50 protein-coding genes and 1 pseudogene (2 of these 51 cut by a window edge) are annotated in these 56950 nt (G+C 70.3%); 23 read left to right on the top strand and 28 right to left on the bottom strand.

Annotated features, from left to right (window positions below; translation table 11 throughout):
• A protein-coding gene (locus ACWFRJ_RS39120) for a hypothetical protein (protein WP_453542516.1) crosses the window boundary here: on the bottom strand, positions 1-51 show its start. Its footprint begins 870 nt before the window's first position; only the first 51 of its 921 coding nucleotides appear in the window; its start codon is at positions 49-51; its stop codon lies beyond the left edge, outside the window.
• 350 nt (positions 52-401) lie between these two features.
• Here ACWFRJ_RS39120 and ACWFRJ_RS39115 point away from each other — a divergent pair, with 350 nt between their 5' ends.
• The gene (locus ACWFRJ_RS39115) at positions 402-1370 is read left to right on the top strand and encodes a chitinase (RefSeq protein ID WP_453542600.1); all 969 of its coding nucleotides are present in this window, start codon (positions 402-404) and stop codon (positions 1368-1370) included.
• 75 nt (positions 1371-1445) lie between these two features.
• On the opposite strand, the gene ACWFRJ_RS39110 is transcribed toward ACWFRJ_RS39115, so the two are convergent.
• The gene (locus ACWFRJ_RS39110) at positions 1446-2810 is read right to left on the bottom strand and encodes an Nramp family divalent metal transporter (RefSeq protein ID WP_453542513.1); all 1365 of its coding nucleotides are present in this window, start codon (positions 2808-2810) and stop codon (positions 1446-1448) included.
• 193 nt (positions 2811-3003) lie between these two features.
• Between ACWFRJ_RS39110 and ACWFRJ_RS39105 the strand changes: the two genes are divergently transcribed.
• Positions 3004-4347, top strand: coding sequence for a M14 family metallopeptidase (locus ACWFRJ_RS39105; RefSeq protein ID WP_453542510.1), 1344 nt, complete (start codon positions 3004-3006; stop codon positions 4345-4347).
• A 69-nt stretch (positions 4348-4416) separates the two neighbouring features.
• Here the strand turns inward: ACWFRJ_RS39105 and ACWFRJ_RS39100 are convergent, their stop codons facing one another.
• From ACWFRJ_RS39100 to ACWFRJ_RS39080, 5 genes are all read right to left on the bottom strand, one after another.
• A complete protein-coding gene (locus ACWFRJ_RS39100; protein WP_453542507.1) occupies positions 4417-5982 on the bottom strand; it encodes an AAA family ATPase in 1566 nt (521 codons plus the stop codon).
• A gap of 78 nt (positions 5983-6060) precedes the next feature.
• On the bottom strand, positions 6061-6633 hold the full coding sequence (locus tag ACWFRJ_RS39095) for a hypothetical protein (RefSeq protein WP_453542504.1): 573 nt from the start codon (positions 6631-6633) through the stop codon (positions 6061-6063).
• Positions 6630-6830 carry a hypothetical protein gene (locus tag ACWFRJ_RS39090; protein WP_453542502.1) on the bottom strand — a complete coding sequence of 67 codons (201 nt, stop codon included), beginning with the start codon at positions 6828-6830 and terminating at the stop codon, positions 6630-6632. Before ACWFRJ_RS39090 ends, ACWFRJ_RS39095 begins: the two co-directional genes overlap by 4 nt.
• Positions 6827-8596 carry a hypothetical protein gene (locus ACWFRJ_RS39085; protein WP_453542499.1) on the bottom strand — a complete coding sequence of 590 codons (1770 nt, stop codon included), beginning with the start codon at positions 8594-8596 and terminating at the stop codon, positions 6827-6829. The genes ACWFRJ_RS39090 and ACWFRJ_RS39085 overlap by 4 nt, the downstream gene beginning before the upstream one ends.
• Positions 8597-8684: 88 nt before the next feature.
• Positions 8685-9173: a hypothetical protein gene (locus ACWFRJ_RS39080; RefSeq protein ID WP_453542496.1), complete on the bottom strand. Its 489-nt coding sequence runs from the start codon at positions 9171-9173 to the stop codon at positions 8685-8687.
• Positions 9174-9381: 208 nt separating this feature from the next.
• Between ACWFRJ_RS39080 and ACWFRJ_RS39075 the strand changes: the two genes are divergently transcribed.
• Positions 9382-11334, top strand: coding sequence for a caspase family protein (locus tag ACWFRJ_RS39075; protein ID WP_453542493.1), 1953 nt, complete (start codon positions 9382-9384; stop codon positions 11332-11334).
• A 49-nt stretch (positions 11335-11383) separates the two neighbouring features.
• Here ACWFRJ_RS39075 and ACWFRJ_RS39070 read toward each other — a convergent pair whose 3' ends face one another.
• From ACWFRJ_RS39070 to ACWFRJ_RS39035, 8 genes are all read right to left on the bottom strand, one after another.
• Positions 11384-15559: a CHAT domain-containing protein gene (locus ACWFRJ_RS39070; RefSeq protein WP_453542489.1), complete on the bottom strand. Its 4176-nt coding sequence runs from the start codon at positions 15557-15559 to the stop codon at positions 11384-11386.
• Positions 15560-15586: 27 nt separating this feature from the next.
• Positions 15587-16246: an RES family NAD+ phosphorylase gene (locus tag ACWFRJ_RS39065; protein WP_453542486.1), complete on the bottom strand. Its 660-nt coding sequence runs from the start codon at positions 16244-16246 to the stop codon at positions 15587-15589.
• A 2-nt stretch (positions 16247-16248) separates the two neighbouring features.
• Positions 16249-16920 (bottom strand): hypothetical protein, encoded by a 672-nt coding sequence (locus ACWFRJ_RS39060; protein WP_453542483.1) that lies wholly within the window; start codon positions 16918-16920, stop codon positions 16249-16251.
• A complete protein-coding gene (locus tag ACWFRJ_RS39055) occupies positions 16917-18017 on the bottom strand; it encodes a hypothetical protein (RefSeq protein WP_453542480.1) in 1101 nt (366 codons plus the stop codon). The genes ACWFRJ_RS39060 and ACWFRJ_RS39055 overlap by 4 nt, the downstream gene beginning before the upstream one ends.
• 261 nt (positions 18018-18278) lie before the next feature.
• Positions 18279-19769: a GntP family permease gene (locus tag ACWFRJ_RS39050; RefSeq protein WP_453542477.1), complete on the bottom strand. Its 1491-nt coding sequence runs from the start codon at positions 19767-19769 to the stop codon at positions 18279-18281.
• A 123-nt stretch (positions 19770-19892) separates the two neighbouring features.
• Positions 19893-20306 (bottom strand): RidA family protein, encoded by a 414-nt coding sequence (locus tag ACWFRJ_RS39045; RefSeq protein WP_383282350.1) that lies wholly within the window; start codon positions 20304-20306, stop codon positions 19893-19895.
• Between the two features lie 7 nt (positions 20307-20313).
• The gene (locus ACWFRJ_RS39040) at positions 20314-21072 is read right to left on the bottom strand and encodes an IclR family transcriptional regulator (RefSeq protein ID WP_453542473.1); all 759 of its coding nucleotides are present in this window, start codon (positions 21070-21072) and stop codon (positions 20314-20316) included.
• Positions 21069-22085 carry a sugar kinase gene (locus ACWFRJ_RS39035; RefSeq protein WP_453542597.1) on the bottom strand — a complete coding sequence of 339 codons (1017 nt, stop codon included), beginning with the start codon at positions 22083-22085 and terminating at the stop codon, positions 21069-21071. Before ACWFRJ_RS39035 ends, ACWFRJ_RS39040 begins: the two co-directional genes overlap by 4 nt.
• A 204-nt stretch (positions 22086-22289) precedes the next feature.
• On the opposite strand from ACWFRJ_RS39035, the gene ACWFRJ_RS39030 reads away from it, so the two are divergent.
• Positions 22290-23600 (top strand): amino acid deaminase, encoded by a 1311-nt coding sequence (locus ACWFRJ_RS39030; RefSeq protein WP_453542470.1) that lies wholly within the window; start codon positions 22290-22292, stop codon positions 23598-23600.
• A 330-nt stretch (positions 23601-23930) separates the two neighbouring features.
• A complete protein-coding gene (locus ACWFRJ_RS39025) occupies positions 23931-25532 on the top strand; it encodes an N-acyl-D-amino-acid deacylase family protein (RefSeq protein ID WP_453542467.1) in 1602 nt (533 codons plus the stop codon).
• A gap of 23 nt (positions 25533-25555) precedes the next feature.
• Here ACWFRJ_RS39025 and ACWFRJ_RS39020 read toward each other — a convergent pair whose 3' ends face one another.
• Positions 25556-26407 (bottom strand): S1 family peptidase, encoded by an 852-nt coding sequence (locus ACWFRJ_RS39020; protein WP_453542464.1) that lies wholly within the window; start codon positions 26405-26407, stop codon positions 25556-25558.
• Positions 26408-26569: 162 nt separating this feature from the next.
• Between ACWFRJ_RS39020 and ACWFRJ_RS39015 the strand changes: the two genes are divergently transcribed.
• Positions 26570-27124, top strand: coding sequence for a DUF5753 domain-containing protein (locus tag ACWFRJ_RS39015; protein WP_453542461.1), 555 nt, complete (start codon positions 26570-26572; stop codon positions 27122-27124).
• On the top strand, positions 27121-27324 hold the full coding sequence (locus tag ACWFRJ_RS39010; RefSeq protein ID WP_453542458.1) for a DUF397 domain-containing protein: 204 nt from the start codon (positions 27121-27123) through the stop codon (positions 27322-27324). The genes ACWFRJ_RS39015 and ACWFRJ_RS39010 overlap by 4 nt, the downstream gene beginning before the upstream one ends.
• Positions 27325-27379: 55 nt before the next feature.
• On the opposite strand, the gene ACWFRJ_RS39005 is transcribed toward ACWFRJ_RS39010, so the two are convergent.
• Positions 27380-28270, bottom strand: coding sequence for a S1 family peptidase (locus ACWFRJ_RS39005; protein ID WP_453542455.1), 891 nt, complete (start codon positions 28268-28270; stop codon positions 27380-27382).
• 220 nt (positions 28271-28490) lie between these two features.
• Between ACWFRJ_RS39005 and ACWFRJ_RS39000 the strand changes: the two genes are divergently transcribed.
• Positions 28491-29702, top strand: coding sequence for a pyridoxal phosphate-dependent aminotransferase (locus tag ACWFRJ_RS39000; protein ID WP_453542452.1), 1212 nt, complete (start codon positions 28491-28493; stop codon positions 29700-29702).
• Between the two features lie 94 nt (positions 29703-29796).
• Complete coding sequence (locus ACWFRJ_RS38995; RefSeq protein WP_453542449.1) at positions 29797-30207, top strand: SCO4983 family protein; 411 nt, start codon at positions 29797-29799, stop codon at positions 30205-30207.
• A 75-nt stretch (positions 30208-30282) separates the two neighbouring features.
• On the opposite strand, the gene ACWFRJ_RS38990 is transcribed toward ACWFRJ_RS38995, so the two are convergent.
• A complete protein-coding gene (locus ACWFRJ_RS38990; protein ID WP_453542447.1) occupies positions 30283-32004 on the bottom strand; it encodes an Ig-like domain repeat protein in 1722 nt (573 codons plus the stop codon).
• A gap of 219 nt (positions 32005-32223) precedes the next feature.
• Entirely contained in the window at positions 32224-34068 is a 1845-nt protein-coding gene (locus tag ACWFRJ_RS38985; RefSeq protein ID WP_453542444.1) for a phosphoenolpyruvate carboxykinase (GTP), read from the bottom strand.
• Between the two features lie 308 nt (positions 34069-34376).
• On the opposite strand from ACWFRJ_RS38985, the gene trhA reads away from it, so the two are divergent.
• From trhA to ACWFRJ_RS38965, 4 genes and pseudogenes are all read left to right on the top strand, one after another.
• Positions 34377-35114 (top strand): PAQR family membrane homeostasis protein TrhA, encoded by a 738-nt coding sequence (gene trhA / locus ACWFRJ_RS38980; RefSeq protein WP_453542441.1) that lies wholly within the window; start codon positions 34377-34379, stop codon positions 35112-35114.
• A 160-nt stretch (positions 35115-35274) separates the two neighbouring features.
• Positions 35275-36834 (top strand): MFS transporter, encoded by a 1560-nt coding sequence (locus ACWFRJ_RS38975; RefSeq protein ID WP_453542438.1) that lies wholly within the window; start codon positions 35275-35277, stop codon positions 36832-36834.
• Between the two features lie 5 nt (positions 36835-36839).
• Positions 36840-37493: a TetR/AcrR family transcriptional regulator gene (locus ACWFRJ_RS38970; protein WP_453542435.1), complete on the top strand. Its 654-nt coding sequence runs from the start codon at positions 36840-36842 to the stop codon at positions 37491-37493.
• 41 nt (positions 37494-37534) lie between these two features.
• A pseudogene (locus tag ACWFRJ_RS38965) lies at positions 37535-38257 on the top strand (Mut7-C RNAse domain-containing protein); the annotation flags it as partial.
• A gap of 177 nt (positions 38258-38434) precedes the next feature.
• On the opposite strand, the gene ACWFRJ_RS38960 reads toward ACWFRJ_RS38965, so the two are convergent.
• A complete protein-coding gene (locus ACWFRJ_RS38960) occupies positions 38435-40447 on the bottom strand; it encodes a thioredoxin domain-containing protein (protein WP_453542433.1) in 2013 nt (670 codons plus the stop codon).
• 134 nt (positions 40448-40581) lie between these two features.
• Between ACWFRJ_RS38960 and ACWFRJ_RS38955 the strand changes: the two genes are divergently transcribed.
• A complete protein-coding gene (locus ACWFRJ_RS38955) occupies positions 40582-43782 on the top strand; it encodes a tetratricopeptide repeat protein (RefSeq protein WP_453542430.1) in 3201 nt (1066 codons plus the stop codon).
• Here ACWFRJ_RS38955 and ACWFRJ_RS38950 read toward each other — a convergent pair.
• Both ACWFRJ_RS38950 and mca read right to left on the bottom strand, forming a co-directional pair.
• Positions 43779-44018 carry a hypothetical protein gene (locus ACWFRJ_RS38950; RefSeq protein ID WP_453542428.1) on the bottom strand — a complete coding sequence of 80 codons (240 nt, stop codon included), beginning with the start codon at positions 44016-44018 and terminating at the stop codon, positions 43779-43781. The genes ACWFRJ_RS38955 and ACWFRJ_RS38950 overlap by 4 nt on opposite strands.
• The gene (mca, locus tag ACWFRJ_RS38945; protein ID WP_453542425.1) at positions 44011-44892 is read right to left on the bottom strand and encodes a mycothiol conjugate amidase Mca; all 882 of its coding nucleotides are present in this window, start codon (positions 44890-44892) and stop codon (positions 44011-44013) included. The genes ACWFRJ_RS38950 and mca overlap by 8 nt, the downstream gene beginning before the upstream one ends.
• Positions 44893-45006: 114 nt before the next feature.
• Between mca and ACWFRJ_RS38940 the strand changes: the two genes are divergently transcribed.
• Both ACWFRJ_RS38940 and greA read left to right on the top strand, forming a co-directional pair.
• Positions 45007-45450, top strand: a complete 444-nt coding sequence (locus tag ACWFRJ_RS38940) for a DUF4307 domain-containing protein (protein WP_453542422.1) — start codon at positions 45007-45009, stop codon at positions 45448-45450.
• Between the two features lie 240 nt (positions 45451-45690).
• Positions 45691-46188 carry a transcription elongation factor GreA gene (gene greA, locus ACWFRJ_RS38935; protein WP_453542419.1) on the top strand — a complete coding sequence of 166 codons (498 nt, stop codon included), beginning with the start codon at positions 45691-45693 and terminating at the stop codon, positions 46186-46188.
• Positions 46189-46299: 111 nt separating this feature from the next.
• On the opposite strand, the gene ACWFRJ_RS38930 is transcribed toward greA, so the two are convergent.
• The 3 genes from ACWFRJ_RS38930 to ilvA form a co-directional block, all read right to left on the bottom strand.
• Positions 46300-47175 (bottom strand): ABC transporter permease, encoded by an 876-nt coding sequence (locus tag ACWFRJ_RS38930; RefSeq protein ID WP_453542416.1) that lies wholly within the window; start codon positions 47173-47175, stop codon positions 46300-46302.
• Positions 47172-48167 carry an ATP-binding cassette domain-containing protein gene (locus ACWFRJ_RS38925; protein WP_453542413.1) on the bottom strand — a complete coding sequence of 332 codons (996 nt, stop codon included), beginning with the start codon at positions 48165-48167 and terminating at the stop codon, positions 47172-47174. The genes ACWFRJ_RS38930 and ACWFRJ_RS38925 overlap by 4 nt, the downstream gene beginning before the upstream one ends.
• 210 nt (positions 48168-48377) lie before the next feature.
• Complete coding sequence (gene ilvA, locus ACWFRJ_RS38920; RefSeq protein ID WP_453542410.1) at positions 48378-49607, bottom strand: threonine ammonia-lyase; 1230 nt, start codon at positions 49605-49607, stop codon at positions 48378-48380.
• Positions 49608-49752: 145 nt separating this feature from the next.
• Between ilvA and ACWFRJ_RS38915 the strand changes: the two genes are divergently transcribed.
• From ACWFRJ_RS38915 to ACWFRJ_RS38905, 3 genes are all read left to right on the top strand, one after another.
• The gene (locus ACWFRJ_RS38915; protein ID WP_453542407.1) at positions 49753-50256 is read left to right on the top strand and encodes a MarR family winged helix-turn-helix transcriptional regulator; all 504 of its coding nucleotides are present in this window, start codon (positions 49753-49755) and stop codon (positions 50254-50256) included.
• 107 nt (positions 50257-50363) lie between these two features.
• Positions 50364-50846 (top strand): sigma factor-like helix-turn-helix DNA-binding protein, encoded by a 483-nt coding sequence (locus ACWFRJ_RS38910; protein ID WP_453542404.1) that lies wholly within the window; start codon positions 50364-50366, stop codon positions 50844-50846.
• The gene (locus tag ACWFRJ_RS38905) at positions 50843-51097 is read left to right on the top strand and encodes a hypothetical protein (RefSeq protein WP_453542401.1); all 255 of its coding nucleotides are present in this window, start codon (positions 50843-50845) and stop codon (positions 51095-51097) included. The genes ACWFRJ_RS38910 and ACWFRJ_RS38905 overlap by 4 nt, the downstream gene beginning before the upstream one ends.
• Before the next feature lie 31 nt (positions 51098-51128).
• Here the strand turns inward: ACWFRJ_RS38905 and ACWFRJ_RS38900 are convergent, their stop codons facing one another.
• Positions 51129-52283 (bottom strand): cystathionine gamma-synthase, encoded by a 1155-nt coding sequence (locus ACWFRJ_RS38900; protein ID WP_453542399.1) that lies wholly within the window; start codon positions 52281-52283, stop codon positions 51129-51131.
• Positions 52284-52373: 90 nt separating this feature from the next.
• Here ACWFRJ_RS38900 and ACWFRJ_RS38895 point away from each other — a divergent pair, with 90 nt between their 5' ends.
• The 4 genes from ACWFRJ_RS38895 (at position 52374) to ACWFRJ_RS38880 (ending at position 55992) form a co-directional block, all read left to right on the top strand.
• Positions 52374-53492 (top strand): hypothetical protein, encoded by a 1119-nt coding sequence (locus ACWFRJ_RS38895; protein WP_453542396.1) that lies wholly within the window; start codon positions 52374-52376, stop codon positions 53490-53492.
• Between the two features lie 114 nt (positions 53493-53606).
• Complete coding sequence (gene msrA / locus ACWFRJ_RS38890) at positions 53607-54305, top strand: peptide-methionine (S)-S-oxide reductase MsrA (RefSeq protein ID WP_453542393.1); 699 nt, start codon at positions 53607-53609, stop codon at positions 54303-54305.
• Between the two features lie 399 nt (positions 54306-54704).
• Positions 54705-55379, top strand: coding sequence for a ClpP family protease (locus tag ACWFRJ_RS38885; RefSeq protein ID WP_453542390.1), 675 nt, complete (start codon positions 54705-54707; stop codon positions 55377-55379).
• Position 55380: 1 nt separating this feature from the next.
• Complete coding sequence (locus tag ACWFRJ_RS38880) at positions 55381-55992, top strand: ClpP family protease (protein WP_453542387.1); 612 nt, start codon at positions 55381-55383, stop codon at positions 55990-55992.
• A 4-nt stretch (positions 55993-55996) separates the two neighbouring features.
• On the opposite strand, the gene ACWFRJ_RS38875 is transcribed toward ACWFRJ_RS38880, so the two are convergent.
• Both ACWFRJ_RS38875 and ACWFRJ_RS38870 read right to left on the bottom strand, forming a co-directional pair.
• Complete coding sequence (locus ACWFRJ_RS38875) at positions 55997-56365, bottom strand: helix-turn-helix domain-containing protein (RefSeq protein WP_453542594.1); 369 nt, start codon at positions 56363-56365, stop codon at positions 55997-55999.
• A 158-nt stretch (positions 56366-56523) separates the two neighbouring features.
• A protein-coding gene (locus ACWFRJ_RS38870) for an aminoglycoside phosphotransferase family protein (RefSeq protein WP_453542384.1) crosses the window boundary here: on the bottom strand, positions 56524-56950 show its 3' portion. The gene runs 476 nt beyond the window's last position; 427 of the gene's 903 nt are visible here — the last part of the coding sequence; the start codon falls outside the window, past its right edge — the gene reads right to left on this strand; it ends in the stop codon at positions 56524-56526.

Raw genomic sequence — 56950 nt, 5'->3', positions numbered from 1 at the left:
GGGCGACGGCAGCACCAGGTCAGGGCCTGTGACGGCTATGGCGGTCGGCATGCGTACACCCCCGGGCTTCGTGCACTTCTGCCTCAGCACCATATCCAGGTCAAGGCCACCTCAACACCCAACTTCCCACTGTTCACATCGAGGTTGGCCGGACTCCCGGGGTCCTGGTGGTGCCAGAGGTCTTGACAACTCAATTGGTCTGGACCAGCTTGTACGACCACTGGACCAGGTCGTACGAGGTTGTACGAGCAGCCGTACGACGTCGTACGAGCAGTCGCACGACGTTGTACGAGCAAGTGAGAGCTCTCCGAATGCCCCAACTCCCCCCACCGGAGGCAGAAGTGGATCACGCACGCGGCAGTACACCACGCGGCAGCACACGCAGGAAGGCAGGGTCTGTCATCGGTCTGGCAACGGCACTCGCCCTGGCGCTCACCGGCCTGCTGACCGGCGGCGCCGACAACGCCGACGCCGCGAACCGCGCGGTGCCCAAGCACGCGGTGACCGGCTACTGGCAGAACTTCAACAACGGCGCCACGGTGCAGAAGCTGAGCGACGTACAGGACGAATACGACATCATCGCGGTCTCGTTCGCGGACGCGACAAGCACGCCCGGCGAGCTGGCCTTCAATCTCGACTCGGCCGGGCTCGGCGGATACACGGTCGACCAGTTCAAGGCCGATATCAAGGCCAAGAAGTCAGCCGGGAAGTCCGTCATCCTCTCGGTCGGCGGCGAGAAGGGCGCGGTGTCGGTCAGCGACTCGGCGTCCGGGACCGCCTTCGCCGACTCGGCGTACAAACTCATGCAGGAGTACGGCTTCGACGGCGTCGACATCGACCTGGAGAACGGGCTCCACTCGGAATACATGTCACAGGCGCTGAAGTCCCTTGCCGGGAAGGCCGGTTCCGGGTTCGTGCTGACCATGGCGCCACAGACGATCGACATGCAGTCGACGTCGGGCGAGTACTTCAAGACGGCGCTCGCCGTGAAGGACATCCTCACGGTCGTCAACATGCAGTACTACAACAGCGGTTCGATGCTGGGCTGTGACGGCAAGGTCTACAGCCAGGGAACGGTCGACTTCCTCACCGCGCTCGCCTGTATCCAGCTCGAGGGCGGTCTCTCCCCGTCGCAGGTCGGCATAGGCGTCCCGGCCTCGTCGAAGGCTGCGGGCGGCGGCTATGTCTCACCGTCCGTCGTGAACCAGGCGCTCGACTGCCTGGCGAAGGGCACAAGCTGCGGCTCCTTCAAGCCGTCCAAGACGTACCCCGACATCCGGGGCGCGATGACCTGGTCGACGAACTGGGATGCCGCCGACGGCAGTTCCTGGTCCAAGGCGGTGGGCCCCCACGTCCACGGCCTGTCGTAACGGTCGGCCCAAAAAAACCGCAGCGCCGCCGCTCCCCCGGCGGCGCTGCTGTTCCATCAGCTCGACGCTCTCCCGCTACCAGGGCAGGTCGCGCACCTGCTGCACGCACAGGACGAGGAAGAGAAGACCGGCCGCCGCGAGCATCACGTTGCTCAGCAGACCGTTGCGCCATTCCTTGGGCGTACGCGAGGAGTTGAGCAGCCAGAGCAGCGTGAGCGCGAGGAACGGCATGAAGAACGCGCCGAGCACGCCGTAGGCGACGACCAGGCCGAACGGCTGGTCGAGGAAGAGCAGGCCCATCGGCGGGAAGGTGAGCCAGAGCAGGTAGGCCCGGAAGGGGGCCGACTTCTCCCGCTTGCCCGCCGCGACCTCCTTGACCATCTCGTCGGCACCCTGGTCGCCCTCGACGGCCTTCTCGGCGGTCTTCTCAGCGCTCCTCCCAGCGCCCGAAGCGTCCCGCTCCCGCTTCAACCGCTCCACGAAGTCCGCGAACATCAGGCTCACGCCGTGCCACACGCCCATCAGGGCCCCGAAGGAGGTGGCGAAGAAGCCGATCAGGAAGAGGTTCGCGGTGACCGCGCCGAACTTGTCCTCCAGAACGTTGCCGAGGTCGATGAGGCCCCGGTCACCGGAGGTGAGCGCGATGTTCGTGGAGTGCAGGAGCTCGGCGCCGATGATCATCATCGCGACGACGAAGACGCCGGTCGTGATGTAAGCGACGCGGTTGTCGAGCCGCATGACCCGCAGCCAGCTGATGTCGGTCCAGCCCTTGGAGTTCACCCAGTACCCGTACGCGGCCATGGTGATGGTGCCGCCGACGCCGCCGATCAGGCCGAGCGTGTAGAGCAGCGAACCGTCCGGCAGGGCGGGCACCAGGCCCGCGAAGGCGTTGCCGAGGTCGGGGGCGACGCGGATGGCGACGTACACGACGATCAGGAACTTCATGCCGATGACGACCGTCATGACCTTCTCGAAGACGGCGTACCTGTTGAACCAGACGAAGGCGAGCCCGAGCAGGCCGCAGAGGATCGCCCAGACCTTCAGGCTCGGCCCTTCGGGGAAGAGCGCGACGAGCGGCAGGGCGCTCGACGACATCGCCGTGGCGCCGTAGACGAAGCCCCAGATGACGACGTAGATCGCGAAGTACCAGGTGGTCCACTGCCCGAGGCTGCGCCAGCCCTCGAAGAGGGTGCGCCCGGTGGCCAGATGCCAGCGGCCCGTCGCCTCGGCGAGCGAGATCTTCACCAGACAGCCGATGATCGCGGCCCACATGAGCGTGTAGCCGAATTTGCTGCCCGCGATCAGCGTCGCGACGAGGTCACCCGCGCCGACGCCGGTCGCGGCGACGACGATGCCTGGGCCGATGTACTTCCAGCTCGGCTTGCGGAGCCGGGGAGCCGCATCTCCCGTGGCAGCGTCACTGCCTGTCGTTTCAGCCATGCCGATCAAGAAACCGCATGGCGGCGCGTGACACAAGGGGTTGGCCGAAGACAGCGTTGACCGGAGCATGCCACGCCTACACGATGGGGCCGCGCAACCCGCACCGCACACCCGCACACCCCGCACAACCCGCACCGCGCAACCCGCACCGCACGCGTCGCACTGAACCACCCCCCACCCCTGAGGAGACTTCATGCGACTTCGCACACGCGGCAGAAGACCCGCCGCCCTCGCCGTCCTGCTCGCCCTCGCCGTGGCGGCGCCCATCACCGCCAACGCGACACCCGACTCCGCCGACCGGACCGCACGCGGTACGACGACCGCGGGCGGCAACGAAACGCGCCAGTACGAGATCCCCCTCGGCGACGACAAGGCCGCCCGCACCGCGCTCGCCCGCACCGGAATCGCCATCGACGAGGTCGACGCCCGCGCGGTGGTCGTCTCGGCCGACGGCCGCGAGGCGGCGGAGCTACGGGACGCGGGCTACGAGCTCAAGGCCCTGGCCGGACCCCCGAAGCGTACGAACGGCCTGCCGGTCGAGGCCAAGGACTTCCCGCCCGCCGACGCGAAGTACCACAACTACGCCGAGATGAACGCGGAGATCGACCAGCGCATCGCGGCCCATCCGACCCTGATGAGCAAGAAGGTCATCGGCAAGTCCTACTCGGGCCGGGACATCGTCGCCATCAAGATCAGCGACAACGTCTCCACCGACGAGGCCGAGCCCGAGGTCCTCTTCACCCACCACCAGCACGCCCGCGAGCACCTGACCGTCGAGATGGCGCTGTACCTGATGCGCGAACTCGGCGACGACTACGGCACGGACGCGCGCATCAAGAAGATGGTCGACGAGCGCGAGATCTGGATCGTGCCGGACATGAACCCGGACGGCGGCGAGTACGACATCGCGACCGGCTCCTACCGCAGCTGGCGCAAGAACCGCCAGCCCAACAGCGGTTCGTCGAACGTCGGCACTGACCTGAACCGCAACTGGAACTACAAGTGGGGCTGCTGCGGCGGCTCATCGAGCTCCACCGGTTCGGAGACCTACCGGGGCAAGGCGGGCGAGTCCGCCCCCGAGGTGAAGGTGGTCGCCGACTTCGTGCGCAGCCGCGTCGTCGGAGGCAAGCAGCAGATCAAGGCCGGTATCGACTTCCACACGTACAGCGAACTCGTCCTGTGGCCCTACGGCTACACGTACAACGACACGGGCCCCGGCCTGACCAAGGACGACCGCGACGCCCACGCGGCCGTCGGCACCAAGATGGCCGCGAGCAACGGCTACACGCCCGAGCAGTCGAGCGACCTCTACATCACCGACGGCACCATCGACGACTGGCTGTGGGGCAACCAGAAGATCTTCAGCTACACCTTCGAGATGTACCCGTCGTCCGCGGGCGGCGGCGGCTTCTACCCGCCCGACGAGGTGATCGAGCGGGAGACCGACCGGAACAGGGACGCCGTCCTTCAGCTCCTGGAGAACGCGGACTGCATGTACCGGTCCATCGGCAAGGAGCAGCAGTACTGCACCGGTTGATCCGACCGGTGTTGGAGGGCCGTCGCCGTCCGGCGGCGGCCCCGCACCGTAAGCGCCAGCCGTCAGCCGTCAGTCGTCCATGAACACGATCCGCCGCGCCGGCTTGGCGACGCCCGGAGCCGTGCTGACCGACGAGCGCCCCGCGGGAACGGCGCGTTCCCGGCCCCAGGCCCTGATCTCCTCGATCTGCTCCGGGTTGACCCTGCTCATCGGCACGGTGTTGGCGAAGGTGTCCAGGAGCAGCGAGGGCTTCAGGTTGTCGGCGCCGCCGTTCAGGAGTGCCTCCGCGCCCACGTCGTGCAGCGCCGACTCGATGTCGGAGCCCGCGAAGCCCTCGGAGAGGTCGACGAGCCGGTCCACCTGCTCGCTCTCGGGAGCGGTCTTCAGATAGCGGTGGTGGTAGAGGGAGATGATCTCCCTGCGCTCCTCGGCGTCGGGCAGGTCCACGAAGAACAGTTCGTCGAAGCGGCCCTTGCGCAGGAGCTCGGGCGGCAGGCTGCGTACGTCGTTGGCGGTGGCGACGACGAAGGCGCGCGACTGGGACTCCTGGAGCCAGAACAGGAACTGGCCGATGATGCGCTGCGGCACGCCCGTGCCGTCGTCACGTCCCGCGAGGCCCTTCTCGATCTCGTCGATCCACAGGATGCAGGGCGCCACCCGGTCGGCCATCGCGAGGGCCTCTCGGAAGCGGCCCTCCGACTCGCCCAGGTACTTGCCGTGGATGCTGCCCATGTCGAGTCGGTAGAGCGGCAGCTTCCACTCGTGGGCGATGGCCTTCGCGGAGAGCGACTTGCCGCAGCCGGGCACCCCGACGAGGAGCACCCCGCGCGGCGGACGCAGTTCGGTGCCGCGCAGATCGGCGTGCATCAGCTCGTGCTTGCGGCGCAGCCATCCGCGCAGGCTGCCGAGGCCGCCGATCGCGTAGTCGCTCTCCCTCAGCGCCACCCGCTCCAGGCCGGTGAGATCGCTGAAGATCCGGTCCTTGGCCTGGGCGAGCCCGAGGACGTCCGCCTCCTTGATGGAGCCCTTGGCCGCGATGGTCGCCATCAGGTTGACGCACTCGGCCTCGGTGACGCCCCGCAGGAACTCGGCCGCGCGCCGCGCGTCCTCCTCGCTCCACTCGATGGGGATGTGCCCCCTGTGGTCACCGAGGAAGCTGCTGAGGATGCCGTACATCTCGTCGGCGTCCGGCAGGTCGAGGTGCAGGCTCATGCCGAGGCGCTGGAGACCGCTCCAGATGGGGGTGTCCGTGATGAGGACGATGCTGCCCATGTTGCTGTCGGCGAGCCGGGCGAGCTCGGCCACGTGCCGCGTGATCGGGGTGTCCGCCTCCAGGCCGTCGGGGTCCACGAACACCACCGTGGCGTTGGCCCTGCTGGTGAACTGGGTGGCGGCGAACTCCATGGCGCCGGTGAGCGAACGGTCGTCCATCACCGGTGAGTTGGTCCGCAGGTCGCGCAGGCCCGTGGCCCTGGTGTAGATCCAGAACGGCATGCTGCTGCGGCGCGACTGGGTGGCGGACTCACGCAGCAGGCGCAGGGCGCGCTGCTGCTCGATGGTGCGCATGCCGATCACCGGTACGCGCGCGGAGATGTAGCTGTCGAGGTGGTGCAGGCTCTCGGCGTAGTTCGACATACGGATTCGGGCCTTCGCGGGAGTGGGCGGGGTGGGCCGGGGGCTGTCGGGGGCTTGGCTGTCCGGGTGGGGCGCTCGTCAGTCGGGGATCACTCGGCGGCGTGGCGCGGCGGCAGGGTCGTACGCCCATGGGTCCGGGGCCGTGCGCGCTGCGGGAGGAGGTGGGCCTTGGGCGAGGACGCCGGTGAGGGCGTTGTCGCGCAGGGTGCGGCGGCGCTCCTCCAGGCCGCGCGGGTCCCCGCCCTGCCTCACCGCGTCGTCGATGAAGCGTTCCAGCTGGTCCTGGAGCTGCGGGATCTGCCGGTCGACGAGATCCGTCATGGCCGTGCGCAGCTTCTCCGGGAGCCCGGGGTGGCCCGCCAGGGCGCGGACGCTCTGGAGTCCGGCCCTCGCCTGCGCCAGCTCCCGGCCGAAGGAGAACTCGTCGTGCGCCGACCCCATCGCGAGGGTCAGCTTCCCGGCCCAGGACTTGAGCCGCCGGTCGAGCGCGCCCCCGAGGTGGACCGTGAGCCGCTGGACCGTCGCCCCGTCGTACTGCTCCTCGGTGATCGCCGGCAGCGCGGCCGGGTCGACGTCCTCGAACTCTGCCCAGCGGCGCAGGAACTCGACCCAGGCCCCGTAGGCGCCGCCGTCGCCCCACAGTCCGCTCACGCGGAGCTGCCGGGGCGCCGTACGAAGGTCTCGCCGGGCGGCAGCGGCTCCCAGTCGGGCAGCTCTTCGGCGATCCGGCGGAGTCTGTTGGTGACGCGCTCGCCCTGGGGCCGGCCGGTGGCGGCCCAGGGGGACGGAGGCTTCTGGCTCTGGCTCTGGTCCTCCGGGGACTGCCGGGGCTGCGGGGGAACGCTCATCGCTGCTTCTCCTTGACGACGGTGCGGCCCTCGAAGGGCGAGCCGCCCTGGGTCGCGGTGGCGAGAGACGTGATCAGCTCGCGGCACTCCGACTCCATCAGGTCGGCGGCGCGGTACTTCTCGTACCAGTCGGTCAACTCGGCCGACGCTCCACGCAGTTGATGGAGCGAGTCGGCCTTGGCCCGCTCCAGGAGCTGGCGCGCGTTGTCCTGGTTGCGCTTGGCCGCCTGCGCGCCGTTGTAGAGGAAGAGCCCCCATACGCCGCCGGTGATCACGGCGGCGACGAGCGCGAAGCCGATGTGGATCGCCCCGATGAGGAGCAGGATCCCGGCGACCACGGCGATCAGCGGCGCCACCTTGCGGGCCATCGGGTACGCGAGCGAGGCGATGAACGGGGCCATGTGCTGGTCCCAGTGGCCCGCGAGGGAATGCTCCAGGGCGGCGAGCGGCTGCGTGAACGAGCCGGACCACGGCGGCAGGTGGAAGGTCTGCGCACCGACGGTGTGCGCCGTGCCGAACTGCGCCGTCACGTCCTGCGGGACCGATGCCCGGTAGTCGCGCGTGAAGCCCGTGTGCGCCTGGAAGAACCACTCGTTGCAGGCGGCGACGGCGAGGCGCTGGGTGGCGGCCGACGTGCCGATCGCGGTCGGGTTGAGCGCCGCAGTGGTCTGCACGGTCAGATAGTCGAGCGTCTCCTCGTACGAGGCGGAGTCCGCGTCGGATGCCTTGCGGGCGGCGAGCACGTCGCCGTCGTGGCCGACGACCGCGTGGTTGAAGGCGAGGTCGCGGCGCAGGGGCAGCTCTTCGTTGTCGTACTCGGAGACGAGCCGGTCGAGGATGTCGTCCACGGCGTCCTCAAGACGGTCCGAGGGCTCGAACTCCCTCTCCATGATGGCCCGGTACTTGTCGAGCACGGCCTCCTGCGCCCGCGCGGAGCTGTAGGCCGAGTCGAGGTAGGGCCACTGCGGGGAGACGGCCGCGAGGCGCGGGAACTCGGCCTTGGCGGACGCCTGGCGCAGCGAGTCGATCTCCTCGCGCCACCGCGTGACCTGCCGCTTCTGCGACTGCGCGTCGTCGGCCAGGTGCTCGCGCCAGCCCGCGAGGGTGTCGGTGAGCAGCTCACGCCCTACGAGGCCGAAGGCGCCCTGCGCGATCGACTCCAGGATGACCGCGAACTCCCGGCCGAGCGACGAGGGGTCCTGCGCGAGGAGGTAGTGCCGCAGCCAGCGCACCGCGGACTCCTTGCGGCCCTGGCGGCGCAGCACGAGCGCGAAAAAGAGCGAGGTGCGGTCCGGGGAGCGCCGGAAGGCCTCCTCCACGCCGCGCTCGCACAGCAGCCGGTCGTCGGCCGACCAGGAGGCGAGCGCGACCAGGGCGGGCGCCAGCCAGTAGCGGGGCGTCTGGATCATCAGCTGGTCGCTGACCATGCGGACGCTGTCCTCGGACACCAGGCCCACGTCGAAGGCCTGGAGCATGCCGACCGCCGTGCGCCGCACCGTCTTGTGGTGACCGAACTCGTGGTCCACCTGGTCCTGGATGACGCCGATGCGGGTCTCGGCGCGCTGCACGTTGGCGGTGAACTCGGCCTTCTTGACGAACTCAAGGAACTCGTCGCGCAGTTGCTGGAGTTCGCCACGGGTCTGCTGCTGATTGTGGTCGACGGTCGCCACCTGGCCGGACACCGAGCTCACCTGCTCGCCGAGCCTGACCACGAGGTTGCTGACTTCCTGCACCTGCCGACGCAGCGTGTAGTCCACCTCGGACATACGGGTCTCCGATCACACTGATCTGATCTGATCTGTGGTTGGGGCTGAGGGGTAGGGCTGAGGGGGTGGGGCTGTGGTGAGGTCGCGCTCAGGGGCGTACGACGGTTCCGTCCGCGAGTACGGGGAGGATCAGGCCGCCGTCGTAGACCTCGATGTACGCGTATCCGTCGGACCTGGCCAGCATCCTGGCCTGCGCGAACGGCTCCGGCATCGGTTCTGCGGGGGCGAAGTGCCGCAGGATGACGTGGAAGAGGTTGAGGACGTGGTCGATGTAGGGCGGGCCGAGGTGGCAGCGGGCGACAAGGCCGAGCGGCACGTCTCCGTACGCCGTCCGGTACTCGTCGCCGATCCACTCCGCGAGCTGTCGGCGCGCCCCCTCGTCGATCCCCGCGTCGAGGCGGGTCACGGCGTCCAGGAGGGGACGCGCCCGCGTCCGGTACAGCTCGCGGTGCGGGCCCGCGGTGCCGGGAGCCCGAGTGGTGCGCTGATCCTTGCCCAGGCCGGGCGTGAGCTGCTGACCGGTCTGCACGATCCGACGAGGTCGTTCGATGTGCCCCATGTGTCCCCCGAGAGTCATGGGTGGTGAGCCGACGCGTGGCCGACGGAGTGGTGCGCGAGAAATTGCTCGGTGATTGATCGGTGCATGAAGAATAGTGACGTCACGTCAATAGTGCGACCTGACATGCACATTGGCACGCGCTCGCCCCAACAGCAGCCTGAAGACGACCTGTTCACGACCAGTGCGGGGACTGTGGTGGGTCACGGGCACTGTCAGACTCTCCGCCATGGGGACGATCTATGCGCTCTTGGTGGGCATCAACGACTATCCGCAGCAACTGGCGACACCGCTCACCGGATGCGTCAACGACACGCGTGAGGCCAGTCGGCTGCTCGCGGACCGCGCGGGCGGGGACGCGGACGTACGGGTCCTGCTGAACGCCGATGCCACGACGGCCGCCGTCACCGAGGCGATCGAGCGGCACCTGGGGGCGGCGGGCCCCGGGGACACGGCCCTTTTCTGGTTCTCCGGGCACGGCACGCAGTCGCGGGCGACGGGCGCGGACCTCCTGATCGAGGCGACGGGCCGCAACCAGGCCCTCGTCTGCGCGGACGGCCCGCTGCCCGACAAGCGCCTGGGCGCCCTGCTCGACGCGGTCGCCGCGCGGGGCGCGCACACGGCAGCCGTCCTCGACTGCTGCTACGCCGGGGGCGCTACGCGGGACTCGGAGCTGACGGCACGATATGCGCCACCGCCGGAGGTGGGGTGGGACGGGGACTCGGACAGGGACTGGGGTTTCGCGGGGGCGCGGGACACCGTGGTTCCTGAGGGGGGCGCGCGTCATGTGCTGCTCGCCGCGAGCAGACTCAGCCAGCGTTCCTACGAGGGCTACTTCGGGGGCCGCAGGCAGGGCGCCTTCACCCACGCGCTGCTCGGCGCCGTACGCGATGCGGGCCGGGGCGCGACGTACCGGGAGCTGCTCGCCGCCGCCGACGCACGCCTCCAGCGTTCCGGGGGCGGACAGCAGCCGGTCCTGTATCCGGCGGAGCCCGGCGGCGTCGCGGATCTGCCGTTCCTGGGCGGCTCGGTCTCGCGCGCGCCGAGCCCCTACCTGCTGCGGTACGGGACCGAGGGCTGGGAGGTGGACTGCGGAAGCGGGCACGGGCTGCGGGAGGGAACAGAGGCGGCGGCTTCGGGCACGGAGTTCACCGTGCTGCCGAGTGCCGGGGAAGGCGGGGTCGTACGGGCGCGGGCCGTGCACGGTCACCGCACGCTCGTCGAACCCCTGGACTGGGCGCCGGTCGCCCCGCGGGTCTATCCGGTGGCGCTCTCGGCGCTCGCACTGGCGCCTGCGACGGTCGCCGTCGTCGGTGAAGGGCCCGAACAGCGGGACTCCGTGGTGGCGTTGCGGGAGACACTGGCCGTGTCTCCGCTGCTCCGGGCCGTCGATTCGCCTCTGGAGGCCGGTGACCTGCACTTCCGGGTCGAGGTGCGGGGCGCGTCGGCCCATGTGCTGAGGAGGGACGGGTCGCCGTTCGTGGAGCCACTGCCGCTGGTGGACGCGGGGCGCGTCGCGGACTGCCTCGTCCACCTCACGCGCTGGCATCAGCTCCGGGATCTCACCTCTCGGCCCTCGCTCCTCGACGGGCTCGTGCGGGTGGAGATCAAGCCGTGGGACGCGCGGAACGAGCCGGGCACGGAGCTGCTGCCCGACGGGGGCGGGGAGATCGTCTGCCCTTATGTGAAGGGGGCCGCCGGGCCGGAGAGCCCGTGGGTCTCCATACGGCTGCACAACCGCTCTCCCGATCGGCCCCTGTGGTGCATGCTGCTCGACCTGACCGACGGCTACCGCAGTGACGCCGAGCTCTATCCGGGGCACTTCATCGCTCCGGGGCACACGGGGTACGCGCTCGATGATCAGCCTGTGCAGCTTTCACTGCCGGTGGGGCGGGCTGCTGTGGGCGGGGCGAGTGCGCGGGACTGGTTGAAGCTGGTTGTGGCGGAGGGGGAGCTGAACACTGTGCCGTTTCATTTGCCCGCGTGGAGGGTGGGCGGGGCTTCTTCGCGGTCCGGTGGGATTGCCTTCGGCGATGGCGTCCTGCGGCTCTCCGGGACCCAAGAGCTCTTGCTTAGCCGGGACTTGGGGCGGGTCGGGGGCTCGGCGCCGGGGCTCTGGGCCACTCGGACGATTCCGTTGCGGACCATGGTGCCGGAGATCTCAAGCCCGTCCGGCGTTTGAGGACGAACTCGGCGAAGCCGGTGATGACGGCGACCAAGGCCCCGGCCCGCTACTGCCCCAGATGCGTGAACCCCGCCCACCCGCTCAGGTCGTCGGGGTCCACTCCCCGCGCCCGTTCGGCCAGCACCGGCGGTAGCCCCGGCGGGAGTTCACGTCCCGGGTCCAGGATCCACAGCTGGGCCCGCCGCAGCGCCCTCGCCGGGGTCTCCCCCTCCTCCCGCAGATAGTGGTGCGTGAGGAACATCAGGACCGACGTCGCGTCGTCCGGCACCGGCCACAGCGAGCCGATCACCGACCGCGCGCCCGCCACGAGGAACGCCGTCGAGAGCGTGTACGCCTCGTTGTGGCCGCGTCCGGAAACGTGGCTCCGGCAGGCGGCGAGCAGCACCAGGGCGAGGCGGCCGCGGCCCCCGCCGCTCAGCGCCTCCGTCAGTTCCTCCGCCGACAACTCGCCGCCGTGCAGCGAGAGATACGCGCTGCCGCTCGCCGCCGCTCGCCCCGTGACCGCCGCGTGGCAGGCCAGGTGCAGCACCCCGCCGCTGTCCTCGTCGCCCGCGCGCAGCCAGGACACCACCTCCGCCGGAGTGCCCGCTCCGTCCGAAAGCCCGCCTGAGCGGCCCCCGAGGAACTGCCCCGACGGGTAGAAGACCCGCTGTACGGCGTCGGCCTCCTCGCCCGCGTACCGCAGGTCCCCCGTGGGGTTGCCGACGACCAGCGCGCGCCCGGTGTGCGGCACCGCGGTCCTTGCGGCCACGTCGCACAGGAGCCGTGCGGAGGCGGCGTACGAGATCTCCGCGTCCTGCACCGCGTACCTGCGGCCCCCGTCGTCCGCCCGGTCCCACGCCGCGTGCCAGGGGACAAGGCCGAGCGCGCCCATCGGGACGAGCACGAGGCGCGGCACCCTGCCGGGTTTCCTTGGCGCTGCGAAGGCGTCGAACAGCGGGCGCATCGCCGCGTACCAGGCCCAGCCGCAGAGCCGGTCGAGCCGGTCGCGGTGAGGTGTCGCGGTAGACGACGCGGGCGGGGACGCAGCGGCGTAGCCCGGCACCGGGCCCATGTCGCGGGCGCCCTCGCCCGCGGGAACGTACGTGGTGAGTGGTCCCGCGTCCTCCCTCAGTTTGGGCAGCGGTACGGAGTGCGTGTCGCCGCCGTTGGTGACGACGACCGCCGCGCCGCCCCCGTCGTCGGAGGCGGGGACGAGGTAGATCAGCGCGTCCTTGCCCAGGGTGCGCAGGGCGGTGGCGATCTCGGCCGGCGTGGGCGGGTCGAGCAGCCGGTCCTGCGGGGTGCCTTCGCCGGGTGGCGCCTCCTCGCCGGTGAGCGCGGCGAGTACGCGGCGGCGCAGGGCGCTGGGGACGGACAGGGAGGCCTGCGCGGCGGAGAGCGGGTCCGCGGCCTGATCGGGCGCGGCGCCCGCCCCGCGCCACTCGGCCGCCAGATCCTCACGGCCGACCGCGACGAGCCGCTCCGGCACGGTGCTCGACGTGGTCGCCGCGTGCAGGACGAGACCCCGGCAGGCGTCGAGCGCCCGTACCGCCTCCTCGGGGGCGTTGTCGCGCAGGCACCACGCGGCGACTTCGAGCGCCGCGCCCGTGGCCTTCTCCGCGGCCTGCGTCGCGTGCTCGGTGCCGGACTGGAGCAGCGCGGCCCAGGCGTGACCGCGCAGGGCGTCGAGCCCGATGCGGCGTGCGTGCGCGCGGTCGTCGGCGCGCAGCGAGTCACGGGTGCGGTAGGCGCGCGCGAGACCAAGGCCGGTGGAGGCGTAGAGGCGGTGCTCGGGACCGCCGACCACGCCGTAGGAGTACTCCAGCATCTCGATGCCCCGGGCGAGATGGCGGTCGCGGGCGCGCGGGTCGCGCTGGAGCACGGCGAGCGCGAGGTGGCAGCCGCCGAGGGAGCCGGCGTAGCGCAGCTTGCTGTCGCTGCCCTCGTCGACCAGGTCATGAGCCTCCTCGAGCAGCTCCATCGCCTCGGCCAGGTCGGCGGGGTCCTGGGTCTTCCCCGCCCGTACGAAGCGGGTGATGCCGCTGTCACCGAGCACCCAGGCCCGGTGGTCGCGCGGCAGCCGGGCCGCTTCCCTGCGCAGCCTCGCGGCGGTGGGCCTGCCGACGAGCGGCGGGGCCGGCGGCTCGCCGAGATCATCGGCGAGGTCGTCACGGATCCCCCGGTTGATCTCGATGAGCGTCCACAGTTCGGCGCGGGAAGGGTCATCCGGGTCGAGCCCGGCATGCACCTCGATGACGACGCCGGTGTGCCGGTCGGCGGCGGCGAGGTCGCCGCGCCGGATCGCGGCCTGGGCGTCGAAGGACGCCTGCTGCGCGTCCATGATCCGGCGCTTGTGCGGGGAGAGGCCGGGGTGGTCGCGCAGCTCACGCCACTGGGCGCGGGCCGCCTCGACGTCGTCGGCCCCGCCGCCGGTCTGCCCCCGGTGGCTGGTGGCCATGATCCTTGCGAGGTCGAGCCCGTGCCCTCCGGATCCGCCACCGGCCCGCGCGCCCGCGGCCTGCGCCTGCGCGAAGTGGTCGAGGACCGTGTCCATGCCACTGCCCGCGCCCGCCATCTCGTCCGCCATCCGGGCGGCGCCGACCGTCATGTGCGCGGTGCGCTGCCACGCCGGGTCGTCCTGGCCGTGTTCGAACGCGGCCGCCATCAGCTCGTCCTTCTGCGCCGCGCTGACGTGGGCGCCGTGCGGATCCAGGATCCGCAGGTGCGAGAGGAGCATGGCGGCGGCCCTCGCGCGGCCGGGGCCTGGTTCGATCGCGCGCCACTCGGTGTACATCTCGTCGAACACGGCCGCCTGGCGTTGGGGGCTGTAGCCCGCCATGAGCCCGGGGAAGTCCTCGTCGTTCTCGCTGAAGTCCAGGAAGGTGACGCCTGCGTCGATGTCGTTGAGCAGTTCGTTGTACACAGTGGTGATGTCGTCGCCCTGCGGCGCCGTCGTGCCGTCGTCCCCCTGCTCCTCGCCGTAGAACCGGGCCCAGGCGGCGAGGATCCGCGCGCCCTTCCGTACGTCGGCATGCGTCTCCTCGTCCGCGAGGACGATTCCGGCCGCCTCTGCGACGTCCGCGATGCGGCTCGGATCCGGGTCGGCGGCGTGGCGGGTCTGCTGGCAGTAGGCGAGGAACATCGCCGCCGCCGTGATCTTGCCGTCCCGTTCGGGCAGCCACTCGGTGACCGCGCGCCGCATCAGGGCGATGCCCCGGTCGCAGCCCGCCCCGTCACCCCGGACGCTCGCCCGCTCGTAGAGCAGCCGCCCGAATCCGTCGAGGAACTGCGGCAGCAGCTCCTCCTCGGCACCGGGCCGGGCGAGCAACGCGGTCAGCTCGACCTCGCCCGCCGCCGCGTGCGCCTGGTCCTTCCAGGTGGACCAGATCATGAAGCGGACGAAGAGGGCCCGACTCTCCGCCTCCCCGGCCCACCACGGGTCTTCGCCGGTACGCCGTCGTGCGTCGCGGACCGCCGTGCCGAACGCCTCGCGGGCCTCCTCCAGTTCGTCCCGGTCGGCGGTCGCTCGGCCGTGCAGGAGCAGCGCGATGCCCACGCTGTGCCGGACGAGCGGCAGGTCGGTGCCGGGCAGGGCGGCTTCGAGAACCGCCTTGTAGTGCGCGGCGGCGGCTGCCGCGTCCTCGACCCGGCCGCCCAGCAGGAAGCGTTCGAGCCGCAGGAAGCCCTGGGCCTCCCACAGGTCGACGGCCTCCTCGCTGCCCGCCTCCAGGACTCCTTCGGCGTCGGCGGAGCGGTTCACGGCCTCGTCGAGCAGGGCGATCCGCTCCTCGTGCGGGGCGTCCGGCGCCTGCCTGTACCGCTCCTTCGCGCAGAGGGCGAGCAGATGGCTGCCCAGTGCGCGTGGGGCGTCGTACGTGGGGTCGTCGGCGGACAGTGACGCGGTTCCGGAGAGGAGCAACTCCCAGCATGAGGAGAGGAGTTCCGGTGAAGGGTCGGCGTCGTACTGGATGGCGCGCACGTGCGCGTACACGATCCGCCAGGCGTGCCAGTCGTCGTCAGCGCCCGGCGCCGCGAAGGCCAGGGCGAAGGCTTCCGCCGCGAGCTCCAGGTCCGCGCCGTCCGGCTCGCTCTCGGCCGACAGGTGGATGCGGTAGCTCAGTTCGCCCGCGTACGCGCACAGCGTCGGCGCCTCCTGCGCGTCGGACGGCAGTCGCGCGATGCGGTCGAGGATCTCGTCGCGCTCGTCCTCGAGCCGCGGCTGTCCGTTCTCGTCGAGCACAGTGACCCTTACGTGTGAAGAGGGCTCTCAGGGTGTGGGCGCGAGGCGCGCGTGGTACGGCTGGAGGACGGAGTTGAGCCATCGTTCGCCGTCCGTCGCGGCGAAGTCCACCGCGTTCCCCTCGACGGCCTCGACGGCTCCCTGCGGGCACCGGTCGGCGAAGAGCAGTACCGTACGGTCGCCCGGCTCGCGCTTCGACGACCAGACGAAGCCCTGCGCCCAGGGGTCGGTGTGGCCACGGATCCAGTGCGCCCAGTCGCGCGTGTACGCGTAGTCGATCGCCTCGGTCTGCACGAGCCAGCTGTCCTGGTGGACGGCGGCCAGTTCCTGCGCGCTCATCAGCGACACCACGGTGAGGTCGGTGGTGAGCCGGAGCGTGGAGAGGCGCCGCCCTTCGACGCTCACGCGCGGGACGAGGCGGGGGCCGCCCGACGGGTCGAACGGCAGGGAGCGCAGCAGCGTCTCGCAGACCGCCGCCGCCGGGCTGAGGCCCGCGTAGAGGTAGCCGTAGGGATCGCAGGCCGTTCCGTCGAAGCGGCCGCCGCCGTAAAGGCAGTGCGAGGGGCGCGGGTTGAATCCTGCGGGGTCGCGGCGCGAGGAGTGCACGCGGTGCAGGACCGTGCCGCGTTCCAGGGTGACCTTGGCGGGGGTGCCGGTCATGGTGTCGGGCGGGCGGTAGTTGGGCACGACTACTCACCCTCCATCAAGAAGCGTGCGGTGTCCGCGAGTTGGCGGTCGCGCCCGGAACCCAGGAGCAGTGCGGGAGAGGTGCCGAGCCAGGCATTGGCGGAGAGCCACCAGTCGGCGGCGCCCCAGGGGTCGCGGTCGGCGGTCAGGACGGCGTTGACTTCGAGGACGACGAGCCAGGGCATCGCGTCCTCGGAGAACTGGAAGCGCGGCAGGCGTGGCAGACCACCCGCGCCGGGCAGCCGGATCAGTTCGGGCGCGAACGGGTTGCCGCCGTGCCGCAGCACCGTGTCGGCGTCCAGGGCGGGCGCGGCGAGCAGCCGTTCGCGGACCGGGCCGAGCACGGGGCCGACCATGCGGTGGCCGTCGATCAGGAGCACGGCCAGGTCCTCTACGCGAAATCCCTGGTAATCGAGGTCCTCACCGGTCGCCCCTTCGAGCTCGGCGTCCATGGTGAGCCGCGCCTCGCCCCCGGCGCCGAACTCCTCCGGCAGCCGCTCGCTCAACAGCTCCGCCGCCCGGTAGGCCGCTTCCCTGCGGGTCAGCTCGTCGGCGTCCCGGGCGCGTACGACGTCGAGGAGCGTCGCGAGTCGGTCGCGGAGCGGCTGGTCCAGGTGCTCCGCGATGCGGTCCCAGAGCGCGGCGGCGGCCGCGAGCACGGCGTACGGATTCACGGTTTCCCCCTGACGTGGTCTTCGCGGATGCCCCGGTCTTCACCCGTCCCCCGGTCGCCGCCCGTCCCCCGGTCGGCGAATCCGGCGAGCAGCCGCTCTATGAGGTCGGCGCGCGCATGGCGGCGGACGACGAAGTGGACGTCCAGGACCGCGCCGCGGGCGAGTTCCGCCTCCACGGCCGCCCACAGCGCGCCGAAGCTCTCCAGCGGCGGGAGGCCGCCGCGGCCGGCGCCGAGCAGCGGCAGGCAGATGGAGGTGAGGGGCGGGTCGCTCGCGCGGGACTCCTCGGCGAGCAGCGCGAAGGCGCGGGCCACACCCCGGGTCACGTCGGCGGGCTGCACGTCGTAGTCGTTGGTCTCGGGCCGGGGCACGGCCACCGCCACGTGGTAGATCCGCCGGACGCCCTGGTCCGCGAGGGCGCCGGACGAGGTGGCGACGACCGTTCCCGGCAGGGCCGCCCGGCCCGGTACTCCGTGCCGGGCGGCCCATCCCCGTAACTCGTCGTGGACGTGGTCCTCGACGAGTCCCCCCGTGGGGTCTTTACGCGCTCCGGCCCTGCGCAGGGTCGCCGAGACCGACGACTTGTAGGCGGCGGGCAGCGCGAAGTACGTGTTCGACGGCGAGACGATGACGTCCACGTCCCGCAGCAGGTCCACCGAGTGGACGTGCACGGTGACGGTCACGGCGCGCCCGTGCAGAGAGAGGCGGAGTTCGCGGTGGGCCGCGGGCAGTCCGCCCGCCGGCCCACCACTCTCCCCCGGTACTCGGACCGCGATGCCGACGACCTGCTCGGCTATCTGCCCGAGCACCATCAACTCGTGGTGTTTGCGGAACCGTTCGACGCTGACCCCGTACACCTGGGCGGCCCTTCGGCGCCGGTCCGCGGGCGGCCAGTCGCGGGTGCCCTGGGCGAGGCCGAGGGTGTACTCGGCGGCGGTCTGGAGACTGCCTCCGCCGATTCCGGCGACGGCGGTCCGGAGCAGTCGCTCGACGGCTCCGAAGGACAACTCGCCGTCGGCTGCGGGTAGTTCACCGGCGATACGGATCAGCTCAGGCGTATCCGTCTCGCGCAGTCTGACGACGCCTGCCCGCCGCACCTTCCTCACCTCCTCGAGTACCAATCCGTGATCGGGTATGTGAGGAGGCGGTGACATGGCGGCAAGGATCGCACCGGCGTCACACCCCTCACAAGCCCGTTCCGTTCTCCCCTCGTCCTCCATTGCACAGCAGCCGCCGGTCGGACTCCGGGCGCGCGCGGGGCGGAAACGGGTCGGGACGACGAAAGGCGCCCCCGGCCGTTGTGGTCGGGGGCGCCTCCATCGACGTACGAGACGCGGATCTCGCTCTGCAAGAACGCGCTAGACGAACAGACTCACCACAGCCGCCACCGCGAACCCGGCGATGGAGAGCACCGACTCGAGGACGGTCCACGTCTTCAGCGTGTCGCGCTCCGAGATGCCGAAGTACTTCGCCACCATCCAGAAGCCGCCGTCGTTCACGTGCGAGGCGAAGATCGAGCCCGCGGAGATCGCCATGATGACCAGGGCGACGAACGCCTGCGAGTGGTCGCCCTCGGAGAGGAGCGGGGCCACGATGCCCGCCGTCGTCACGATCGCGACCGTCGCCGAGCCCTGCGCGACGCGCAGCACCAGGGAGAGCAGGTAGGCGAGGACGATGATGGGCAGGCCCACGTCCTGGAAGGTGTCCGAGAGCGCCCCGGCCACGCCGCTCGCCTTGAGGACCGCGCCGAAGATGCCGCCGGCGCCGACCACGAGCAGGATGTTGCCGACCGGCTTCAGGGACGAGGTCGAGACCGTCTCCAGGGACTTGCGCGACCAGCCGCGCCGGATGCCGAGAAGGTAGTACGCCATCAGCAGGGCGATCGTCAGGGCGACGAAGGGGCTGCCGAAGAACTCGATGACGCTGCGCAGGGTCGAGGGGTCGAAGGCGATGGAGGAGAAGGTCGCGAGGAGGATCAGGAACAGCGGCGTTCCGATGATCGCGAACACGATGCCGAGCGGCACCGGCTTCTCGCTCGGCTGCACTCCGGCCGCGCGCTGCTCGGCGACGACGGCGGCCTTCGCCTCGTCGGCCGCCTCGACCATGTCCTGCGGGACGGGCACGAAGATGCGCTTGCCGATCCACGCGGCGTAGACCCAGGCCGCGATGACGGCCGGGATGCCGCAGACGATGCCCATCAGGATGACCCAGCCGAGGTCCACCTTGAGCAGACCGGCCGCCGCCACCGGACCCGGGTGCGGGGGCAGGAACGCGTGGGTCATCGAGAGGCCCGCGAGCAGGGGCAGGCAGTAGATCAGGATCGACTTGCCGCTGCGCTTGGCGGCGGCGTACACGATCGGCGCGAGGACGAAGATGCCGACGTCGAAGAAGACCGGGATACCGAAGATCAGGCCCGTCAGGCCCATCGCGAGGGGCGCCCGCTTCTCACCGAAGAGGCCGAGGAGGCGTGAGGCGAGGACCTCCGCACCGCCCGAGACCTCAAGGATCGCGCCGAGCATCGTGCCGAGGCCGATGATGATCGCCACATGGCCCAGGATGCCGCCCATGCCGGACTCGATGACCGAGACCACGTCGGACTTCTGGACCGTGCCGAAGAGTTCGGTGACGGAGAGACCGGCCGAGAGGCCGACGACTATGGAGACCGCGAGCAGCGCCACGAAGGGCTGCAGCCTCACCTTGATGATCAGGAAGAGCAGAAGCAGGATGCCGAGCGCGGCGACGGTCAGGAGACCTGCCGTGCCGTCGATCAGGGTGAGGATTCCACCGGTGTGGGGTGGTGTCTCGGCGGGGGCGGCGGCCGCGAGCGCGGCGAAGGGGGACGAAGACATCGTTGACCTCGTAAGTGCATGGGGCTTTCGGGGCAGGGGGGATCACGGCGCGGCGCCTCGGGGGGAGTTGGCGCCGCGCCGTGAAGACGTACGGCTTACGGAATGCTCAGAGTGTTGGGCGGATCAGCCCAGGACCGCGAGCGCGTCGATCTCGATGAGCAGACCGGCCGGGAGGCCGACGTAGACCGTGGTGCGGGCGGAGGCGGGGGCCTTGAGGCCCTGCTCCTCGAAGTACTCGTTGTAGATCTTGTTCATCTCGGCGAAGTGGTCCACGTCCGTGAGGTAGACGCGCATCATCATCACGTCGTCCCAGGTCGCGCCGCCCTCTTCGAGGATCGCCTTGACGTTGGCGAACGTCTGGAGGGTCTGCTCGCGCAGGGTGGGGCCCGCGGGGGTGGGGGCCTTGCCCTCCTCGGCGGGGAGAAAGCCGACCTGACCGGCGACCTGAAGGATGTTGCCCTTCTTGACGCCGTGGGAGAACTTCGCGGGCGGGGTGGTGTGGGTGGCCGGGGTGAGGCCGGTCTTCTCGGTGGTCATGACGTGCTCAGGCTTCCTTGAGGGGTGACTTGCCGGAGTACTCCCGGCTGATGGCGTCCGCCGTACGGCGCACCAGCGGGAGCAGCGTGAGGAGTTCGTCGGCGGTGACGACGACATTCGGCGCGGAGACCGACATGGCGGCGACGACCCGGCCGTCCGCACCGCGGATGGGGGCCCCGATGCAGTTGATGGACTCCTCGTGACCACCGAGGTCGGTGGCCCATCCCTGTTCGCGTACGGCGCCGAGCTCCTTGAGGAACGCGGCGGCGTTGGGTGTCGAACGGGACGTGTACGTGGGGTAGTCGAGCTTCTCCGCGACGGCGCGGCGCTCGGCCTCGGGAAGGTCGGAGAGCAGCAGCTTGGCGACGGCGGCGACCGTGATCGCCACCGGCTTCCCGATGCGCGAGTACATCCGCACCGGGTAGCGGCTCTCGACCTTGTCGATGTAGAGGACTTCCTGCTCCTCGTAGACCGCGAGGTGGACCGTGTGGCCGCACTTCTCGTTGAGGGCGAGGAGGTGGGGATGCGCGATCTCGCGTACGTCGAGGTTCTCGACGGCCTCCTGGGCGAGCGCGAAGAGGCGGGCGCCGAGGCGGTAGCGCTGGTCGGACTGGCGGTAGACCAGGCCGTGTTCGTGGAGCGTGCGAAGCAGCCGCAGGGCGGTGGACTTGTGCACGTCGAGGCGCTCGGCGACCTGGCCGAGGTCGGCGGGGCCCTCGGCGAGCAGCGGCAGGATGGACAGGGCGCGGTCTACGGTCTGACTCATGTACGTGCCTCCTCCTTGGCCTCAGTGTTCACGGGGACGCCGTCCGTCCAGCCGGGGCCGAGGTGCAGTCTCCCCCAGGCGGACGCGTCGAGGGCTGCCAGGCGGTCGGCGTGGTCCCGGGAAGGGGGCGTGGCGAGGTCGCCGGGGACGGTGAGGGCGGCGGCGGCCATGAGGTGGCCGTGGCGCAGGCGCTGCTCGACGGGCAGTCCGCGCAGGGTGGCGGAGAGGAACCCGGCGGCGAAGGCGTCACCGGCGCCGACGGCCGCGACGACGTCGACACGGGGCGCGGGCTCCTCGTACCGCGTGCCCCCGCTGCCATAGGCGACGGCGCCGTCCGCGCCCCGCTTGACGACGAGGAGCTGCGGCTCGGGCAGGGCGGCGCGGATCGCGTCGGGGCCACCGGTGATGCCCCAGGCTTCGGCGGCCTCGTCCTCGCCGACGAAGACGAGGTCGGCGCCGCGCGCGAGGTCGAGGAGTACTTCCTCGCCGCCGTCCGGCCACAGGCGCGGGCGGTAGTTGACGTCGAAGGAGACGCCGTCCGCCCCTGTCGCCGCATCCGTGAGCGCGCGCAGCAGGTCCAGGCAGTCCGCGGAGAGCGCGGCGGTGATGCCGGACAGGTGCAGGAGGCGCCCGGAGCGCAGCGCGGTCTGGTCGAGGTTGGCCGTGGACATCGCGGAGGCCGCGGATCCCGCGCGGTAGTAGAGGACCTCGTGGGCGTCGGTGTCGCGGTCGTCGGCGGTGCGGAAGTAGATGCCGGTGGGGCGGTGCGGGTCGCGGCGCACGGCGCTGGTGTCCACTCCGTAGCGGGCGATCGCCTCGACGAGGTGGTCGCCGAAGCCGTCGGCGCCTACGCGGCTGACCCAGCGGGTGCGGTGCCCGGCCGCGGCGAGCGCGCAGGCGACGTTCGACTCGGCGCCGCCGATTCCGCGATCGAAGGAGGGTACGTCGGCGAGGCGGCCCGCGCGGGTGGGCAGGAACGTGACCATGGACTCGCCGAGCGCCACGACGTCCATGACGTCCACGCCGCCCGACACTCCACCTGCGGTCACCTTCGACACGTCCGCTCCAACCCCTTGCTGTCCTGTTGCCGCTCTGTTGCCGTCCTGGCCGACCGTCCGGATCCGTTGACCCGGCGTTGGCTCGGATGTTAGACAGCAGTAAGCGACATACGCAATGACCGTTGCGCATTATGCAACGCACCTTTTCGAGGAGGCGCCATGGCCGCCGACAGCGCAGCCGACCACCGCACCGACGGGCGTCTGGCCCAGGAGCTGGACCGGCTCACACGAGAGCGGGTCGACCACCGCTTCAAGGGTCTCCCGCCGGACGCGGAGGGGCTGACGGTCGGCGAGCTCGCGGCCCAGCGCCGGAACCTCTTCACGGACGGCTTCACCACGCCCGTCCTCGCGCTCTCCGCCGAGCGCCTCGAACACAACCTCGCGCTGATGGAGACGTACTCCGAACGGCACGGGCTCGCCTTCGCCCCGCACGGCAAGACGTCCATGGCGCCGCAGCTCTTCGCGCGTCAGCTGGAGCGGGGCGCGTGGGGCATCACCCTGGCCGTGCCGCACCAGGTGCGGGTCGCGCGCGCCTTCGGGATCGAGCGGATCTTCCTCGCCAATGAGCTGGTGGACGCGGCGGCGCTGCGCTGGATCGCGGGCGAGCTCGACGCGGACCCCGCGTTCCGCTTCATCTGCTACGTCGACTCCGTACCCGGTGTCGCCCTCATGGACGCCGCTCTGCGCGCGGCGGGCGCGACGCGTCCCGTCGACGTCGTCGTGGAGCTCGGCGCGGGCGACGGGGCGCGCACCGGTGTGCGTACCGAGGACGAGTGCGTCGAGATCGCCAACGCGGTCGCGGCGGCGGACACGCTGCGCCTTGTGGGCCTCGCCGGGTACGAGGGCGAGGTGCCGGACGCTACGCCCGAGCGGGTCGAGGCGTGGCTGCGCCGGCTTACGTCCCTGCTTGTGGAGTTCGACAAGACGAACCGGTTCGCCGATCTGGACGAGGTCGTCGTCAGTGCGGGCGGCAGCGCGTGGTTCGACGCGGTGGCCAATGTCTTCGACGAGATTCCCGAGCTGTCGCTTCCGGTGGTCAAGCTGCTCCGTTCCGGGGCGTACGTCTCGCACGACGACGGTCACTACCGTCACCTGACGCCGTTCAACCGCGTCCCGGACGAGGGCACGCTGCACCCCGCCTTCCGGCTCTGGACGCAGGTGGTGTCCCGGCCGACGTCGGAGCAGGCGTTCACGAACGCGGGCAAGCGGGATGCGGCGTACGACATCGACCTGCCCGAGGCGCAGGTCGTCCACCGGGACGGGGTCGACCGGCCCGCGACCGGGGTCACTGTGACGGGGCTCTCCGACCAGCACGGGTGGGTCCGGACGACTCCGGAGGCGGATCTTGCCGTGGGTGACTGGGTGGGCCTTGGCCTCTCGCATCCCTGCACGTCGTTCGACAAGTGGCAGCTGATTCCCCTGGTCGAGGGCGACGGAACGGTCGTGGATTACATCCGGACGTACTTCTAGCTTCCCGGGCGGGGCTCGCCCACGGGGCGGGCGAACAGACCAAAGACCGCCGCTTCGCGGCGGATGTCTCCCACCCACCCACCCGATTGCCCCGCATTGCAGGGTGGGCGGGACGACTAGAACCGCCGCTTCGCGGCGAGTTTGTCCCACCCACCCGCCCGAGTACCCCGCATCCGCCGACGGCGGGTCGCCCCACCAGGGCCACCCGCACCCGGCGACGAAAGCCGCACGGGTGGTGCGGGTGGGAGCCACAACCCGGCCGGAGGCCGGGTGCACCACACACAGCCCGCAGCCGAGCAGCCAAGCGAAAGACCACAGAGAGGCACCCCCATGGACCTGGTGATCCGGGACGCACGCGTCATAGACGGCACCGGAGGTGCCTCGTACCGAGCCGACGTCGGCGTACACGAGGGCAGGATCAGCACCATCCACCGGGAGGGGGCGGCGGGCCCCCGTCCCACAGGGACCCGCACGGTAGAGGCCCACGGCCTAGCCCTCGCGCCCGGTTTCATCGACATGCACGCCCACAGCGACCTCGCCCTCCTCCGCGACCCGGACCACAGCGCGAAGGCCGCCCAGGGCGTGACCCTGGAAGTCATCGGCCAGGACGGCCTCAGCTACGCCCCCGTGGACGACCGCACCCTCGCCCAGGTCCGCCAGGCCATCACCGGCTGGAACGGCGACGGCAGCGACATCGACTTCGACTGGCGCACGGTCGGCGAGTACCTGGACCGCCTGGACAGGCAGGGCATCGCCGTCAACGCGGCCTACCTCATCCCCCAGGGCACGGTCCGGATGTACGCCGTCGGCTGGGACGACCGCCCGGCGACCCCCGCCGAGGTCGAGCGCATGAAGCAGCTCGTCGCGGAGGGGATGGAGCAGGGTGCCGTGGGCATGTCCTCGGGCCTCACCTACACCCCCGGCATGTACGCCGACGACTCCGAACTCACCGAGCTCTGCAAGGTGGTGGCCCAGTTCAACGGCTACTACTGCCCCCACCACCGCAGTTACGGCGCCGGCGCCCTCCAGGCGTACGAGGAGATGGTCAACCTCACCCGCACCGCGAACTGCCCCCTCCACCTCGCCCACGCCACCATGAACTTCGGCGTGAACAAGGGCAAGGCGCCCGACCTGCTCGCCCTCCTCGACGACGCGCTCGCGAAGGGCGCGGACATCACCCTCGACACGTACCCCTACACCCCCGGCTGCACGACCCTCGTCGCCATGCTGCCGAGCTGGGCGAGCGAGGGCGGGCCCGACTCGATCTTCGCCCGGCTCCAGGACGACGCGACCGCCGAGAAGATCCGCCACCACATGGAGGTCATCGGCGCCGACGGCTGTCACGGCGTACCGATCGAGTGGGACAGGATCGAGATCTCCGGCGTCTCGAACCCCGAGCTCACGTCCTTCGTGGGCAAGACGGTCGCCGAGTCCGCCGCACAGCGCGGCGAGGAGCCCTGGGTCACCGCCCGCCGACTCCTCATCGACGACAAACTCGGCTCGACGATCCTCCAGCACGTCGGCCACGAGGACAACGTCCAGGCGATCATGCAGCACCCCGTGCACACGGGCGGCAGCGACGGCATCCTCCAGGGCTTCAAGCCGCACCCGCGCGCATACGGCACGTTCCCGCAGTACCTCGGCCGCTACGTGCGCGAACTCGGCGTCCTCACCCTCGAAGAGTGCGTCGCCCACCTCACCGGGCGCCCCGCCGCCCGCCTGCGCCTCCCCGACCGGGGCATCGTCCGCGAGGGCTACCGCGCCGACCTGGTCCTCTTCGACCCGGACACGGTCGCGGCGGGCTCCACCTTCGACGCTCCCCGAACCCTCCCGACCGGCATCCCGCACGTCCTGATCGACGGCAAGTTCGTGATGGAGGACGGACGGCGCACGGACGTCCTCGCGGGTCGCTCCGTACGCCGTACTCCCTGAAGTGACTCCCTGAAGCGAGCGCGTTACCTCGAAAGGAGCCCGGCCGCGGCCGGTCGCGGCAGCTTGCAGCCCTTCCGGCCGAGGTCGATCTTGCTGTCGTGCCCGACGCACGGCACGATCCCGTACGTCTCCTGCGCGTAGTTGATGCCCTTGCGGACCGTCACGTTGCCGTGCCGGTCGACCTCACAGGGGTTGTCGAGGGTGCAGCGCTCGCCCGCCTCGTTCCCCGTGTTGTTGACGGCGGTGACCTTGCCTGTCTTGTGGTCGATCACCGGTGACCCCGACGTGCCGCCGATGGTCTGGCACGCGGGGGTGTAGCGGACCGAGTCCTTCCAGGTCCACTCACCCTCCTTGAGCCGGTACACGAACCCGTCGACCTTGCAGGTGTACGTCTTCTTCCAGTACCCGGAGACGACCGTGATGTCCCGCCCCTTGACCGGGTGGGCGGCGTCGATCTCCAGCGCCTTGATGCCGTACTTCTTCTTGATGTCGCCGTAGCTGGTGGTGAGTTGGTACAGCGAGATGTCGGTGTCGGTCATCGTCGCGTACGAGACCTTGCTCGCGGTGAGCGTGGCCTTCTCCGCACCTGTGGCGTCGAGCAGCTTGAAGGTGCGGGTGGACGGCTGGTCGACGATGACCTCACCCGCCATCGGGAACCCGCTCTCCAGACAGTGACCGTTGGAGAGGACGAGCGCCGGGTCGTCCGCCTTCGACTGGGGCATACGGACGACGGAGCCGGAGCAGTTGCTGAGCGCGACGGTCCCTGCGAAGTCGACGCCTTTCGCCGCGGCCTCCCCTGCCGCCTGCGCCGACGGCGCGGAGCCGAACCCTACGAGGGTGAGAGCGAGTAATCCGCCCGCGAGAGCCTTGTTCATATGTGGAGCCCCCCTTGCAGCTGTGCCCTGTGTGGTTGTCACGGGCATTCTTCGGGGGCCTCGCTCACACGGACAAGAGGTCTGACTCCCATTGCAGAAAAGTCCCACCCCCTCCCAACAACCTCCCAGGTCACCGCACACCCCAGGTGAGACATTCCTACAATGCGCCTATTTGGGCAGGCTGAGGCGGAAGCCATCGCGATCCATTCGTACGAGCCGCTGCTGATCCCGGGCCTGCTGCAGACCGAGGAGTACGCGCGGGCGCTCATCAGCGAGAGCTGCCCGCCGCTGGACGACGAGACCGTCGAGGAGCGGGTGAACGCGCGGCTGCGCAGGCAGGAGGCGCTGCAGGCGCGGCCGTCCGTGGTTTTCGGCTTCGTGGTGTACGAGGCCGCACTGCGGACCATGGTTGGCGGCCGGGAGCCTATGCAGCGCCAGCTTCAACGCGTTCTGGAAGCAAATCGCTTGAGGAACGTGTCGGTTCAGGTGCTGCCGATGGGCCGGTGCAGCGGACTCGCGCTCACGGGATCAATGGTGCTGCTGGAAACCCCTGATCACGAGCATTACGGGTACGTCGAAGGGCAGAAGACAAGCGCGCTCTACGCCGATCCCCCCAAGGTCAGTGAACTCTCCCAGCGCCATGGCATGATCCGCGTTCATGCCCTCAGCATTGAGGAGTCGACGGGGTTCATCAGGAGACTGGCGGAGGAGCTATGAGCAACCAGCTCGCCTGGTTCAAGTCCAGCTACAGCGATGACGAAGGCGGCAACTGCGTAGAGATAGCCACCTGCCCCCACACCATCCACATCCGCGACTCAAAGCTCGGCGAAGCAAGCCCCACCTTCGCCGTCCGAGCCACCGCATGGGCCCACTTCACGGCCGAGCTCCGGGACCCGGGGTCCGAGCGCCTTTTCTGAGGAACCGGCGGCGGGACCGAACCGAAGTCCGGCCCCGCTGCCTAGCGGCGCGCCCTTACGGCTTGGGCAGCGCGCAGCCCGCGCGGCTCAGGTCGATCTTGTTGCCGGGGGCCACGCACGGCACGATGCCGTACGTCTGCTGGGCGTAGTTGATGCCCTCGCGGACCGTCACCTTGCCGTTCTCGTCGACCTCGCACGGGTTGTTGTCCGTGCACTGCTCGCCGCTCTCGTTGCCGGTGTTGTTGACGGCGACGACCTTGCCGGTCGCGTCATCGACCACCGGAGAGCCCGAAGTGCCGCCGATCGTCTGGCAGGCGGAGGTGTAGCGGACCGAGTCCTTCCAGGTCCAGTTCCCCTCCTTGAGGCGGTACGCGAAGCCGTCGACGCTGCACTTGTACATCTTCTTCCAGTACCCGGAGACGACGGTGATCGCCTTCCCCTTCTCCGGGTGCGCCGCGTTCAGCTCAAGGGCCTTGATGCCGAACTTGGTCTCGATCTGGCTGTACGTGCTGGTGAGCTGGTAGAGCGAGACGTCCGTGTCCGTCATCGTCCCGTAGGCGATCTTGCTCGCCTTGACCGTTCCCGCGTTGCCGCCGCTGGAGTTGAGGAGCGTGAAGCTCCGCGTCGACGGCTTGTCGAGGACGACCTCACCGGGACCCGGGAAGCCGCTCTCCAGGCAGTGGCCGTTGGACATCACGAGCGCCGGGTCGCCGGGCTGCGAGTTCGGTACGCGGACGACGGAGCCGGAACAGTTGCTCAGCGCCACCGTTCCAGCGAAGTTGACCGCTTTCGTCTTCACAGACTTCTGCTTGGTCTGCTGTGTCTGCTTGGTCTGCTGCGTCTGCTTGGCGGGCGTCTGCGCGCCATCGCTGACAGCCGTCGCGGGTGCCGCCGTCGCGCCGATGAGCGCCACGGCGAAGATCGCGCCGACGAGAGGCTTCTTCATGTGGGGGTCCCCTCCGTTGACTATGTGACCGAAGGTGATTCGGTTTTGTCATGCGCATTGTTGGGGCAACCGGGCGCGAGGACAAGACCGCATACGGACACAACTGACCGCTGACAGGACAGTCCGCACACCACGTCGGACGCCGCCCCGTCCCCTACGTGGCGGATACGTGGCGGAAAACACGAGGCGGGTCTCGTTACGCGGCCGTAAGCTCGCGGACATGCAGGTCATCCAGTCGACGAAGCTCGCCAACGTCTGTTACGAGATCCGGGGCCCGGTGCTCGAGGAGGCGATGCGGCTGGAAGCGGCGGGCCACCGCATCCTGAAGCTCAACACCGGCAACCCCGCGGCCTTCGGGTTCGAGTGCCCGCCCGAGATCCTTGAGGACGTCCTCCGCAACGTCGGCGACGCGCACGGCTACGGAGACGCGAAGGGGCTGCTCGCCGCCCGCCGCGCGGTGGTCATGCACAACCAGACCCTGGGCATCGAGACCGACGTCGAGCACGTCTTCATCGGCAACGGCGTCTCCGAGCTCATCGTCATGGCCATGCAGGGCCTGCTCGACGACGGCGACGAGGTCCTCGTACCGGCGCCGGACTATCCGCTGTGGACGGCCGCCGTCTCGCTCTCCGGCGGCACCGCCGTGCACTACCGCTGCGACGAGCAGGCGGACTGGATGCCGGACCTCGCCGACATCGAGCGCAAGGTGACCGACCGCACCAAGGCGCTCGTGATCATCAACCCGAACAACCCGACGGGCGCCGTGTACAGCGAGGAGATGCTGCGCGGCCTGACCGACATCGCGCGCCGCCACAACCTCCTGGTCTGCTCGGACGAGATCTACGACAAGATCCTCTACGACGACGCGGTCCACACCCCCACCGCCGCCGTCGCCCCCGACCTCCTCACCCTCACCTTCAACGGCATGTCGAAGGCGTACCGGGTGGCCGGTTACCGCGTCGGCTGGGTGGCCATCTCGGGACCGAAGGCGCACGCGTCCTCGTACATCGAGGGCCTGACGATCCTCGCCAACATGCGCCTGTGCGCGAACATGCCGGGTCAGCACGGTGTGGTCGCCGCGCTCAGCGGGCGGCAGACCATCAACGACCTCGTGCTTCCGGGCGGCCGGCTCGTGGAGCAGCGCGACACCGCGTACGACCTGCTCACCCAGATCCCCGGCGTGAGCTGTGTGAAGCCCAAGGGGTCGCTCTACCTCTTCCCGCGGCTCGATCCGAAGGTCTTCAAGATCAAGGACGACCGCCAGATGGTCCTCGACCTGCTCCGCGCCGAGAAGATCATGGTCGTCCACGGCACCGGCTTCAACTGGCCGGAACCGGATCACTTCCGGGTCGTCACGCTGCCCACGACGACGGACCTGACCGAGGCCGTCACCCGGATCGGCAACTTCCTGGACGGCTACACCCAGCCCTAGCCCAAGACCTGGCCCCCGAGACAGTGACCCGGCTCAACTTTAGACAGAATCTAATGTAGGATGGCTTTCAAGCTACCCGCCAGGAGGCCATCCCATGTACGAGCCGATCCGCACCAAGTCGGTCCATGCCATGGCCGACCCGGGCGACTTCCCGCACCGCTCCCGCGAGGAGGAGCTGGACATCCAGCTCGCCGCGCATCTGGCGGCGCTCCTCGCCGTCACGGACGAACTGCGCGCCCTCGCGCCCGCCACCGATCTTGACGACGCCGCCGAGCAGCTGTCGTCCGAGGTGGCCCGGCTGCGCGGCGGGCTTCCGCCCGTCCGCTCCGCCGTGGTGACCGCGATCCACGAACCGCACCTCACCGCCCTTCACCAGCGCGCCCACGCCCTCGCGGGCCGCGCCCTGGTGGTGGCCGCGTCCCGCGCCGACACAGCGGCGGCGATCCTCGCCGCTCAGCGCATGGACGCACACGCAGGCGCTGCCCACCTCGTCGGCGCCCACTGACGGCCCCGGTCCGCGGCCGGGGAGGCCGCGGACCGGGCGCCACCACCGGAGACGACGACTGGGGGTACCCGTCGTCTAGCCGGTGATCTTCACAGTGGCCTGGGTCGACGATCCGCCGTGCAGGGCATCGCCCTCGTAACTCACCGCGTAGACCGTCTTGCCCTTCTTGCTCGGCAGGTCCCTGATCCGGAACGTGCCGTCCGCCGCCACCGACGCCGATGTCAGCTCGCCCGTCGTGCCGAGCCTGTCGGTCCGCGTCACCTTCAGCGCGATCCCGGACGGCAGCGCACGCCCCTGACCGGTCAGCTTGCCCGCGATCTCGACGCCGCCCGCGCGGGTCGCCTCGGCGGGCGCCGTCAGCTCGATCGCCGTCGCCGCCTTCGCCACGTCGACAGTGACCGTGACGTCCTCGGCGGGCCGGTGCGTGACGTCGCCGAGGAACCGCAGCGTGTACGTCGTCTCGCCGAGCCGGTCCGGCACGTCGAGGACGGTGAAGCTGCCGTCGGCCGCGACCTTGGCCGATGCCACCTCCTGCGTGCCGTCCGCGTCCTTGCGGACCGCGGCGACCTTCACCGGCTCCGCGGGCGCGGAGCCGTCGAGCTCCAACTTGCCCCGGATGCCGAGCGGTTCACCGACAACGGGCTTCGACGGCGTGGTACTCAGCGTGCCCGTGAAGCGCGAGTCGTACTGGGCGGCCGGGGGCTTGATGACGTGCAGCCAGCGGCCGTAGGAGCCGTCCGACGTCACCGCGAAGAGCCGCGAGCCGTCCTTGGCCCAGCCGAGACCGCCCGGCACGACCCGCGTGCCGTCGAGCTCGCTCTCGAAGGCGAACTCCAGCGGCGTACCGCCGTCCGCCGGGTCGGCGGGCTGGATCAGCAGATCGGCCGTACTGCCGGAGGCGACCGCGCCGCGCGCCACGTACTTTCCGTCGCCGCTGAACGCCACCGCCGACGCCTTCGCACCCGCCGCCAGGGGCGGGTACGCCGTCGGGGCGTCCGCCAGGTCGGACGCGTCGAGCAGCCGGGTGCCGTAAGCCGCGTCCGCGAGGGCGATCCGCTTGCCGTCGGCGCTCTGCGCGATGTCCTTCAGGTCGAGCGCGCCCTTGCCGTCGGCGTCCGCGAAGCGCCGCTGGGGGCCGCGCACGAGGTTCTCGCCGCTCGCGTCGAAGGTGGTGAGGAACGCGTTGGCCGCGTTGCCCGCGCCCGCCTGCCCCATCACGAGCCGGTCGGGCGCCTGGGGCCCGGCCTCCAGCTTCAGCCGTCCACGGCTGCTCCAGCCGGTGTTGGTGTACGTGGCACCGCTGACCCCGTACAGGGACGCGAGGTTCTCGTCCCGGTCGCAGTACGACTCGTTGTACGGCGTCTCCGTGAACCAGGTCTTTCCGCCCGCCACGGCCACGTCCCGGCCACAGGTCACGTCGTACGGCGTCCCCGAGATGCCGCTCCTGGTCTGCGTGGCCGTGTCGAACGTCAGCACGCTGTTGGACTGCGACACGTGCAGCGTCGCGCCGTCGGGGCTGAGCGTCATGCCGGAGGCAGGCTTGTCGGTGGGCAGCGAACCCACCTTCTGGCCCTGGAAGTTGTAGACCAGGACCGCGCTCTCCGCTCTGCCCGTGCCTCCGTCCGTGAGATAGACCCGCTCGTGCGCGTCGTCGACCACCATCGCCGCGAACGAGGAGATCGGCAGCTTCGCCACCTCGTCCGAGGGAGCGGCGGCGTACGCGGTGGGCGTGCCGACGGCGACGAGCCCCGCAGAGCCGAGCACCACCGCCATGACGATGCCCGTCCCCCGGTTCATCCCCCGGCCCGTCCCCCGTCTTAACCGCTGAGTCTTCTTCAACTTGTCCCCCCACAGGCTTCTTTGGCGGCGCGCGTCGATCAGCGGCCCCCCCGTGTGGGGTCATTGAAACATGTGTGGGTCACGTGAAGGCAGGGTGTGCAAGATGCGTACACATGCGGAAGGCCCCGCACGCCGTTGTGCGGGGCCCTTCCGGAATGCGCGGAGTGCGCCGAGGTGTCAGCCGAGACGCTGCACCAGGGCACGGTACTCGTCCCACAGTTCCTTGGGCGTGTGATCGCCGAAGGTGTTCAGGTGCTCGGGGACCAGCGAGGCCTCGTCGCGCCAGACCTCCTTGTCGACCGTGAGCAGGAACTCCAGGTCGGAGGCGGGCAGGTCGAGGCCCTCCGTGTCGATGGAGTCGACCGTCGGCAGGATGCCGATGGGGGTCTCGACGCCCTCGGCCTTGCCGTCGAGCCGGTCGACGATCCACTTCAGGACGCGGGAGTTCTCACCGAAGCCGGGCCACACGAACTTGCCGTCGGCGTTCTTCCGGAACCAGTTCACGTAGTAGATCTTCGGCAGCTTGGACTGGTCCGGCTTGTCCGCGCCGACCTTGACCCAGTGGGCCATGTAGTCGCCCATGTTGTAGCCGCAGAAGGGCAGCATGGCGAACGGGTCGCGGCGCAGCTCGCCGACCTTGCCCTCAGCCGCGGCGGTCTTCTCGCTCGCCACGTTCGCGCCGAGGAAGACGCCGTGCTGCCAGTTGAAGGACTCCGTCACGAGCGGCACCGCGCTGGCGCGACGGCCACCGAAGAGGATCGCCGAGATCGGCACGCCCTTGGGGTCCTCCCACTCGGGCGCGATGATCGGGCACTGCGAAGCGGGCGTGGTGAAGCGGGCGTTCGGGTGCGCGGCGGGGACGCCGGACTCGGGGGTCCAGTCGTTGCCCTTCCAGTCGGTGAGGTGGGCGGGAGTCTCCTCCGTCATGCCCTCCCACCAGACGTCGTTGTCGTCGGTGAGCGCGACGTTCGTGAAGACCGAGTTGCCCCACAGGGTCTTCATGGCGTTGGCGTTGGTGTGCTCGCCCGTGCCGGGCGCGACGCCGAAGAAACCGGCCTCGGGGTTGATCGCGTAGAGCCGGCCGTCCTCGCCGAAGCGCATCCAGGCGATGTCGTCACCGATGGTCTCGACGGTCCAGCCGCGAGTCGTCGGCTCCAGCATGGCGAGGTTGGTCTTGCCGCAGGCGGAGGGGAAGGCGGCTGCCACGTACTTGCTCTCGCCCTGCGGGGGCGTGAGCTTGAGGATCAGCATGTGCTCGGCCAGCCAGCCCTCGTCGCGCGCCATGACGGAGGCGATGCGCAGGGCGTAGCACTTCTTGCCGAGCAGGGCGTTGCCGCCGTACCCGGATCCGTACGACCAGATCTCGCGGTCCTCGGGGAAGTGCGAGATGTACTTGGTGGAGTTGCAGGGCCACGGCACGTCGGCCTCGCCCGCTTCGAGCGGCGCGCCCAGCGTGTGCACGGCCTTCACGAAGAAGCCGTCGTCGCCGAGCTCGTCCAGGACGGCCTGCCCCATGCGGGTCATGGTGCGCATGGAGACGGCGACGTACGCGGAGTCGGTGATCTCGACGCCGATCGCGGAGAGCGGCGAGCCGACCGGGCCCATGCAGAAGGGCACGACGTACATGGTGCGACCGCGCATCGAGCCGCGGAAGACGCCCTTCTCGCCCGCGAAGATCTCCCGCATCTCGGCGGGGGCCTTCCAGTGGTTGGTCGGGCCCGCATCCTCTTCCTTCTCGGAGCAGATGAAGGTGCGGTCCTCGACACGCGCGACGTCGGTCGGGTCGGAGGCCGCGTAGTACGAGTTCGGGCGCTTGATCGGGTCGAGCTTCTTGAACGTGCCTCTGGCCACGAGCTCCCCGCACAGGCGCTCGTACTCGGCCTCGGATCCGTCGCACCAGACCACACTGTCCGGCTCGGTCAGTTCGGCGATCTCGTTGACCCAGGAGACGAGCTCCCGGTGGTCGGTGGGGACGGTGCCCAGAGAAGGTGAGAGAAGGGGAGCCGCGATGTCGCGCGCCACGATTGCTCCTATACGAGGGGTTTTGGTTTATTTTGCCCCGTGGGGGCTGCGACCCGGATGCTTCACTTATTGACCCTCTGGCGCTCATCCGGTGCCGACCGCACTCATTTGATCATCCGATGCTTCTGCGCATATGTCCAGAGGGCCGCACACGTGAGCGGCGTGAGCATCGCCACTCGCCGGAGCGGGTTCCCGGACACGGATCCGCCACTTGTACGCTCGGGTATCGCCGTGAGCATCGCCACTTGTGCGCCTCGGTTCCCACTCGCCTAATACCTAACTTACGGTTGCGTAGGTACGATGCCGATATGACCGCTCCCGTCCCCGACGCGGACACGAACTCCCCGGCCAAGAGCCCGGATTCGTCCCCGCTCGACGCCCTGCCGCTCCCCGAGATCCCGGATCTCGCGGAGATCAAGCCGAAGATGCGCGGCTGGCTGCACGCGGGCATGTTCCCCGCGGTGCTCGTCTCCGGCATCGTGCTCACCGCGCTCGCGGGCTCCACGCGCGCACGGATCGCCTGCGGCATCTACGTCCTGACGGCCTGCCTGCTCTTCGGAGTGAGCGCGATCTACCACCGGGGCACCTGGAGTCCGCGCGCCGACGGCGTGCTGCGCAGACTCGACCACGCCAACATCTTCCTGATCATCGCGGGCACGTACACCCCGCTGACGATGCTGCTCCTGCCCGAATCCAAGGGGCAGTGGCTGCTCTGGGGCGTGTGGGGCGCGGCGGTGGCCGGCATCCTCTTCCGGGTCTTCTGGGTCGGCGCACCGCGCTGGCTCTACACCCCGTGCTACATCGCGATGGGCTGGGCGGCGGTCTTCTACCTGCCCGACTTCATGCGCACGGGCGGCATCGCCGTGCTCGTCCTCGTGATCGTGGGCGGACTGCTCTACAGCGCGGGCGGCGTGATCTACGGCATCAAGCGCCCCAACCCCTCCCCGCGCTTCTTCGGCTTCCACGAGGTCTTCCACTCCCTGACACTTGCCGCGTTCGCGGTGCACTACGTGGGCATCTCGCTGGTGGCGTACCAGCACGGGTAGTCACCCACAGGTGATCACCCACGGGTGATCACCACACCCCTCCCCTCTTTATGGCCGCGGCTTTCGAGCCGCGGCCATTTGCGTGCGCGGAGACATGCGGATGGCGGACAGGACGACAGACACTTGACGGTGACTAGCTTTTGAGAGTTACTCTCATTTCATGGCCACTGTCATAAGTCAGCCTGCCGCGCACCGGCAGGACCCCCGTCGCTGGTGGGCGCTCGGCGCCCTGGTCGCGAGCATGCTCGTGCTCGGTTTCGACATGACGATCCTCAACGTCGCCCTGCCCACGATGGCCGGGCAGCTGGACGCGAGCACGGGCGAACAGCAGTGGATGGCGGACGCCTACATCGTCGTCTTCGCCGCCCTGATGCTCCCGGCAGGACTGCTCGGCGACCGCTTCGGACGCCGCAGGATGCTGATCACCGGCCTCGGGATCTTCCTGGTGGGCTCGCTGATCGGCACCCTCGTCGACTCCGTCGAGATGGTCGTCGTGGCCCGTGCGGTCATGGGCATGGGCGGCGCGCTCGTCATGCCCCTCGCCCTCGCCGTACTGCCCGCGCTCTTCGCGCCCGGCGAGCGGACCAAGGCCGTCGGCCTCGTCTCGGCCGCCTCCGCGCTCGGCGCGCCGCTCGGCCCGATCGTCGGCGGCTGGCTCCTGGACCACTTCTGGTGGGGCTCGATCTTCCTGATCAACGTCCCGATGGTCGCGATCGGCATCACGGCCTGCGTCTTCCTGCTCCCGGAGACGACAGACCCGTCGTCCCCCAAGGTGGACATCGTCTCCACCACGCTCACGGCGGCCGGGCTCGGCACGCTCATCTACGGGATCATCGAGGCGCCCGTACGCGGCTGGGGCGACCCGCTGGTCCTCGGCATGTTCGCCGGAGCCGCCGTACTGATCGCCGCGCTCGTCCTGCGGGAACGGAACCTGCCGCGCCCGATGCTCGACATGTCGCTCCTACGCAACCGCGGCTTCCTCCTGAACACGCTCGCGGCGACGCTCGTCATGTTCGTCCTGTCGGGCCTGCTGTTCGTGCTTCCGCAGTACCTCCAGGCGGTGCTCGGCCATGACGCCTTCGGCACCGGAGTACGGATGCTTCCGATGATGGGCGGTCTCATCGTCGCCGCGAAGGGCGCGGAACCCGTCGTACGCCGCTTCGGTCCGCGTGCGGTGATCAGCTGCGGGCTCGTCGTCCTCGCCTTCGCGGCGATCCTCGGCAGCCGTACGACGGTCGACTCCGGGTACGGCTTCACCGCGCTGTGGCTCTCCATCGCCGGGCTCGGCTTCGGCTTCGCCGTCGTACCGTCCATGGACTCGGCTCTCGGAGCGCTCCCCGTCGACCGCGCGGGATCGGGCACAGGGCTCCTGATGACCGTGCGGCAGGTGGGCAGCGCCATCGGGATCGCGCTGCTCGGCTCGCTGCTCGCCGGGGTCTACGTCGACCGCCTCGACACCGGCAAGCTTCCGGCCGGGGCCGCGGACACCGCGGGCGACTCGGTGGTGGCCGCCCACGCGGTCGCGGAGCGGCTCGGGGTCTCCGGTCTCGTCGACTCCGCCAACGAGGCGTACGTCGACGGCATGGCGACGGTCCTCCTGGTCAGCGGTATCGCGGCCCTGGTGACGGCGCTGCTGGTCGCGGCGCTGCTGCCGAAGGCGACTCCCGCGCCGCTGGACGACGCCGACATCGCACGGCAGACGGAGCGTGCCCGACAATGAGCGCCATGACGGCCGCACGAATCACTCCTTCCGCCCACACCCCTCAGCCGGGGCACATGGCAGAGCTCGGACTCCGCGAGCGCAAGAAGCTCAAGACGCGCATCGCGATCCGTGAGGCCACGTACCGGCTGATCGAGGAGCAGGGGTACGAGGCGACGACGGTCGAGCAGATCGCCGAGGCCGCGGAGGTGTCGGCGTCGACCGTCTTCCGGTACTTCCCGACCAAGGAAGACATCGTCCTCACCGACGAGTACGACCCCTTCCTCGAGGACGAACTGCGGGCGCGCCCCGCGGACGAGCCGATCGTGGAGTCCCTGCGGCACGTGCTGCGCAGGGCGGTGGGCGTCGGATTCACCGAGGAGCCGGAGATCTCACGCCTCCGTACGCGCCTGATGGTCGAGGTCCCGGCCGTACGTTCCCGGATGCTGGAGAGCATGTCGGTCACCGGCCGGATGCTGTGCCGCGTCATCGCGGAACGCACCGGCCGCGACCCGGCGGACCTTGAGGTCCGGGTGTTCTCGATGGGCCTGATCGCCGCGCTGACGGAGACGTCCGCGTACTGGGCGGAGCACGGTCACGAGGACGACCTGGGCGATCTGGTGGACCGCACCCTGACCATGCTGACCACGGGCTTCGCCTCCGGACACGGGACACCGTAAATCCCCGGCCTGCCACGGACACCCCATGCCATCCTGACCGCATGAACGGTCCGGAGATCCTCATCCGCTTCGCCCCCGAGCTGGGCGTATTCGTCGCGCACGAGCGAAGGGGCGGCCCCACCAAGGCCGTTACGGACGGCGTGTCCACGCTCGGGCACGTCGTCGAATCGCTCGGGGTCCCGCTGACGGAGGTCGGCTCGCTCGTCGTGGACGGCACGGAGGTGGCGGCCTCGCACGTCCCGGCGGCGGACGAGTCGGTGGAGGTCCGCGCGGTCTCCCGCCCCCAGTCCGTCCCCGGCGCCCCTCTGCGCTTCCTCCTGGACGTCCATCTGGGCACGCTGGCGCGGCGGTTGCGGCTCCTGGGCGTCGACACGGCGTACGAGAGCACGGACATCGGCGACCCCGCCCTTGCCAGGCGCTCGGCGGCGGAGCGGCGGGTGCTGCTGAGCCGGGACCGGGGGTTGTTGCGGCGGCGGGAGTTGTGGGCGGGAGCGTACGTCTACAGCGACGCGCCGGACGAGCAACTCCGGGATGTTCTCGGGCGGTTCGCCCCTGCCTTGCTCCCCTGGACGCGGTGCACTGCGTGCAACGGGGCCCTGCGGGCGGCCAGCAAGGAGGACGTGGCGGAGCGCCTCGAGGGCGGCACTCGGGGGACGTATGACGTGTTCGCGGAGTGTGGGGAGTGCGGGCGGGTTTACTGGCGGGGGGCGCATCATGATCGGCTGGAGGGGATCGTGGCGGGGGCGGTAGAGGAGTTCTCCCCAACCCCGCCCCTTCCCACAAACCGTGCCTGCGCCCCGGACCTACCTGGGGCTCCGCCCCAGACCCCGCTCCTCAAACGCCGGAGGGGCTGAATCCTTCAGGCGCCCGCGGCGGAGCCGCGAATGTCACAGCCGGGAAGGGGCGGGGTTGGGGAGAGCCCCGCAGGGACCGCCCGAGCCTCACCCCGACAGCTTCGCCGCCAGCTCCTCCACGTCAGTGGTAGGCGCATCGCACACAAACCGCCGGCACACGTAAGCCGCAGGCAGCTCCCTCCCCGCGAGCAGCGGGAACTCGTCGCTGCCCGCAGGGCCGACAGCGACCACAGCCCCCGGCGCCGTACCCAACAGCGCCGTACGGTGCAGCTCGCCCCCCACCTCGCCGACGACGGCAACTTCACGCGGCCCGTCCAACGCCGCCTCGGCCACCGCAAGCCCATTCCCGATGAACCGGGGCGCCCGAGGCGCGAGCCCCTTCACGACTCCCAACGCCCTCTCCGCCGCAAGGCGATGCGGCTCGGCGCCGGTCTGCGCCGCGTACGAGAGCAGCGCCCCCGCAGCCGCCGTCCACCCGGAGGGCACCGCATTGTCCGTGGGATCCTGCGGCCGCCGAATCAGCCGCTCCGCGTCCGCGGCGGTGTCGTACAAGGTCCCGGACTCCACGTCCACGAACTGGACGAGCACGTGGTCGAGCAGGAACCCGGCGAACTCAAGCCAGACCCCCTCCCCCGTCACGGAGGCAAGGGCAAGGAACCCCTCGGCGACATCGGCGTAGTCCTCCAGCACACCCGCGTTGGCGCCCACTTGGCCGTCCTTGGACGTACGGGAGAGCCGCGCACGGTCGTCCATGTGCAGCCGCACGAGCAGGTCACCGGCGCCCACCGCCGCGGCCACCAGATCCGGCCGGTCGAAGTACGCCCCCACCTCGGCGAGCGCGGCGACGGCAAGGCCGTTCCAGGCGGCGACGACCTTGTCGTCCCGCCCGGGAGCGGGCCGCTGCGAGCGCGCCGCGAGCAGCCGCTCCCGGATCGAGGTGAGACGGGCGGCGTCCGCCACCACGCCCCCGCCCTCCGGGAGCTGCAAGACCGAGGCGCCCTCCTCGAAGGTCCCTTCCTCCGTCACGCCGAAATACGTGGCGGCGAGCTCGGCATCCGCGTCACCGAGCACCTCGCGCAACTGCTCCGGCGTCCAGACGTAGTACGCGCCTTCGACGTGCGCGCCACTCACGCCGTCCTCGCTGTCCGCGTCGAGCGCCGAAGCGAACCCGCCCTCGTTCGTGCGCAGTTCGCGCACCATGAAGTCGGCGGTCTCCAGGGCGACACGCCGCGCGAGGTCGGAGCCCGTGGCCCGCCACAGGTGGGCGTAGACCCGGCAGAGCAGGGCGTTGTCGTACAGCATCTTCTCGAAGTGGGGCACGACCCACTCCCGGTCCACGGAGTACCGCGCGAACCCGCCGCCCAGCTGGTCGTAGATCCCGCCGCGCGCCATCCGCTCGCAGGTGTCGGCCGCCATCTGGAGGGCGCCCTCCGAGCCGGTGCGGGCGTAGTGCCGCAGCAGGAACTCGATGACCATGGACGGCGGGAACTTGGGCGCGCCGCCGAAACCGCCGCGCGAGGCGTCGTAGTCGCGGGTCAGGCCGAGCAGCGCCTGTGCGAGCTCGTCCTCGCCGGGCAGCTCGTCGGCGCCGAAGGCCAGCTCGCGCTCGGCGAGGTCGCGGACGATCTTCCCCGCGACCTCGTCGACCTCGTCGCGCCGGTCCGTCCAGGCGCGCCGAACCCCGTCGGCCACCTGCTGGAAGGAGGGCATGCCGTGCCGCGGCTCGGGCGGGAAGTACGTGCCGAAGTAGAAGGGCTCGGCGTCGGGGGTGAGGAAGACCGTCATGGGCCAGCCGCCCTGGCCCGTCGCGGCCTGCACGGCCTCCATGTAGACGGCGTCGATGTCGGGCCGCTCCTCGCGGTCGACCTTGACGCTGACGAAGTGCTCGTTCAGGAAGGCCGCCGTGTCGGCGTCCTCGAAGGACTCGTGCGCCATGACGTGGCACCAGTGGCAACTGCTGTACCCCACGCTGAGCAGCACAGGGACGCCTCGCTCCCGCGCCTTCGCGAAAGCCTCCGCCGACCAGGGCCACCAGTCGACGGGGTTGTCGGCGTGCTGAAGAAGGTAGGGGGATGTCTCATGGGCCAGTCGGTTCGGCATGCCCCCCATCCTCGCGCACCGGGCCCTGAGATCCGGGGACTGCCCCACGTGATCCGGAGACTCCCTCGCGCCGGAGCGCCGTACGCAGGACACTTGATGCCGCAGGTGACTATTGCTCTCGGAGGGGGACCCATATGCGGGACAGCCATCGGGCTGAGGCCGAGCGGCTGTTGGTGCGGGCGGTGGAAGAGGAGTCGCGGCGCCCCGGCGGACGGATCGACGGGGGTGTGCTGCTCTCGCGGGCCAAAGCCGCCCTCGACGCCATGGGGCAGACCGCCGACGAGGAGTACGAGGCCTATACGCGGGCCCTGGACGAGGCGGAGGCCGGGCAGCTCTCCTTCGGGCAGCGGTATGCCAAGGAGGGGGCGGGAACTCCGCTGCTCGTGGCCGCCGTTGCGGCCGTGGCGGCGTGTATCGCCGACCTCGCGCTCGGGACCGACACCTCGACCGCGCTGGGCGTGGGTGCCGCCGTCGGCGTCATCGGTGCGGCCACCACCGTGCTGAAGGTCACCGCGTCCCACGTGCCCGATGCCAGCCGCCGTGCCGGTGCGATCAGCCAGCCCGGCGGGCCCGAGCAGCTGCGGCTGCAGTGGCTCACGGCCCTTGAGGTGCGGGGCATCCGGCCCTTCATCGACCAGCAGCGGGTGCTCCAGGCCTCGTCCGGGGCCGGCACGAAGAAGGCCGCGCCCCAGCTGCGGGGCACGGACAAGAGCGCGGCGGCGCGCAGGCGCACCGTACTGGAGCAGTCCTTCACCCAACTGCCGGAACTGGAAGGACCGTTCGTCGGGCGCCGCGCCGAGCTCGCGCGTGTCGCCCAGTGGGTGCACGCGGCGCGGGCCAGCACCGAGACCCGGCCGACCGTGGTCGTGCTGCACGGCGCGCCGGGCTCCGGGCGCTCCTCGCTCGCCGTCCGGGCAGCGCACGATCTGCGGGACCAGTTCCGGGGCGCCTGCGTCGTGGATCTGCGGGGCGAGAGCTCCCAGCCGCTGTCCACGCGGGACGCGCTCCTGCATCTGCTGAATCGGTTGGGCGCCCCGCGCGAGCAGCTGCTCTTCCGGGAGCGTTCGTCGCCGGAGCAGCAGGTCAAGCGGCTCAGCGAGCTGTATCACCAGTATCTGACCGGGCTCGCGGTGACCGTCGTACTGGATGACGCGAGCGACCCGGCACAGGTGCGCACGCTCGTGCCCGAGCGCTCCGACAGCCTCGTGATCGTCACCGCCCGCAAGCCCCTCGAACTGCCCGCGGACCTTCCCGCCTGGGTTCACCAGCTGCCGGTGGAGCCGTTGGACGCGGCGGGTTCAGAAGAGCTGCTCAAGGAGGCCGCGGAGGATTCCTCCGGGCCCTACGACGCCGAATCGTCCGACGCGGTAAGGGAGTTGTGCGGTGGGCTGCCGCTCGCCCTGCGCGTCGCCGGGTCATCGATCGGCGCGCGCACGACACGCCAACTCGCCTCGGACCTGGCCGCGTACGGCCCGGTCGAGCCCGTCGAACGCGTCCTGTGGCTGCGCTACACCGACCAGAGCGAGCCCGCGCGGCGCCTCCTGCGCAGACTCGCCCTCGCCGGGCGCGCGTCCCTGGGGGCTGCCGCCGCCGCTGCCCTGCTCGGCGCCGACGAGCAGGAAGCGGCCCGCCAGCTGGCCGCGCTCTCGCGCGCGGGCCTCGTCGACCACGTGCGCGGCAGCCGCTACCGCCTGCACGATCTCGTACGCGCCTTCGCCCTCGCTCGCCTCCTCGACGAGGAGGAGCTCACGGAGCGTACGGCCGCGCAGGAACGGTTGATCGCCAGCTACAGCGAGCTCGCCGGCTCCGTGATCCGCCTGGTCGACGGCAAGATGTCGACGCGGGCCGGCCAGTTCGACCGGCACGGCTTCTCCTCCCTCGACGCGGCCCTGCGCTGGCTCGACGACGAGTCGAGCTTCATCACGGCGACGCTGCGGCACGCGGAGGGCGTGGACCAGGAGGCGGTGCTCAATCTCCTTGGCGCGCTGTGCGACTACTGCCTGCTGCGCGGCGACCTCTACCGCCTCGGCGAGATCAGCGAGCTCACGCAAGCCGTCGACCAGGGGCTTCTCGTACGGAGCGTGCAGTGGCGTACGGGTATCGCGTCCCGTCAGCTCGGCGAGCTGGACCAGGCACGCACGACCCTGACGTCGGTCGTGGACCTGTACATGGAGGCCCAGCAGGACGCGGGCGCCGCCCTCGCCCTGTGCTCGCTCGGGATCACCCTGCACCACCAGGGCAATCTGACGGAGGCGTCGGCGCGCCTGCACGAGGCCCTCGAACTGCAGGCCTCCGACGAGCTCGCCGGTGACCGCGCCTGGACGATGCACGCGCTCGCGGCGGTGGAGCGTGACCGCTCCAACCTCAACCAGGCGCTCGGGCTCCTTGAGGCCTCCCTCACCCTGCACCGCGAGAACGACTCCCTGCACGGCGAGGCGTGGGCGCACTTCCAGCTCGGTCAGCTCTGCCTGCGCATGGGCGACGTACCGCGCGCGGAGGAGCAGCTGCGCAGCGCCCTGGAGCTGTACGGGCGCACGCGTGACGGCCGTGGCGAGGCCTGGGCCCTGACGCAGCTGGCGCGGGCCCGCCTGGTGGACGGCGATCCGTCGGCCGCGGTCGACGGTCTTCGTCAGGCGGTGTCACGGCACCGCGACAACGAGGACGCGCGCGGCGAGGCGTGGAGCGCCTACTACCTGGGCCAGGCCCTGGAGGAGGCGGGCAGCCTCGACCAGGCGGTGCGCGAGCTCGAGCGCTCGCGGACGATGTTCTCGCGGATGCGGGACGTGTACGGCCTTGCCTGCGCGCGGCACCACTCGGCCCGGGTGACCCGCGACCAGCGCGCCGCCCAGACGGGTTCGCTGCGCAACTCCGGTTTCGCCCGCCAGCTCCTGGTGGACGCCCGCGCCGACTTCCAGCGCATCGGCGTCGCGCACGGCGAGGCGTGGACGTGCCTGGAGCTCGCGGTGGTCGACGCGGGGAACACGCGTGCCCAGCAGGCGCTCGCCCTGTGCGACGAGGCGGCCGAGCTGTTCGCCTCGTACGGCGACCGGCGCGGCGAGGACTGGGCCCGCTTCCTGCGTTGCACTTTGCTGCCGTACGCGTCGCCCGGCGGCTGGGAGATTGGCACCGCCGTCGCCCAGGAGGAGCTCAGCCAGCTGGCCCGCGCCGGTCACCCGACGCGCGACGGCAAGCTGACCGACTACATGGAGGCGTACGGACTCCTCCTGGAGCGGGGCGCCGACCTGGAGACCGGCTGGCAGGCCTGGCGTCTGGGCATGGTGCCCAACCGTCACTCCCGCGAGGTGATGGGAGTGACGGTGGCGCCTGCGGGCTAGCCCTTACGGGGCCCGGCATCGGAGGTCTCCGCCTCGCTGGTGGAGGCCTCCGCGGGTTCCTTGAAGTCGACCTTCCGCATGTGCTTGCTCATCGACTTCATCAGACCCCAGACGGCGAGTGCCATCACCGCGAAGACGATGAAGCCGAGAACACCCGGGGTCACCTTGTCATCGTCGACCTCTTTCGCGAGAGGGACGAGATGCGTCATTGCCAGATGTGCGTTCACATCAGGCATTGTCGCGGATGCCCGCAAAGAGGTCGTCCTCGGGGAGGGATGTATCGACGAGCGACTTCGCGAGCTCGTACTCCTCCGTGGGCCAGACCTCCTTCTGGAGCTCCATCGGCACCCGGAACCAGCCGCCCTCGGGGTCGATCTGCGTGGCGTGCGCGATCAGTGCCCGGTCGCGGACCTCGTAGAAGTCGGCGCAGGGAACGTGGGTGGTCAGCGTGCGCTCGACCCGCTCGAACTCGTCCCAGCGCTTGAGCCAGTCCCCGTAGGGCGACTCCATGCCCTTGTCGAGCATCGCGTGGTGCAGCGCCTCGGTGCGCGGCCGGTTGAAGCCCTGGTTGTAGTAGAGCTTCTGCGGCTGGTAGACGGGCCCGAACTCGCTCTCCGGGTACTTCTCGGCGTCCGCGGCGCCTTCGAAGGCCACCATCGAGATCTTGTGGGTCATGATGTGGTCGGGGTGCGGATAGCCGCCGTTCTCGTCGTACGTCGTGATGACCTGCGGACGGAAGGAGCGGATCTGCCGGACCAGCTCACCGGCGGCCTTGTCGACGTCCTCGAGGGCGAAGCAGCCGTCGGGCAGCGGCGGCAGCGGGTCGCCCTCGGGCAGACCCGAGTCGACGAAGCCGAGCCAGTCCTGCTTGACGCCGAGGATCTCGCGCGCCTCGTCCATCTCCTTCCTGCGTACCTCGTGGATGTTCTCCTCGATGTACTTGTCACCCTGGAGCTTGGGGTTGAGGATGTCGCCGCGCTCCCCGCCCGTGCAGGTCACGACATGCACGTCCACCCCCTCGGACACGTACTTGGCCATGGTGGCCGCGCCCTTCGACGACTCGTCGTCGGGGTGGGCGTGCACGGCCATCAGTCGCAGCTGCTCAGTCAAGACTCGATCCTCAGTCATCTGGCGCCCTGGTCGATTTGGCGCAATGGGCGGCTTCTATAGTGACGGAACCGGGGGGCGGAAAATTCCGGCATCCCCTTTTCATGGAGGACGATCATGGCGGCCGTGAACGGCGGTGACATCAGCGGCTCCGCCGCGCGGGCTCCCGAGGGCCCTCCCGAGAGCCGGTACGGCCACGCGCGCACTGCCGACGAGCAGGCGGACCGCAAGCTGAAGATCATCGGCAGCGTCCTCGGCGTGCTCTTCCTCCTGATGATCGGCTGGTTCGGATACGACTACGTCTCCGGCACCAAGGTCAGCGGCGAAGTGATCAAGTTCGAGGTCGCGTCGGACAGCGCGGTCAAGGTGCACCTGGAGGTGCGCAAGGACGCGGACGCGCACGGCTACTGCACCCTGCGCTCACAGGCCGAGGACGGCGAAGAGGTGGGCCGCGCGGACTTCCGCTTCGACCAGGACACGGGCCGGATCGACAAGGTCGTCACGCTGCGCACGAAGGCGCGCGGTACGAGCGCCGAGTTGCTCGGCTGCCACTCAGACTGACTCCGCCTGACTCCGCCTGACTCAGACTGACTCCGCCCCGCCTGCCACGCCCCTTGCGTCACACCGGACGCCCGACTTCCCCGGTGTACCGGTCCTCACCTGCGTTGACGTATTTCTGATGGCTTATGTCCTCCCCCTCACGCGCCTGAATTGTTAGGCTCGTGGTTTCGCCCACCCGTTAGGGAACATCCTTCTGGGTAGGGCGATGCTTTGTATTCCCAGTACCTACGAGGAGCACCTGTGACCCAGACCAGCGAGAACGTCACCTGGCTGACCCAGGAGGCGTACAGCCAGCTCAAGGCCGAGCTGGAGTACCTGTCTGGTCCCGCGCGCACCGAGATCTCCACGAAGATCGCGGCCGCACGCGAGGAGGGGGACCTGCGCGAGAACGGCGGGTACCACGCGGCCAAGGAGGAGCAGGGCAAGCAGGAGCTCCGCGTCCGCCAGCTGACCCAGCTCCTGGAGCATGCCAAGGTCGGCGAGGCGCCGGCCGCGGACGGCGTGGTCGCGCCCGGCATGGTCGTCACGATCGCCTTTGACGGCGACGAGGACGACACCGTGACGTTCCTGCTCGCCTCGCGCGAGTACGCGAGCGCCGATATCGAGACGTATTCGCCGCAGTCCCCGCTGGGCAGCGGCGTGAACGGCAAGAAGATCGGCGAGAACGCGCAGTACGAACTGCCGAACGGCAAGCTCGCCTCCGTGAAGATCCTCGAAGCCAAGCCCTACCAGGCCTGAGGCCCGCATCGGCGACGCGAAAGGCCCCCGCACCGAGCGTGCGGGGGCCTTTCGCGCGTCCTGGTCCTGTACCGCTACCGCTCTCGCTCTCGCTCTCGCTCTCGCTCTCGCTCAGGCTGTCGCCGAGCGGTACTTGCGGACCGCGAGCGTGCGGAACGCCACGATGATGAGCACGGACCAGATCAGCGAGGCCCAAACGGGGTGCTCCATCGGCCAGGCTCCGGTGACCGACTGCGGTACGCCCTCGATCGTGTTGCCGAACAGCTCTCGGGCCGCCGCCACCGTGGCACTGAACGGGTTCCACTCGGCGACGTACTGAAGAAACTTCGGCATTCCGTTGACCGGCACGAAGGCGTTCGAGATGAACGTCAGCGGAAACAGCCAGATAAGGCCTCCCGAGGTCGCCGCCTCGGGGGTCCGCACGGACAGGCCGATCAGTGCGCCGATCCAGGTGAACGCGTACCCGAGGAGCAGGAGCAGGCCGAAGCCCGCGAGGACCTTGCCGATGTTCTCGTGCGTGCGCCAGCCGACGAGCAGGGCCACCACCGCGAGCACGGCCAGGGTCACGGCTGTCTGCACCAGATCCGCGAGGGTGCGGCCGGTCAGGACGGCGCCACGCGCCATCGGCAGCGACCGGAAGCGGTCGATCAGGCCCTTGTGCATGTCGTCGGCGATGCCCGCTCCGGCGCCCGCCGTGGCGAACGTGACGGTCTGCGCGAAGATGCCCGCCATCAGGAATTCCTTGTAGGCGCTCGCGCTGCCCGCGGGCGCACCCGGAATGTTGATGGAGCCGCCGAAGACATACGTGAAAAGCACCACGAACATCACCGGCTGGATGATCCCGAACAGGATCATCTCGGGGATTCTGGTCATGCGGATGAGATTCCTGCGGGCCACGACCAGGGAGTCCCTGACGGACTGGCCGATGCCGCCCGCGGGCCTGGGGCCCGCCGTGCGCTTGGTCACGATGCCGGTGGAGGTACTCACTTGTCGGCCTCCTTCTCGGCCTGCTCGGGCTTCTCGGCCTTCTCGGCCTTCACCTCGGCCACGTGGCCGGTCAGCGAGATGAACACGTCGTCCAGGGTCGGGCGGCGCAGCCCGATGTCGTCGATCTCGATCCCGCGGTTGTCCAGCTCGCGGATGACCTCGGCGAGCAGCTTGGCGCCGCCGGAGACCGGGACCGTGAGCTTGCGGGTGTGGTTCTCGACGGCGACCTCGCCCTTGCCGAGGGCCCGCAGGACCTCCACGGCCGGGGTGATGTGCTCGCGCTCGTGCACCACGACCTCGACGCGCTCGCCGCCGGTCTGCGCCTTGAGCTGGTCGGAGGTGCCGCGTGCGATGACCCTGCCGTGGTCGACGACGCAGATGTCGTGCGCGAGGTGGTCGGCCTCTTCGAGGTACTGGGTGGTGAGGAGGAGGGTCGTACCGCCCGACACCAGCTCCTGGATGACCTCCCAGAGCTGCTGCCGGTTACGCGGGTCGAGGCCCGTCGTCGGCTCGTCCATGAACATCACCGGGGGCGACACGACGAGGGCTGCCGCGAGGTCGAGGCGGCGGCGCATGCCTCCCGAATACGTCTTGGAGGGACGGTCCGCGGCGTCGGCGAGATGGAACCGGTCGAGCAGCTCGCCCGCCCTGACCTTCGCCTCCTTGGCCCTCATCTGGTAGAGCTGGCCGACCATTTGGAGGTTCTCGCGCCCCGTCAGGTACTCGTCGACGGCGGCGAACTGGCCGGAGAGGCCGATCGAGCGCCGTACCTCGTTCGGATGTTTCAGTACGTCGATGCCCGCGACGACCGCCCTGCCGCTGTCCGGCGTCAGAAGCGTCGTCAGGCAGCGCACCGCCGTGGTCTTGCCCGCGCCGTTCGGCCCGAGGAGGCCGAGCACGGTGCCTTCCGGGACATCCAGATCAACGCCGTCCAGAGCCCTTACGTCGCCGAAGGTCTTGACGAGACCTTCCGCGTAGATGGCGCCTGGCATGTGGGTTCTCCCCGTGGTTTGAGTGGCTTCCTACCGAAAAGTTTAGATTTGCCGGTTGACACGCGCCCGGCGACCAGTGACGTGAGACACACCATAACGCGATACATCGCGTCTCCGCAACGGGATTGACGAAGCTGTGGACAACGCAAACTAGCGGGCACCGCCCGGTGGATGCAGGGGATTTTCGCCGCGGTCACCCGCGAGGGACCGTCAGCCGATGACGGTGTAGCCGGCCTCGCGCAGCGCCGCGCCGACCTCGGTGCAGTGCGAAGGGCCCTTGGTCTCCAGCTGCAGCTCGACCTCCGCCTCCGTCAGGCCGAGACGCGGATCGGTCCGCACATGGCTCACGTCGAGGACGTTGGCGTCGACCACCGAAAGCACCCCGAGCAGCGTGGCAAGGGCCCCGGGCCGGTCCGTGAGGCGCAGGCGCAGCGACAGATAGCGACCCGCCGCGGCCATGCCGTGGCGCAGGATCCGCTGCATCAGGAGCGGATCCACATTGCCGCCCGACAGGAGCGCCACCACCGGGCCCTCGAACTCCCGCGGCCTGCTCAGGAGCGCCGCGACGGGGCTCGCGCCCGCGGGCTCGACAACCATCTTGGCCCGCTCCAGGCAGAGCAGCAGCGCACTGGACAGCGCGTCCTCGGACACGGTGACCACGTCGTCGAGCAGCTCGTCGATGATCTGGAACGGCACGTCGCCGGGGCGCCCGACCTTGATGCCGTCGGCCATCGTCGCCGGGTTCTCGACGGACACCGGGTGCCCGGCGGCCAGCGAGGGCGGGTACGCAGCGGCGCCCGCGGCCTGCACGCCGATCACCTTGACGTCCGGGCGCAGCGTCTTGACGGCCACCGCGATACCCGCGGCGAGCCCGCCGCCGCCGACGCCGAGGACCAGAGTGCGCAGCTCGGGGCACTGCTCCAGGATCTCAAGGCCCACCGTGCCCTGCCCCGCGATGATGTCGGGGTGGTCGAAGGGGTGGATGAAGACGGCGCCCGTCTCGTCCGCGTACTCCTGCGCCGCGGCCAGCGTCTCGTCGACCACCTGGCCGTGCATCCGCACCTCGGCGCCGTACTCGCGGGTCGCTGCGACCTTGGGCAGCGGCGCGCCCACCGGCATGAAGACCGTGGACCGCACGCCGAGCAGCGAGGACGCGAGGGCCACGCCCTGCGCGTGGTTGCCCGCGCTCGCGGCGACCACACCGGCCGCGCGCTCCTCCGGATACAGGCCCGCGATCCGCACGTACGCGCCGCGCAGCTTGAACGAACCCGTCCGCTGGAGGTTCTCGCACTTGAAGTGGACCGGCGAACCGACCAGTTGCGAAAGGTGCCTGCTGCCTTCCATCGGCGTCACCCTGGACACGCCCGAGAGCATCTTCTGGGCGCCGCGCACGTCGTCGAGGGTGACCGTCGGCAAGGAGTGACGCGTGCGGTAGCTCATGACGGCCAGTCTCCCAGTTCACACCGGGGTCCTCCTGCGGTGACCACGTGCCGAGACTGGTTTTCGCAGCGCCGGTACACCCCGCGTCCGGGCCGCGTACCCTGTCCCCCAACCCATCGCCCTCGCATGAAGTGAGCCCCCGGCCATGCCCACAACTCCGGACATGACGACCGCCAGCGATCCCGGTCTCCTCGACACACTGCAGCACCAGGTGGCCGTGTTCGCCCGCCGTGCGGAGCAGACACGCCTCGGCGGCGTCGGACAGGTCCGCAACTCCATGGACCGCGCCGCCTACCTGCTGCTCAACCGCCTCGACAAAGAGGGACCCATGGGCGTCAAGGCGCTCGCGGCGAGCATGGGCATCGACTCGTCCACGGTCACCCGGCAGGTCGCCCCGCTGGTCGACACGGGGCTCGTCAAGCGCACCTCGCACCCCGAGGACGGGCGCGCCGTGGTGCTCCAGCTGTCGCCGCGCGGCGAGGCGCGCCTCAATGAGGTGCGCTCATCGCGGCGCGACCTCATGGCCGAATTGACCGATGACTGGTCCCCGCAGGAGCGCGAGAGCTTCTGCACGCTCCTCACGCGCTTCAATTCCGCGCTCTCCGCCCGTCAGACCTCACAGGCGCCCCCGGAGACACCCGCTTCCTGAACCCTGGGCCTGAGCCCGGCAGCTCCGGCGTGCCTGCCTCTTGACCCCGGCCGTGTGCCTGGCCTCATATGAGACCGGGGGCCCGTCCCCTCCAGGCAGGAGGCGCGGTGCGCGGACGGCAGGCGTCTTTGAACGCCCGCCGCGCCCGGGAGTTCGAGGCGTTCGTCGCGGGCGCGGCAGGGCGGCTGCTGCATGCGGCGACACTGCTCACCACCGAGCCGCCGGACGCCAACCCACGCGCGCGTGCCCTGCTGACCGCGTCCCTCGCACACTCGTACGCGGGCTGGGACCGGATGCGCGGGGAGGACCCGTACGACCGCACACGCCAACAGCTGGCCGTCCGCTTCGCCCGCGGGGCCTGGCGGCGGCGCCGCGGCCACGGCGGCGTCCTGGCCCGGCTCACGCCCCAGGAGCGGCTGATTCTCGTCCTGCGGCTGTACGAGGGTGTCGCCGAGGAGCAGACAGCGGCGCTCCTCGGGCTGCCCGCCGACCGGGTCAGCGCGATCTGCGCCCGCGCGATGGAGACGGTCCTGCACCCGCCGCGCGGCCCCGCGCCGACGCGGCCCCTGGGGGAGGCGGCCCCGTCATGAGCCAGTTCGACCGCAAGGAGAACGCGGTCCGCCATCTCCTGGACACCGGCACGCCCCCCTCGGTCCCGACGGAGCTCTACGAAGAAGCGGTCCGCCGCGGCGGCCGCAAGCTGCGCCGCGGGAGGGCACTGCGCCGGCTGCTGTGGCTCCTGCTGCTCGCCGCGGCGGTCACCTTCGTGATCTGGGCGTCGATGGCCCAGCCCTGGGTGGAGCATCCCTCGGAGACGACTCCACCGCTGACGAGCTGGTGACCGGGCGCGGGCACGCCCGGCCCGCGCCGGCTTAACCCAGCGCCTGCTGCAGATCGGCGAGCAGGTCATCCACGTTCTCGATGCCCACCGAGAGCCGCACCAGGTCCGCCGGGACCTCGAGTGCCGAGCCCACCACGGAGGCGTGCGTCATCCGCCCCGGGTGCTCGATCAGGGACTCCACGCCACCGAGCGACTCGCCCAGGGTGAACAGCTTCGCGCGGTCGCAGACGGCGACCGCGGCCTCCTCGCCCCCGGCGACCTGGAAGGACACCATCCCGCCGAACGACTTCATCTGCTTGGCCGCGGTCTCGTGACCGGGGTGCTCCGGAAGCCCGGGGTAGAGAACACGCGTCACGCGCGCGTGCCGCGTCAGCATGTCGGCGACCTTCGTCGCGTTCTCGCTGTGCCGGTCCATGCGCACGGCCAGCGTCTTGATGCCGCGAAGGACCAGCCACGCGTCGAAGGGCCCGGCCACCGCGCCCATCGCGTTCTGGTGGTACGCCAACTCCTCGCCGAGCGCTGCGTCGTTGACGACGAGCGCGCCGCCCACGACGTCCGAGTGCCCGCCCATGTACTTCGTCAGGGAGTGCACGACGACGTCCGCGCCGAGCGCGAGGGGCTGCTGGAGGTAGGGGCTCGCGAAGGTGTTGTCGACGACGAGGCGGGCCCCCGTCTCCTTGGCCACCTGGGAGACGGCGGCGATGTCGGTGATGCCGAGCAGCGGGTTGGAGGGGGTCTCCACCCAGATCGCCTTCGTACGGTCGGTCACCGCGGCCCGTACCGCCGCCGGGTCGGAGGTGTCGGCGACCGACCACTCGACGCCCCACCGCGACACGACCTTCGCGAAGAGCCGGAACGTGCCGCCGTACGCGTCATTGGGGATGACCACGTGGTCGCCGGGGCTGAGCAGCGTACGCAGCAGGCAGTCCTCGGCGGCGAGGCCCGACGCGAAGGCGAGCCCGCGGCTGCCGCCCTCGATGGCGGCGAGGTTCTCTTCCAGGGCGGTGCGGGTGGGGTTGGCGCTGCGGCTGTACTCATAGCCGCCGCGCAGCCCGCCGACGCCGTCCTGCTTGTACGTCGACACCTGGTAGATCGGCGGGACGACCGCGCCGGTGAGCGGGTCGGCGGTGTTGCCCGCGTGGATCGCGGCGGTCTCGAAACTCTGGCTCCTGAACGTGTCACTCATGCGGCCAGAGCCTAGTCCGGGACGGGCAGAGGCCTGACAAGTTCGAGACTGGTTCGCCAAGTGTCAGAGCAGTCTGGTTCGCTTGTACTCATGGAAATTCTCTGGGTGCTGATGGCGGCGATCATGATCGGGGCGGTCCTCAGTCCGGTTCTGCTGCGCAGGCGGGGCGGAATCCGCCAGGTCGCCCCCGGTTCACCGGACGCCGCGGACCCCGCCGAGTACGGCTTCGCGCGCCAGGAAGAGCTGGACATCCGCATGCCGGGACCGGACCGCGACCTCCTGGACGTCCTGGACGTGGTCCAGCAGTCGCAGAGCTGGAAGGCGGCCTCGCAGCTGCTCTCGGGCACGCAGGTGCACGGCGAGGTGCGCTGGCAGCGCGTGCAGGCGTTCGCGGGCGCGGCGTCCCTGGAGCTGCAGCAGCGGCCCGGCGGGGTCAGCGATCAGCCCGGCGGGCAGTGGCTGCGGGTGTGGCGGGCCGAGGCGCCCAAGGACGCGGGCGGCGCGGCGGTGCACGCCGAGTTCCTGGTCCAGCAGGCCTGGCGCTCTTCGACGTCCGGGACGGACGAGTTCCGGATCATCCTGGAGGAGGCGAGGGAGGCCTGCGGGCAGGCGGCGCTCCTCTCCCCCGGTGACCCTGTTCCGTACATCATCGAGCTCTCCATCGCGCGCGGCCTCGCGTACTCCCGCGAGGACTTCGAGCAGCTGTGGCTGAAGATCCTGGACCGCGCACCCGCGCACATGGGGGCGCATCTGGCGGCACTGCACTACTGGTGCGAGAAGTGGCACGGCTCGCGCGACCTCGCGAACAACTTCGCGGAGGCGGCCGCGGCCCGCGCCCCCAAGGGCTCGCTCCTCTCCGCGCTCCCGCTCTTCGCGGTGTACGAACACCTGCCCGAGGTCAATCTGGTCCGTGGTTTCTACGAGAGCGAGGTCGTCACCAAGGCCGTCGAGGGCGCGCTCTACGCGGTGCACTCGGCCCGCCCTGACGACCCGATGCTGGCGCACGTCAGGCACCTCCTGATCTTCTTCCTGGTCCGCTGCGAGCGCTGGGCGGAGGCGATGAAGCAGCTGATCCACGTGGACGGCCACGTCGGCGCCCTGCCCTGGACGGTCTCCTCCGACCCGGCCGCGGACTACGCGGTGTACCGCGCGCTCGCGGTCGCGGGGTACGAGGCGAACGGCGGCAGCCCGGCGACGCTGTCGCACTGAGGCGGCCCGCGTTCCCGCCCGAGGAACCCGCCTGAGGAATGCGGCTCACCCCGCACACGTTGACGTAAGAGCCGCACCCCCCGCCCCACCGAAGCGTCCCAGGAGGACAGCCCCATGCTCTTCGGCCGCACGCCCGAGCTCCCCACCCCCGAGCAGGCCCTGAAGGGCCGCGCGACCCCCGAATTCGAGGTCCCCTCCCGCCACACGGTCCTCGGCAACCCGCTCCTCGGCCCGTACCCCGACGGCCTGGAGATCGCGGACTTCGGGCTCGGCTGCTTCTGGGGCGCGGAGCGCAAGTTCTGGCAGACGGAGGGCGTCTGGACGACGTACGTCGGCTACCAGGGCGGTTACACGGAGAACCCCTCCTACGAGGAGGTCTGCTCAGGCCTGACCGGCCACACAGAAGCGGTCCGCGTGGTCTTCGACCCCACCCGTGTCTCGTACGCCGCTCTCCTGAAGCTCTTCTGGGAGTCCCACAACCCCACACAGGGCTTCCGCCAGGGCAACGACGTGGGCACCCAGTACCGCTCGGCGATCTACACGCACTCCCCCGAGCAGGAGGCGGGTGCGGTGGCGTCCCGCGACTCGTACCAGCAGGTCCTGACCTCGGCACGCCACGGCGAGATCACCACGACGATCCTCCCGGCGGCCTCCCGCACGTTCTGGCCGGCCGAGGGCTACCACCAGCAGTACTTGGACAAGAACCCCGACGGCTACTGCGGAATCGGCGGCACGGGCCTGCAGCTGGACAGCCCTTCGGAGACGAACTGGGGCCGGGCCTGCCCGACGGGGATCGCCCCGGCCGAAGGCTGACCACTGCGTCTTCAGCCAGGAACGGCAGCGCACTCCCTACGGAGCGCGCTGCCTCCGGAAGATCTCGATGCCATCACCCTGATCGATCCGCCGGATCCAGATCACCACCCGGAACCGCTCTGGGTGTGTTCGCCTCGCTGCAGAGGTGGGAACCGCGAAACCCGCTGGTGGTGGACCCGCAGGCCACTCACCTTGCCGCCAGATGGTGACCGGCCGGCGTTCTGCGCGTCCTGCGGCCGTGAAGGCACCCCGTCGGCTTCTGATCCCGTAGGGCCGCTCTGCCGTCAGCGAATCTGCCGCAGGCCAAGAACCCTTACCCGGTGAGCGCGACGCCCCGAAGGTGGTGGGACAGGACAGCGGCCCGCAGGTGCGCCGCTCCCACCGTCAGGAGGACGACCGATGCCACCCATCGTCAACGGCTTGGACCCCGCCTTCACGCGGGCCTCGCGGGCTCCGCGGGCCTCCGAGAGCGAGACGCCCTCGTCGCGGTTCGACGACCATCTGGCCGCGCAGTTGCTGACCCAGCGGATCGTCTTCCTCGGCACCCAGGTCGACGAGGTCTCCGCGAACCGGGTCTGCGCGCAGATGCTGCTGCTCTCCGCCGAGGACCCGCGGACCGACATCAGCCTCTACATCAACAGCCCCGGCGGTTCCGTCACCGCGGGGCTCGCCATCTACGACACCATGCGGCTCATCCCGAACGACGTGTCGACCCTCGCCATGGGGTTCGCCGCGAGCATGGGGCAGTTCCTGCTGACCGTAGGGACCGCCGGGAAGCGGTACGCCCTGCCCAACGCCCGGATCATGATGCACCAGCCCTCCGCCGGAATCGGCGGGTCCACCGCCGACATCGCGATCCAGGCCGAGAACCTGGAGTTCACGAAGAAGGCCGTCGAGCGGATCACCGCCGAGCACACCGGGCAGTCGGAAGAGACCGTCTCGCGGGACGGTGACCGCGACCGCTGGTTCACCGCCGAGCAGGCCAAGGAGTACGGGATGGTCGACCGGGTGCTCGATTCGCTCACCGATGTGCGGCCCGCCTCGGCCAAGCCGCGGATGGGACTGGGGGTCTGACATGAGCCAGTACACGATTCCGACCGTCATCGAGCGCACCCCGCAGGGCGGCGAGCGCGCCTACGACGTCTACAGCAGGCTGCTCTCGGAGCGGATCATCTTCCTCGGCACCGAGATCGACGACGGGGTCGCCAATGTCGTCATCGCCCAGCTCCTCCACCTGGAGTCGTCCAACCCCGAGCGCGAAGTCGCCATCTACATCAACTCCCCCGGCGGCTCCTTCACTTCGCTCATGGCCATCTACGACACCATGAGCTTCATCAGCGCCCCCATCTCCACGTTCTGTGTGGGGCAGGCCGCTTCCACCGCCGCCGTGCTGCTCGCCGGTGGCGATCCCGGGCGGCGGTTCGTGCTCGAACACTCGCGCGTGCTGCTCGGGCAGCCCGCGAGCGGCGGGCAGCAGGGGACGGTCTCCGACCTCACTCTCCAGGCCAAGGAGATGGTGCGGATCCGCTCGCAGGTGGAGGACGTCCTGTCCCGGCACTCGGGCCACGATGTCGCCACCCTGCGCGCGGACATGGACCGCGACAAGGTGTTCACCGCGCAGGACGCGGTGGCGTACGGGCTCGCCGACGAGGTGCTCGACCGGCGGATGCTCGCGGCGGCGGCCTGAACCCTCAAGCGGCGAGGCGGATGTCTCCCTGACGCGGATGCGGTCGCGCCGTCTGTGCGTGGCGGGTCTGGCGGGTCAACTCGCCCTGTGCCAGGGAGAGAAGGTCCGCCAGGCTGAGGCCGAGAGCACGGGCGCCGGCCGCGAGGACCTCGGACGAGGCCTCCTTGCGGCCGCGCTCCACCTCGGAGAGGTACGGCATCGAGATGCGGGCGGCCTCCGCCACGTCCTTGAGCGTACGTTCCTGGGCGAGGCGCTCTCGGCGCAGCACGTCACCGACGATGTCCCGCCACAGCGGCTCTTTGGCCGCCGGGGGCACGGGAGTTGTCCGCACCGGTGCGGCGGGCGACTGCGCTTGGCGCGGGCGCAGGGGGATGACGCGAGCCCCCCGCTCGACGGCCTGCGCGGGCTCGGCACTTCCCTCGGGGTTCCGCTCGTGGCTGCTCACCCTCTCAGGGTATGAGCCGCCCGGCCCACCGGAAGGGATCAGCGTTCCGCCCCCGGCGAAATCAGAGCCCACACGATGCGCCTTGCTTACGCGAGCGCCTCCGCAAGGCCGTCCGCCGCCAGGATCCGCCACTGCGGGTCACCGTGCAGCCGCCCCCAGTGCGCCATGGTCACCGCCCTGGCCTGTGTCCACCGGCGGGCCCGCTCCCTGTCGACCTCGGCGGCGTCCGAGAAGACGGCGAGGCGGCGCAGGACGGCCGCCTTCGCGTCGGAGGCGGCGAGCAGCTCGTCGAAGCGGTGGTGGAGCAGCGTGATCGAGTCGTACGCCGGGTCGCCCGCGTACCCCTTGGGGTCGATGGCGAGCCAGGGTTCGCGCTCGCCCCGCAGGACGTTGCCGACGTGCAGATCGCCGTGGATGAGGGTGTCCGGCTGGTCGGGCCCCAGTTCCCGCAGGGTGCCGATCGCGGCGTCGAGCAGGCGCGAGGCCAACGGCGATCCCAACTTCTCGTCGCCG

The sequence above is a fragment of the Streptomyces sp. NPDC055239 genome, assembly GCF_053606205.1.
This window is presented reverse-complemented; position numbering and strand designations above follow the sequence as displayed.

Coding starts and splice junctions, on each gene's coding strand:
- ACWFRJ_RS39110 (WP_453542513.1), bottom strand. CDS start 2,810: ATGGCTGAAACGACAGGCAGTGACGCTGCCACGGGAGATGCGGCTCCC.
- ACWFRJ_RS39105 (WP_453542510.1), top strand. CDS start 3,004: ATGCGACTTCGCACACGCGGCAGAAGACCCGCCGCCCTCGCCGTCCTG.
- ACWFRJ_RS39100 (WP_453542507.1), bottom strand. CDS start 5,982: ATGTCGAACTACGCCGAGAGCCTGCACCACCTCGACAGCTACATCTCC.
- ACWFRJ_RS39090 (WP_453542502.1), bottom strand. CDS start 6,830: ATGAGCGTTCCCCCGCAGCCCCGGCAGTCCCCGGAGGACCAGAGCCAG.
- ACWFRJ_RS39085 (WP_453542499.1), bottom strand. CDS start 8,596: ATGTCCGAGGTGGACTACACGCTGCGTCGGCAGGTGCAGGAAGTCAGC.
- ACWFRJ_RS39080 (WP_453542496.1), bottom strand. CDS start 9,173: ATGACTCTCGGGGGACACATGGGGCACATCGAACGACCTCGTCGGATC.
- ACWFRJ_RS39075 (WP_453542493.1), top strand. CDS start 9,382: ATGGGGACGATCTATGCGCTCTTGGTGGGCATCAACGACTATCCGCAG.
- ACWFRJ_RS39050 (WP_453542477.1), bottom strand. CDS start 19,769: ATGTCTTCGTCCCCCTTCGCCGCGCTCGCGGCCGCCGCCCCCGCCGAG.
- ACWFRJ_RS39045 (WP_383282350.1), bottom strand. CDS start 20,306: ATGACCACCGAGAAGACCGGCCTCACCCCGGCCACCCACACCACCCCG.
- ACWFRJ_RS39040 (WP_453542473.1), bottom strand. CDS start 21,072: ATGAGTCAGACCGTAGACCGCGCCCTGTCCATCCTGCCGCTGCTCGCC.
- ACWFRJ_RS39035 (WP_453542597.1), bottom strand. CDS start 22,085: ATGGACGTCGTGGCGCTCGGCGAGTCCATGGTCACGTTCCTGCCCACC.
- ACWFRJ_RS39030 (WP_453542470.1), top strand. CDS start 22,290: ATGGCCGCCGACAGCGCAGCCGACCACCGCACCGACGGGCGTCTGGCC.
- ACWFRJ_RS39025 (WP_453542467.1), top strand. CDS start 23,931: ATGGACCTGGTGATCCGGGACGCACGCGTCATAGACGGCACCGGAGGT.
- ACWFRJ_RS39020 (WP_453542464.1), bottom strand. CDS start 26,407: ATGAACAAGGCTCTCGCGGGCGGATTACTCGCTCTCACCCTCGTAGGG.
- ACWFRJ_RS39015 (WP_453542461.1), top strand. CDS start 26,570: ATGCGCCTATTTGGGCAGGCTGAGGCGGAAGCCATCGCGATCCATTCG.
- ACWFRJ_RS39010 (WP_453542458.1), top strand. CDS start 27,121: ATGAGCAACCAGCTCGCCTGGTTCAAGTCCAGCTACAGCGATGACGAA.
- ACWFRJ_RS39005 (WP_453542455.1), bottom strand. CDS start 28,270: ATGAAGAAGCCTCTCGTCGGCGCGATCTTCGCCGTGGCGCTCATCGGC.
- ACWFRJ_RS39000 (WP_453542452.1), top strand. CDS start 28,491: ATGCAGGTCATCCAGTCGACGAAGCTCGCCAACGTCTGTTACGAGATC.
- ACWFRJ_RS38995 (WP_453542449.1), top strand. CDS start 29,797: ATGTACGAGCCGATCCGCACCAAGTCGGTCCATGCCATGGCCGACCCG.
- ACWFRJ_RS38990 (WP_453542447.1), bottom strand. CDS start 32,004: ATGAACCGGGGGACGGGCATCGTCATGGCGGTGGTGCTCGGCTCTGCG.
- trhA (WP_453542441.1), top strand. CDS start 34,377: ATGACCGCTCCCGTCCCCGACGCGGACACGAACTCCCCGGCCAAGAGC.
- ACWFRJ_RS38975 (WP_453542438.1), top strand. CDS start 35,275: ATGGCCACTGTCATAAGTCAGCCTGCCGCGCACCGGCAGGACCCCCGT.
- ACWFRJ_RS38970 (WP_453542435.1), top strand. CDS start 36,840: ATGACGGCCGCACGAATCACTCCTTCCGCCCACACCCCTCAGCCGGGG.
- ACWFRJ_RS38960 (WP_453542433.1), bottom strand. CDS start 40,447: ATGCCGAACCGACTGGCCCATGAGACATCCCCCTACCTTCTTCAGCAC.
- ACWFRJ_RS38955 (WP_453542430.1), top strand. CDS start 40,582: ATGCGGGACAGCCATCGGGCTGAGGCCGAGCGGCTGTTGGTGCGGGCG.
- ACWFRJ_RS38950 (WP_453542428.1), bottom strand. CDS start 44,018: ATGCCTGATGTGAACGCACATCTGGCAATGACGCATCTCGTCCCTCTC.
- ACWFRJ_RS38940 (WP_453542422.1), top strand. CDS start 45,007: ATGGCGGCCGTGAACGGCGGTGACATCAGCGGCTCCGCCGCGCGGGCT.
- ACWFRJ_RS38925 (WP_453542413.1), bottom strand. CDS start 48,167: ATGCCAGGCGCCATCTACGCGGAAGGTCTCGTCAAGACCTTCGGCGAC.
- ilvA (WP_453542410.1), bottom strand. CDS start 49,607: ATGAGCTACCGCACGCGTCACTCCTTGCCGACGGTCACCCTCGACGAC.
- ACWFRJ_RS38915 (WP_453542407.1), top strand. CDS start 49,753: ATGCCCACAACTCCGGACATGACGACCGCCAGCGATCCCGGTCTCCTC.
- ACWFRJ_RS38905 (WP_453542401.1), top strand. CDS start 50,843: ATGAGCCAGTTCGACCGCAAGGAGAACGCGGTCCGCCATCTCCTGGAC.
- ACWFRJ_RS38900 (WP_453542399.1), bottom strand. CDS start 52,283: ATGAGTGACACGTTCAGGAGCCAGAGTTTCGAGACCGCCGCGATCCAC.
- ACWFRJ_RS38895 (WP_453542396.1), top strand. CDS start 52,374: ATGGAAATTCTCTGGGTGCTGATGGCGGCGATCATGATCGGGGCGGTC.
- msrA (WP_453542393.1), top strand. CDS start 53,607: ATGCTCTTCGGCCGCACGCCCGAGCTCCCCACCCCCGAGCAGGCCCTG.
- ACWFRJ_RS38885 (WP_453542390.1), top strand. CDS start 54,705: ATGCCACCCATCGTCAACGGCTTGGACCCCGCCTTCACGCGGGCCTCG.
- ACWFRJ_RS38880 (WP_453542387.1), top strand. CDS start 55,381: ATGAGCCAGTACACGATTCCGACCGTCATCGAGCGCACCCCGCAGGGC.